The sequence below is a fragment of the Phycicoccus sonneratiae genome (genome assembly GCF_016887965.1).
Classification (GTDB): domain Bacteria; phylum Actinomycetota; class Actinomycetes; order Actinomycetales; family Dermatophilaceae; genus Phycicoccus; species Phycicoccus sonneratiae.
Genome location: NZ_JAFDVD010000014.1, coordinates 55,299 through 98,810, shown reverse-complemented (window position 1 = coordinate 98,810; position 43,512 = coordinate 55,299). Strand labels below are relative to the sequence as shown.

The following is a 43,512-nucleotide window of genomic DNA, read 5'->3' as shown; positions in this document are numbered from 1 at the left end:
CGCCGGAGGAGCGTTCGCGCGGCTGCACGCCGCGCAGTTCGCTGGCGCGGTGGCCGACCCCGACGACGAGACGGCGGCCGGTCCCGGCGCCCCCGGCGCGCCCCGGGCGCCCCCGCCGGGCGCCCCCCCCCCCGGCCCCCCCCCCCCCCCCCCTGGGGGGGGCCGCCCCCCCCCCACACCCCTTCCGGCGGGGGGGGGGGGCGCACGGCCCCCCACGAAGTCGGGGGTCACCAGTGGTGCGCGACGTCGACGACGAGCCGGCTCGTGCCGGCCGTCGTCCCCGGGAGGGTGAAGACCCGGAACGGCAGCCGGGCCCGCACGCCGAGCGCGAGGGTCGTGTAGCCCTCGAACGAGCCGGCCCAGCGGACCTGCCGGAACGTCGGGTCGCCGGCGACCGACGGCATCGCCGGCACGCTCGTCGCGCCCTTGTGGATGCCGACGGCCAGCCGGGCGCCACCGGCGACCGGGACGGGCTTCCCCGAGCCCTCGGCCCGCACGGTGCCGACGTAGCGCACGTCGTAGCCCGGTGCTCGACCGGTCATGTCGACGACGAGCCGGTCGTAGCAGGCGTGGTGGCCCGCCCGCACGCCCGCGACGCGGCCGGTGGCCAGCGGGGCGGAGGTCTTCGCGAGCGAGCCCCACGTGACCGCGCACGAGGCGGCCTGCGCCGAGGGGGCGACGGCCAGGCCCGGGAGGGCCGCCACGGCGACGGCGGCCCCGAGGGCGGCGACCCGGCGGCGGGTGTGGCGGTGGGCGGTGTCGTGCGTCGTGGGTCTGGTCCTGGTCATGGCGACCTCCTTCACCCCCGGTATACGCCGACCGGGACCTGGTGACCAGAGGCGCAGGGCCCGGACCGTCGGGTGCTCCTCCGGCCGGGGTGCGCCGGCGTCAGGCGGGGGGCGGAGTGAGGTAGGCGCGCACGGCCCGGGCGAGCAGCCGCGCGATGCGCTCGGGGTCGGCCGAGGCCAGGGGCTCGATGCCGATGACCCGCCGGCCGAAGAGCAGGCCTGCGACCCCGCTGCCGATCATCGTCGCGCGCAGGGCTGCTTCCGTGTCGTCGACCCCGGGCAGCTCGCGCAGGCGGGCCGTCATCGGCCGCAGCACCGCCTCCTCCAGGGCCGCCCGGATGGTGGCTGCGGCGTCCGGCTCGGAAGCGGCCGTCCGGAGCATCGCCTCCATCCGCCGGCTGAGGTCCGGGTCGGACAGGACCGAGGCGACGGCGGCACCGAACCGTTCGGGGAGCGACTCGAGGGGGCCGTCGAGGGCCTGGCCCACCCGCGAGACCGCCGGTGCGGGGAGCTCGAGCACGGCGAGGAACAGCTCGCGCTTCGACCCGTAGAAGTGGACGATGAGGGCGGCGTCGACGCCGGCCTCCGCGGCGATGGCTCGCAGCGTGGCGCCGGCGAAACCCTTGTCCGCGAAGTGCTTCCGGGCCGCATCGGCGATGGCGCCGCGGGTGTCGGGCTCGCCGGCCCGGCGCCCCGGTCGTCGCCCCGAGCCCCCCGTCGCGGGACGCCCCCGCCCCCCGCCCTTGACAGCCATGGCTCCAGCATGGCATAACTCAACGCATGTTGAGTTCAACGCGTGTTGAGAAAGAGGCGGTGACGGTCATCGCGGACCCGCGCCGCCGCCGGGTCGTCCTCGCGACGGTCGGGTTGTCCCTCATGACGGTGGTGTCGGCGGTCAGCGGCCTCAACGTCGCCCTCCCCGAGCTCGCGACGGCGACCGGCGCCACCCAGACCCAGCTCACCTGGGTCGTCGACTCCTACACCGTCGTCTTCGCCGGGCTCCTCCTCCTCGCCGGCGCGCTCGGCGACCGGTTCGGCCGGCGCGGGGTGCTCGTCGCCGGGCTCGTCGTCTTCGGCCTGGCCGCGGCGGGGGCGCTCGCCACCGAGGACCCCTCCACGCTCATCGGGCTGCGGGCCCTCATGGGTCTCGGGGCGGCGGGCATCATGCCGACGACGCTCTCGGTCATCACCACCTCGTTCCCGGAGGAGGAGCGGCCGCGGGCCATCGGGGTCTGGGTCGGGATCGCCGGTGGCGGCGCGGTGCTCGGGCTCTTCGGCACCGGCCTGCTCCTCGAGTGGTTCGCCTGGAACTCGTTCTTCGCGCTCAACGTCGGGCTCGCCGCCGTCGCCCTCGTCGGGGTGCTCGCGGTCGTGCCGGAGTCGCGCGAGGCCGCGCGCGGGCGGCTCGACGTCGTCGGCGGCCTGCTCTCCCTCGTCGCCGTCTCCGGCGTCGTCCTCGGCATCATCGAGAGCGCCGAGCGCGGCTGGGGCGACGCGCTGACCGTCACGGCCCTCGCGGTCGGCGTCCTCGCCCTCGTCGCCTTCGTCGGCTGGGAGCTGCGCACGAGCGACCCCCTCCTCGACCCGCGCCTGTTCCGGGAGCGGGGCTTCGCGACCGGGTCGCTGTCGATCACGCTGCAGTTCTTCGCGATGTTCGGCTTCTTCTTCGCGATGCTCCAGTACCTGCAGTTCGTCGCGGGCTACTCGCCCCTCGAGGCGGCCCTGCGGCTCCTCCCGCTGCCCTTGGTCCTCATCCCGACGGCCCGCCGAGCGCCCCACGTCGCCGCCCGGCTCGGGTTCCGCCGGGTCGGGGCGGTCGGCCTCGGGCTGCTCGCCCTCGGGTTGTTCACGATGGGCCGGCTCGGCACCGACTTCTCCTACGCCCCGTTCGTCGCCGGGCTGGTCCTCTTCGCCGCGGGCGCCGGCCTGGCGGGGACGCCGGCGACGACCGCCATCACCGAGGCGCTGCCGGCGAGCAAGCAGGGCGTGGCCTCCGCCGTCAACGATACCGCCCGCGAGCTCGGGTCGGCCCTCGGCATCGCCGTGCTCGGGGCCGCGCTCACCGCCGCCTACCGTGACGCGGTCGCGCCGGTCGTCCAGGGCCTCCCGGCGCCGGCCCGGGAGGCGCTCACGGCCTCCGTGGCCGCGACCCGCTCGCCGCGGCTGTCCGCCCTCGGGCCGCGCGCCGCCGATGTCGTGGCGGGCGCCCGCGACGCCTTCGTCACCGGGGTCGGTCAGGCGCTGACGATCGGGGCGGTCGTCGTGGCCGTCGGGGCGCTGCTCGTCCTCCTGCTCGCCCCGGGTCGCGAGCGGACCTGAGCCCGGACACGCACCGGCCGCGGAGGGGTGCTCCCGCTCCGCGGCCGGTGCCGTCGGGGTGTGCCGGCCGGGTCGTCCCCGGCCGGCACCCGGTCAGTGGTCGATCGCCTCCGCGACGCCGTGGCCGGTGAGGGCCCGGACCTCCATCTCGGCGTACTTCGCGGCGTTGTGCTCCTTGCTCGTCACCGAGCCGAGCCAGCCGAGGAAGAACGCGAGCGGGATGGAGACCAGTCCCGGGTTGTCGAGCGGGAACCAGTGGAAGTCGACCGTGGGGTCGGTGATCATCGACGCGCTGACCGTGGCCGGCGCGACCGGTGCCTTGCCCGAGACGACGGGGCTGAACACGATGAGCACGATCGAGCTGACGAGCCCGCCGTAGATCGAGAAGAGCGCACCGCGGGTGTTGAAGCCCTTCCAGAACAGCGAGTACAGGATCGTCGGCAGGTTCGCGCTCGCCGCGACGGCGAAGGCGAGGGCCACGAGGAACGCGATGTTCTGGTTCTTCGCGAAGATGCCGCCGAGGATCGCGACCGCGCCGATGACGACCGCGGCAATGCGGGCGACCCGCACCTCCTGCTCCTGCGTCGTCTGCCCGCGCTTGAAGACCTCCTTGTAGAGGTCGTGGGCGAAGGTCGCCGACGTCGTGATGGTCAGGCCGGCCACGACCGCGAGGATCGTCGCGAAGGCGACGCCCGAGATGAGGCCGAGCAGCACCGACCCGCCGAGCTCGTAGGCGAGCAGCGGGGCCGCCGAGTTCGCCTTGCCCGGGGCCGCGTTGATGGCGGTCGGGCCGACGAGGGCCGCGGCGCCGTAGCCGACGACGAGGGTGAGCAGGTAGAAGCCGCCGATGAGCCAGATGGCCCACTCGACCGACTTGCGGGCCTGCTTGCTCGTCGGGACCGTGTAGAAGCGCTGGAGCACGTGCGGCAGACCGGCGGTGCCGAGGACGAGGGCCATCGACAGCGAGATGAAGTCGATCTTCGTCGTCATGTTCTTGCCGTACTTCAGGCCCGGCTCGAACAGCTTCTCACCGGCCTTCGGCGAGTTGTCGGCCGCGGCCTGGAAGAGCCCGGAGAGGTTGAAGCCGTACTTGCCGAGCACCCAGACCGTCATGACGAAGGTGCCCGTGATGAGCAGCACGGCCTTGATGATCTGCACCCAGGTCGTGCCCTTCATCCCGCCGATGAGGACGTAGGCGATCATGATGATGCCGACGATCGCGATGACGAGGTTCTGCGCCGCCTCGCCGCTCACGCCGAGCAGCAGGGAGACCAGGCCCCCGGCGCCGGCCATCTGGGCGAGCAGGTAGAAGAACGACACGGCGATGACCGAGATGGCGGTCGCGATGCGCACCGGGCGCTGCTTGAGGCGGTAGCTGAGGACGTCGGCCATCGTGAACCGGCCGGTGTTGCGCAGCAGCTCGGCGACGAGGAGCAGCGCCACGAGCCACGCGACGAGGAACCCGATCGAGTAGAGGAAGCCGTCGTAGCCCTGGAGGGCGATGGCGCCGGCGATGCCGAGGAACGAGGCCGCCGACAGGTAGTCACCGGCGATCGCGATGCCGTTCTGGCGACCGTTGAAGGCGCCGGCGGCCGTGTAGTACTGCTCGGCCGTCTTCTTGCCCGAGGCCACCCGGATGACGATGACGAGGGTGACGACGACGAACGCCGCGAAGATGCCGATGTTGAGGGCCGGGGTGCCGACGCTCGTCGCGGCGTCGGCCGCGGGGAGGAGGGTCAGGGCCATGGTCAGTGCTCCTTCACGCCGTCGAGCTTGGCGCCGAGGGCATCGGCCGCCGGGTCGAACTCACGCGTGGCCCACCGGGAGTACATGAAGGTGATGGCGAACGTCGTGACGAACTGGCCGAGCCCGAAGATCAGGCCGACGGTGATGTTGCTGCCGGCGATCTTCGTGCCCATGAAGTCCGTGGCGAAGATCGACAGCAGGACGTAGACGAAGTACCAGACGAGGAAGAAGCCGGTCATCGGGAAGACGTACCCGCGGAACTTCTTGCGCAGCGCCTGGAACTCGTCGGTGGACTGCAGCGCGAGGTAGGCGTCCTCCTGCTGCGTGCGAGCGTCGTTGCTCACGGTCACCTCCAGGGTCGGGACCGGGCGGTGCGCCCGGGTCGCCCCAAGGGTCCTGCGGGCCCCTGACCTGTGGCGAGACCCCGCGCCGGGCCCCGCGCCGGGCGGTGTCGTCCGTCGGCGGGCGGGGTCGCGGCCACGGTGTGCGGTGGGTCACAGTGCGCCGAACGGGCCCCGTGGTGCGACGAACGGCGGGCCCGGCATGATGGGCGCCGTGCGTGCGCTGAGGAAGGTCTCCGCCGGTCCGGGTCTGTCGCTCGTCGAGGTGCCGGAGCCGGAGTGCGGGCCCAAGGACGTCAAGGTGCGGGTGCTGCGGGCCGGCCTGTGCGGCACCGACCTGCACCTCGAGCAGTGGGACGAGTGGGCGGCCGCGACCGTGCAGGCGCCGCTGACCCTCGGCCACGAGTTCTTCGGCGAGGTCGTCGAGGTGGGCGACGACGTCGACCACGTCGCCGTCGGCGACCGGGTCTCGGGGGAGGGGCACATCGTCTGCGGCACCTGCCGCAACTGCCGCGCCGGGCGGAGGCACCTGTGCATCAACACCGTGGGCGTCGGGGTGAACCGCGACGGGGCGTTCGCGGACTTCGTCGTCATCCCGGCGACCAACGCGTGGGTGCAGCCGGCCGACCTCGACCCCGACCTCGGCGCGGTCTTCGACCCGCTCGGCAACGCGACGCACACGGCGCTGCAGTGGCCGGTGGTCGGCGAGGACGTCGTCGTCACCGGCGCCGGCCCGATCGGGGTCATGGCGACGGCGATCGTCCGGCACGCCGGAGCCCGCCGCATCGCCGTCACCGACCTGTCGGCGGAGCGGCTGGCCCTGGCCCGGGCGGCCGGGGCCGACCACGTCGTCGACGTCTCGCGCGGGGAGACGCTGCGCGACGCCCAGCGCGCCCTGGGCATGGCCGAGGGCTTCGACATCGGGCTGGAGATGTCCGGGGCGCCGCCGGCCGTCGAGGACCTGCTGGCCAACATGAACCACGGCGGACGGGTGGCGCTGCTCGGGCTGCCGACCGACCGCTACGCCATCGACTGGGGCCGGGTCATCACGCACATGATCACGCTGCGCGGCATCTACGGCCGCGAGATGTTCGAGACCTGGTACCTCATGGGCTCGATGCTCGCGACGTCCGCCGAGCTGCGGGCGGCGGTGTCGTCGGTCATCACCGGCCGGTACCCCGCCGAGCAGTGGGAGGCCGCGTTCGCCGAGACCCGGTCCGGGCACGGCGGCAAGGTCGTCCTCGACTGGAGCTGAGGGCCCGGCGGGCGCGCCGCGGGCTCCCGCAACCCCGCACGTGCGGGGTTATCGCTGTCCGACCGGGAGCGCGACAGCGATAACCGCGCACGTGCGGGGTGGTCGCGGGTCGGGGATGCCGCCCGCCCGGTGCACCGAGGAGCCCTGCCACCGACCGCGGGCCTAGGCTGGCTCGGTCGGCGACCCCGACGCCCACCCGACCCGAGGAGGACCCGTGTACGGCGCCGTGAAGGACCAGCTCGCGCAGACCCTGCAGGAGATCGAGGACGCCGGTCTCGCCAAGCACGAGCGCGAGCTGACGACGCCGCAGTCGGCGCACGTCGGCACGACGGGCGGGGAGTCGCTGAACTTCTGCGCCAACAACTACCTCGGCCTCGCCGACCACCCCGACGTCGTCGGCGCCTCGAAGGCCGCCCTCGACACGTGGGGCTTCGGGATGGCGTCGGTGCGCTTCATCTGCGGCACCCAGACCCAGCACACCGAGCTCGAGCGGCGGCTCTCGAAGTTCCTCGGCACCGAGGCGACGATCCTCTACTCGTCGTGCTTCGACGCCAACGGCGGTGTCTTCGAGGTGCTCTTCGGGGCCGAGGACGCCATCGTCTCCGACGAGCTCAACCACGCCTCGATCATCGACGGCATCCGGCTCTCCAAGGCCGCGCGGTACCGGTACAAGAACGCCGACACGGCCGACCTGCGCGCCCAGCTCGAGGCCGCCCGTGCGGCCGGGGCCCGGCGCACCGTCGTCGTCACCGACGGCGTCTTCTCGATGGACGGCTCGTACGCGCCCCTCGACGAGATCTGCGACCTCGCCGACGAGTTCGAGGCGATGGTGCTCGTCGACGACAGCCACGCCGTCGGGTTCGTCGGCGAGCACGGCGGCGGCACCCCCGAGCTGTTCGGCGTGCGCGACCGCGTCGACATCGTCACCGGCACCCTCGGCAAGGCCCTCGGCGGCGCGTCCGGCGGCTACGTCTCGAGCCACCGCGAGGTCGTCGAGCTGCTGCGCCAGCGCTCCCGGCCGTATCTCTTCTCGAACTCCGTGGCCCCGGCGGTCGTGGCCGGCTCGCTCGCCGCGCTCGACCTCGTCGCCTCCTCGGGCGAGGGTCGGGAGACGTTGCGGCGCAACGCATCCCTCTTCCGTGAGCTGATGGAGGAGGCCGGCTTCGACCTGCTGCCGGGCAGCCACCCCATCGTCCCGGTGATGTTCCCCGGCGACGACGGCGCCCGCCAGGCCACCCGCATCGCCGACCACATGCTCGCCCACGGCGTCTACGTCATCGCGTTCAGCTTCCCCGTCGTCCCGCGGGGGAAGGCGCGCATCCGGGTGCAGCTCTCGGCCGCGCACTCCGAGGAGGACGTGCGGCGCTGCGTCGAGGCCTTCGTCGCCGGGCGCGACGCCGTCGCCTGAGGCGTCGGCCGGAGGGTCGACCCAGGCGGTCAGTCGCGGATGCGGCTGCGCGCCAACCGGACCCGTTCCGGCGTGTGCAGCCGCACGAGCGTGCGCGTGGTCGACGCCGGGATGCGCCCTGGCGTCGCGAGCGAGACGACGACCGCCACCGCGAAGGCCAGCGGCACGGCCCAGAGGGCGGGGTTGGCCAGCAGGGCGGCAGGCCAGCCCCCGAGGTCGTCGCGGGCCATCGTCGTGCCGAGCGAGGCCGTGGTCGCCACGCCCCCGACGAGCAGCCCGGCCATCGCACCGGTCGTCGAGAGCCGCCGCCACCAGACGCCGAGGATGATGAGCGGGGCGAAGGTCGCGGCGGCCACGGCGAAGGCGAGGCCGACGGTCGTCGCGACGCCGAGCGGCTCGGTGACCCGGCTCAGCACGTAGGGGATGACGACCGCCGCCACCGCCGCGTACCGGAAGCCCCGCACGCCGGGCGCGTCGCCGCCGGTGAAGCGGGCGAGCCGGGGCCGGAGCACCTCCTGGTCGAGGACGCCGGTGACCGACATCGCCAGGCCCGACGCGGTCGAGAGGAACGCGGCGAACGCGCCGCCGGCGAGCATCGCCGTGAGCAGGTCGCCCCCGAGGCCGCCGACGAGGTCGCCCGGCAGCCGGAGCACGACCGAGTCGGAGCGCACACCCTCCGGCAGCACCGGGAAGGCGACCCGGCCGAGCATCCCGTACACCGGCGGCAGCAGGTAGAAGGTGCCGAGCAGGGCGATGACCGTGACCGTCGTGCGCCGGGCCCCGACGCCGTCGGGGTTCGTGTAGTAGCGGACGAGCACGTGCGGCAGGCCCATCGTGCCGAGGCAGAGGGCCAGCACGGTCGACGCCGTGCGGTACGTCGGGTGGTCGCCCGGCCCGGTCGGCGTGAGCGGCACGTTCCAGTCCGGCGGGACGACCGGGGCGGGGTGGCCGTCGCGGAACCACAGGAGGAGGAGGACGAACGCCGGCACCGCGAGCGCGGTGAGCTTGACCCAGTACTGCACGGCCTGGACGAAGGTGATCGAGCGCATCCCGCCCGCGCCGACGGCGGCGGCGATGACGACCATGACGACGAACCCGCCGACCCACGAGGGCGCGCCGGTGACGAGGGTCAGGGTGAGGCTCGCGCCCTGGAACTGCGGGACGAGGTAGAGCCAGCCGATGGCGACGACGAGCACCGACGAGACGAGCCGGATGGCCCGCGACCCCAGCCGGGCCTCCGCGAAGTCGGGGAGCGTGTAGGCGCCCGAGCGGCGCATCGGGGCGGCCACCATGACGAGGAGCACGAGGTAGCCGAGGGTGTAGCCCACGGGCAGCCAGAGCATGTCGACCCCGGCGCCGTAGACGAGCCCCGCGACGCCGAGGAAGCTCGCCGCCGAGAGGTACTCGCCCCCGATGGCCGAGGCGTTGAGCCGCGGTGAGACGGTGCGGCCCGCGACGTAGAAGTCGCTCGTGCGGCGCGAGAGGCGCAGCCCGAGGCCGCCGACGGCGAGCGTCGTCAGGCAGACGAGCACGACGGCGGCGAGGGACAGGGGATGGTTCACGGCTCGTCGACCACCTCGGCGAAGTCGGACTCGATGCGCTCGCTCTGCCGGGTGTACCAGCGGGCGAGCACCCAGGCGGCCGGGTAGACGGCCACCCCGAGGACGACCCACGGGAAGGGGATGCCGAAGAGCGTCGTCGAGCGCGTCGCCGGGACGAGCGCGAGGACGACCGGCAGGGCCGCGAGCCCGACGACCATGAGGGCGAGGATGGCGACCGAGAGCCGCAGCTGGGCGCGCATCAGGCCGTCGAGGTAGACGTCGCCGAGCTCGGTCTGCTCGTCGATCTCGCGCGCGGCCGGCCGGGCGCGGTGGGGCACGGCGCCGCGGCGCGAGCTCGTGACGCGGACCCGCTCGGGCGGCGACGGGGAGGTGCTCACGACCGGGTGCCCGCGGGCCTCAGCCGGCCGGCCGGCGGTCGCCGAGCGGCCGGCGCAGGAGGGTGTCGCGCAGCTCCTTGGTGTGCCGGCGGCTCACCTGGAGCTCGACGGCGCCGACGAGCACCGAGCAGCGGCCGTGGTCCATCCGGACCTCGCTGACGTGGGGGAGCGCGACGAGGGTGCTGCGGTGGATGCGGACGAACCCGTGTTCGGCCCACCGCTCCTCGAGGACGCTGAGCGGCACCCGGACGAGGTGGCTGCCGGCGTCGGTGTGCAGCCGTGCGTAGTCGCCGTGCGCCTGGGCGTACCGGATCTGGCTGCGGGTGATGAAGCGCGTGACGCCGCCGAGCTCGACGGGGATCGTCTCGTCCTCGACCGGCGGCGCGGCCGGCTCGGAGGGTGGGCGCGCGCCGCCGCGCTCGCGCTGCTCGACGACCCGGCGCACCGCCTCGGCGATGCGGTCCTCGCGCACCGGCTTCATGACGTAGTCGGTGACGTCGAGGGCGAAGGCGTCGACGGCGTGCCGCTCGTGGGCGGTGACGAAGACGACCTGCGGCCGGACCGCGAACCGCGAGATGACCCGCGCGAGGGCCATCCCGTCGAGGCCGGGCATCGAGATGTCGCTGAAGACGACATCGACGTCGCGGGCGTCGAGCAGGCGCAGGGCGTCGGTGCCGCTCGAGGCGGTGAGGACCTCGGCGACGCGCGGGTCGCGGCCGAGGAGGTAGCCCAGCTCGGACAGGGCGGGGAGCTCGTCGTCGACGACGAGCACGACCATCCCCTGGTCGGTGGACATGCCGGGCAGCCTACGACCCCGGCGTCAGGCTTGTGCGTGGACGCCGGGTGCGAACTTCGGCACACGGAAGGACACCTTGGTGCCCGCGCCCGGGGCGGTCTCGACGACCAGCCCGAACTCGTCGCCGTAGACCTGCCGGAGCCGGGCGTCGACGTTGCCGAGGCCGACCGAGTCGGTGGCCCGGGCGCCGTCGAGGATGGTGCGCACGCGCTCGGGGTCGGTGCCGACGCCGTCGTCCTCGACGGCGATCTCGGCCTCGGCGCCGAGGTCGGTCGCGGTGATCGTCACGTGCCCGGTGCCCTCCTTCGTCGCGAGGCCGTGCCGGACGGCGTTCTCGACGAGCGGCTGGACGGCGAGGTAGGGCAGCGAGACCGGGAGCACCTCGGGCGCGACGAGCAGGGAGACGCTCAGCCGGTCGCCGAACCGCGCCTGCTCGAGGACGAGGTAGCGCTCGACGTTGCGCAGCTCCTCGGCGAGGGTCGTGAAGGTGCCGCCGGTGCGCAGCGCGTACCGGGTGAAGTCGGCGAAGTCGAGGAGCAGCTCGCGGGCCCGGTCGGGGTCGGTGCGCACGAAGGAGGCGATGGCGGCGAGGGAGTTGTAGATGAAGTGTGGGCTGATCTGCGCGCGCAGGGCCCGCAGCTCGGCCTCGACGACCTGGTTGCGGGTGCGGGCCAGCTCGGCGAGGGCGAGCTGGCTGGACACCCAGGCCGCGACCTCCTCGGTGGCCCGGGTCAGGCCGGGGGAGGAGTGCTCGGTCCAGGCGGTGAGCGTGCCGATGACGAGGTCGTCGGAGACGAGCGGCGCCGTGACGGCCATCCGCACGGGGCAGTCGGGGTCGGAGCACGCGACGTCCTCGCCGCCGTGGGCGACGGTGCGGCCGGTCTCGAGGGTGCGCTCGCCGAACGGCACGGCGAGCGAGCGGTGGTGCTCGCCGGTGCCGGTCCACGACAGGACGCTTCCCGGGGTCGCGATGGACACCGCGTGCGCGCCGAGGATGGCGAGCAGGTGCCGGCCGGCGCGCTCGGCGGCCTCGGGGGTCAGGCCCTCGCCGAGATGGCGGGAGGCGAGCGAGGCGGTGTGGAGGGTCGCGTAGGTGGCGCGGTCGGTCTCGGAGATGAAGCCGCGCCGGCGGCTGCGCCGCAGCAGCCAGACCGCCAGCCAGAGCAGCAGCATCGTCACCGCGACGAGCACCGCCGTGGGCCAGTGGATGCTGCCCGTCATGGGGCACACCCTAGGCTCACCGGGGTCAGGTGCGGCAGGCGTGGAAGGTGGTCGGAGACGTGGGCGAGCTCGACGAGGCGCTGGGGCTGACGTGGGCCGACGGCCCGGCGGTGGTCGGGGGCGGCGAGTCGGTCGGCCGGGGCGTGCTCGGCGAGGGGTGGGTCATCGGCGACGCGGTGAACGGCGGGGTGCTCATGGCCCTCGGCGCGCGGGCGCTGTCCGAGGCGGCCGGCGCGGCGGGGCATCCCGACGTCCTCACGTGGAGCACCGTGTTCCTCTCCGCGGCCCAGGCCGGGCCGGTGTCGGTGCACGCCGAGCTGCTGCGCGAGGGCCGCTCGGTGTCCACCGGGCAGGTCCGCCTGGTGCAGGAGGGGCCGGACGGGCCGGTCGAGCGGGCGCGGCTCACGGCGGTGCTCGGCGACGCGCCGGTGGCGCTCGAGCCCGCGCACCGGGCCCCGGGACCGCCGAGCATGCCGCCGCCGGAGGAGTGCGTGCCGGCCCGACGCGACGGCAGCCCGCTCGCCTCGGCCATCGCGCTCCTCGACCGGCTCGACATCCGGGTCGACCCCGCGACGGCCGGCTTCGCGATGGGGCGTCCGACCGGGCGCGGGGTGCTGCGCGCGTGGGTCCGGATGGCCGACGGGCGCGAGCCCGACGTCGCGATGCTGCCGTTCGCCGTCGACTGCCTCATGCCGGTCGCCTTCGACCTCGGGGTCGCCGGGTGGGCCCCCACGCTCGAGCTCTCCGGGCAGGTGCTCGGGCGTCCGGCCTCGGGGTGGCTGCGGGTCGCGATGCACGCCGACGTCGTCGCCGGCTCGTTCTACGTCGAGGACGCCGACGTGTGGGACTCCACCGGCCGGCTCGTCGCCCGGTCGCGCCAGCTGGCGGGCATCCGGGTGCCCGCGGAGGGGCTCGTCGCGCCGGTCGACGGACCTGCCGACCGACCCGCCGACCGGCCTGCTGGCTAGGCTGCGCGGATGCCCGCCGCACCCTCCCCCGCCGTGGCGGCGGTCGCCCGCCTCGCCGAGCTGCCCGGGGTGCCGGAGCAGGTCGAGGCGGCCCGCGAGGCCTGCACCCGGCTGCGGTGGCACCAGGCGCTGCGCCGGCGGATCCCCGAGGCCGCGGCCGAGTCGCGCGTGCGTGGGGCGCTCGCCAGTGCCGAGCTCGAGGGGGCCACGATGCCGCTCGACGCGGTGCGCGACGTGATGCGCGGCGCGGCGACCTGGTCGGAGTCCCCGGACCCGGTCGAGCGGGTGGTGCGCGGGGTCGTCGGGGCGACGGCGGAGTCCGAGCACGTGCGGGGTCTCGTCGTGTCGGCGCCGCTGCAGGCGCTCGCCCGGTTGCACACGGTGGCGGCGGCCGGTCTCGTGCCGGACGACGCGCTGGGGCGGCCGCGGCTGGAGGGGGAGGGGTGCGCCGAGCTCGCCGACCTCGGGCCCGCGCCGTCGGCGGGGTCGGTGTCCGAGCGGCTGCGGGAGGTGGGCGCGGTGCTGCTCGCGCTGCCGGGGCTCCCGGTCGTCGTCGCGGCGGCGCTCGTGCACGCCGAGCTCGCGAGGGTGCGGCCCTTCGTGCGGGGCAACGCGGTCGTCGCCCGCGCGCTCGACCGCGCGGTGGTCCAGGCCGGCGGGCTCGACCCCACGGGCGTCGCCGTCACCGAGGCCGGCCACGGGGCGGGGGGCAGTGCCCCGTACGTCGGGGCGCTCGCCGCCTACGGGCGGGGTGACGTGGCCGGGGTCGGGCTCTGGATCTCGCACTGCTGCACCGCCGTCCGGGCCGCTGCCGCCGAGGGTGAGGCCGTCGCCGACGCGGTGCTGGCGGGCCGGCTCTCCTAGGTTTGCCGACCGTCCGGCGATCCGTCGGTCCCTCCGGTTGTCGGGGGTGCCCGGCAGGAGTACAACGAGAGGTGAGGGTCACCTCAGGTCCGCCTCGGGTCCCCTCACCGCACGACCTACCGCGAGACGACGGGTACCCACGCGCGGGCAGTCCACTGATGGACCGATCGTGATGGGCTGGACCCAGGACGACGACGGCATGGAGCACGCCTGGTCGCCCGGAGCATCGCGGCAGGACGACGCCCCCGCCGGCGCGGCGGGGGCGTCGTCGCCGTCCGGGCCCGCGGCGGTCGTCAAGGGTTCAACTTCCCCTCCGATGCGACGGAATCCGTCGTTCTGTGCCGCCTCTCAGGAGGTTTTCGACACTGTTCTCGTCGGGCTTGCGCGGAGGCCTGTTCATGAGCCACGATTGACCCACTCGCTCCCCCTCGGGGTAGAGCGACCGGCGAACCGGCTTCTCCCCCCCGGAGCTCGGCTCGCCGACGGCCCCGGTTGTCCCCCCGACCGGGGCCGTCCCATGTCCGGACCGCGGTCGCCCATCCAGGCCGTGGCGGGTCGAGGTGAAACGCGACCGGATCCGGGTCGGGTTTCACCTCGACCCGGCGTCGCGTCGTCGTGCGATGGCCGCTTGTGGACGTGGCGTTGGCCGAAGGCGGACACCCGCGGACCCCGGTCGTCCACAGGAGCGCCCGTCGGCCGCGTCGTCCACAGGTGCGGAACCTCCCCTGGCTCCGGTGCGGTCCGGAGCCGCAGGCTCGGGGCATGACCACCACACCCTCCGTGCTCGCCGTCGTCGGCGCCTCGGGCGGGCTCGGCGCGAGCACGCTGGCCCTCGCCGTGGGCAGACGGCTGGCCGGTGCCGGCCCGCCGGTCACCGTCGTCGACCTCGACCTCACCGGTGGCGGCCTCGACGTCACCGCCGGCGTCGAGCACCTCGCCGGCCGCCGGTGGTCCGCGCTCGCCTCGGTCCATGGCGCCCTGCCCCCCGACCTCGTCCTCGGCTCGCTCCCCACCGAGGCCGGGTGTCGCCTCCTCTCGGCCGGGGGTGAGCCGGGCGTCGAGGTCCCGCCGAGCGCGGTCGCCGACGTCCTCGACTCCGCCGTCGCGGGCGGACCCGTCGTCGTCGACCTGCCGGCGTCGTCCCCGCACCTGCCCCTCGTGCTCCGCCACGCGCCCCTCGTCGTCGTGCTCACGGGTCTGCGCACCCGGTCCCTCGCCGACGCCGACGCCCTCGTCGACCGGCTCGGCGGTGGCCCGCACGCCGGGCCGTCACCCCCCGACCTCCGGCTCGTCACCCGCGGCCCCCGCCCGAGCGCCGGGGTGCTCGACGACGTCGTCGCGCACCTCGGCGCCACCCACCTCCAGCACCTCCCGGACGACCCACGCGTCGCCCGTGACGCCGAGCGGGGCGCGTGGCCCGCCGGGTCCGGCGACGCCGTGCGCCGGTGCGCCGACCGGGTCGTCGAGGTCGCCGTCGGGCCGGCACCCGCTCTCGGGCGGGCCTCGTGAACGGCGTCGGGGTCGCGTCCGGCGCCGACCTCGTCCGTGAGGGCGTCGAGCGCTCCATCCGTGCCGGGCTCGGACCCGCCGGCGGTGCGGGTCCGTCGGTCGGGACCGGCCCGCACGCGCGGGCGCACGGACCGGAGCCGGCCGCGGCCGCCCTCGCCGAGCGGCTCACCGGGGTCGGCCCGCTCGCGCCGCTCGTCGCCGACCAGCGGGTGACCGACGTCCTCGTCAACGGCGACGGGTCGGTGTGGGTCGACCGCGGCGACGGGGTCGAGCGGTCGGCCGTCGAGGTCCCGCCCGGCGAGCTCCGGTCGCTCGCGGTGCGGCTGGCCGGGCTGGCGGGACGCCGCCTCGACGACGCCCAGCCGTGGGTCGACGGCCTGCTGCCCGGTGGGGTCCGCCTGCACGCGGTGCTGCCGCCGCTCGTCGAGCAGGGGCCGCACGTCAGCCTCCGGGTGCCCCGGCGGCGGATGGTCGGCGTCGACGACCTCGTCGCGGCCGGTGGCGCCAGCGCGGCCACCGGGGTGCTGCTCCGGGCGCTGGTCCGCGGCCGGCGCAGCCTCCTCGTCACCGGGGGCACCGGGGCCGGCAAGACGACGGTGCTCGGTGCGCTGCTCGCCGAGTGCGACCCCGCCGAACGGCTCGTCGTCGTCGAGGACGTCCGCGAGCTCGACCCGGCCCACCCCCACGTCGTCCGTCTCCAGGGTCGAGCGGCCAACGTCGAGGGGGCCGGCGAGGTCGCGATGTCCGCGCTCGTGCGCCAGGCGCTGCGCATGCGCCCCGACCGCCTCGTCGTCGGCGAGGTCCGCGGCCCCGAGGTCCGCGAGCTCCTCGCCGCCCTGAACACCGGCCACGAGGGCGGCGCCGGCACGTTGCACGCCAACGGCCCCGAGGAGGTGCCCGCGCGGCTCGAGGCGCTCGGCACCCTCGCCGGGTTGCCCCGGGAGGCCGTCCACGCCCAGCTGCGCGGCGCCCTCGACGTGGTGGTCCACGTCGTGCGCGACGGCTCGGGGCGCCGGGTGCATCGGCTCGGCGTGCCCCGCGCCGGTCCCGACGGGCTCGTGGCGGTCCACACCGCCCTCGTCGACACGCCGTCGGGCCCCCGCCGCGCCCCGGCGTGGCCGGCGCTGGCCGACCTCCTCCCGCAGGGGTTCGCCGAGGGTGTGGCATGACCACCCCCCTGCTGCTGCTCGTGGCGGCCGTGCTCCTCTGGCCGGCGGCCTCGTCCGGGGCCCCGGCCGAGCTCCTCGGTCGGCTCTCGGCCGTGCGGCACCTGGCGGGTACCCGCCGGCGGCGGCGAGAGCCGGACGGTGACTGGGTGGCCGAGCTCGCCGAGGTCACGGCGGTGGGCCTGCGGGCCGGCCTCGACCTGCGCTCCGCCGTCGAGGTCGCCGCGCGCAGCCCCGCTGTCCGGTCCGGCGCCCCGTGGCTCGGACCGCGGGTGGCGCAGGCGGCCGCCCGCGGTCTCGAGGTCTCCGCGTGCCTCGTGGACCCACCTCGCCGCACCGGACCGGACGTCTCGGGCGACCTCGTCGTCCTCGCCCGGGCCTGGCGCCTCTCCGAGCACACCGGCGCCGCCGCGTCACGCACCACCGCAGGTGCGGCCGCCGCCGTCCGCGAGCGCGTGGCGGCGCGCGAACGGGTCGCCGCCGCGGTCGCCGGGCCGCGGGCCTCCATGCGACTGCTCACCCTGCTGCCGCTGGCCGGTCCCCTCGTGGGGGTGCTCCTCGGCCTGTCACCGGGTGCGCTCTACGGGTCCGCGGTCGCGCGCGTGTCCGTCGGCACCGGGCTCGCCCTCACCGTGGTCGGGTGGTGGTGGTCGCGCGGGCTCGTGGCGCGTGCGGTCCGCCCCGGTCGCACGGACGGCAGGCCGTGACCGCGGTCCTCGCCCTCGTCCTCCTCGCGGTCGTGCTGTCCCCACCGCGCCGCGCGGGCCGTCCCTGTCGCGTGGCGTCGCCGGTCCGGTCGGGCGGTCCCGCCACCCTCGACGACGCCGCCTCCGCCCTGACGATGCTCGCCGCGGTGCTGCGCGGGGGCAGTGGCGCCGTCGAGTGCCTCGAGGCCGTCGCGGCCGTCGACGAGGGGTCCGCGGGGCGCGAGCTCGCCGTCGTGGCCGCCGCCCACCGCTGGGGCGAGTCCCCCGACGGCGCCTGGGCGCGCGTGGGCCCGGGCTGGGCCCCGGCGGCGGCCGCGTGGCACGCCGCGCTCGCGGCCGGGGCGGCACCGGCGGGGCTGCTCGAGGACGCCGCCGCCCGGATGCGCGCCTCGGAGGCCCGACGCGTCGAGGCCGCGGTGCACCGCGCCGGGGTGCTGCTCGTGCTGCCCCTCGGCGCCTGCTTCCTCCCCGGCTTCGTCGCCACCACGGTCGTCCCCGTCGTGCTGCTGCTCCTCGGGTCGGTCGCGTGAGGCGGCTGCCGCGGCCCCGGCCGGTTGGTGCGTCGTCCACAGGTGGACGGTCCGGAGCCGTCGTCCACAGGCCGGAGCCCGTCCCTTCCGCCGGAGCCCCTCGCTCGCCGAGGGTCGACCCGAGGGCGCGACCGGCGCGTCCACCACACCGAGGAGGACCCATGACCGCACGCGTCCGGACCGCGAGGATCGCGGCACACCACACCCGGGAGGCGCTGGCCAGGCTGCGCCGGCACGGGGAGGAGGGCATGACCACCGCCGAGTACGCGGTCGGCACGGTGGCCGCCGTGGCCTTCGCCGCGCTGCTGCTCGTCGTCGTCAGGTCGGGGCCGGTCAAGAGCGCGCTGACCTCGATCATCGTCGGCGCGCTCGGCACGTGACCCGGGTCGAGCGGGGGGCGGCCACCGCCGAGCTGGCGGTGGCCCTCCCCGCCCTGCTCCTCGTCCTGGCCGTCGCCCTCGGGGCCCTGCGGCTCGGGATCGACCGCGTGCGCTGCCTCGACGCCGCCCAGGTCGGCGCGCGGCTGCTGGCCCGGGGCGAACCCGTCGAGCGCGCCCGTGCGTTGGCGCTGGCCCGTGCCCCGGCGGGGGCCACCGCCGACCTCGTCGTCGGGTCGCGCACGGTCCGCGTCACCGTGCGCTCGCGCCCGGTGCCCGTCCTCGCCCGGGTCGGTGCCGTCGGGGCCCCGGAGGGTGTGGCCGAGGCGCGGCTCGAGAGCGCCCCGTGAGCCGGGGTCGGCCCGAGCGCGGGAGCGCCACGGTGCTCGTCGTCGGGGCGGTGGCGGCCCTCACGGTCGTCCTCGGCGGCGGGCTGCTCGTCGCGGCGGCGGTGCGCGACGCCCGCTCGGCGCGTGGCGCCGCCGACCTCGCGGCGCTGGCGGCCGCGGCGCCGCTGGCCTCCGGCGCACCCGTGGACTGCGTGGCTGCAGGAGCGGTCGCGCGGGCCAACGCCGCTGAGCTCGTCGCGTGCGAGCCGGCCCCGGGGGGCGGCGTCGACGTGCGCGTGCGGGTGCGTCGACGGGTCCCGTCGTGGTGGCCGGGCCTCCCGGCGACGGTCGAGGGGCGGGCTCGCGCGGGCCTCGCGGCGGTGGGCGCCCGGTCGGGTGGTCGGGCCGGGTCAGGCGGTGGGGCCGGCGTCCGGTCGGTCGGCGTTGGCCTCGGCGACCTCGGCGCGGCGGCGGGCGGTCTCGGTCGAGGCGTGCTGCTCGGCGACCCGGTCGTCGGCCTGCCGGCGCAGGGCCGCGGTCTCGTCCTCGTGGCGCCGACGCTCCTCCTCGAGGAGGCGCTCGCGGGTCGCCACCTCCTCCTTCATCCGCTGCTGCTCGGCGATCCGCTCCTGCTCCGCGGCCTTCTCGGCCTCGCGGGTCTCGACCCGGCGGCGGTGGCCACGGCGCAGGCCCGCGCGCAGCACGGCCCAGCCGAGCCAGAACACGGTGATGACGACCATGCCGCCGACGAGGAAGACGACCGGCGGCAGGTCCACGGTGCCGCCGAGGATGTTCATCGACACCGGGTCCTCGAGGCGCACCGAGCCGAGCACCATCGCGGCGCCGGCACCGAGGGCCAGGAGGACGAGGACCACGCCGAGGAGCACCATGCCGGGCAGGCTACCGCCCGTGCGGGGGGCGCGACCGCCCAGGTGCCGACGGGCTGGTACCTGGTCGTGCGGTGCCATCACGACAACGCCGGGGAGCGGTCCGGGTCAGCCCGCCGAGGCGAGCGCCAGCTCGAGCACCACGACCGCCCCGGCCTTGTCGAGCGGCTCGTTGCCGTTGCCGCACTTGGGCGACTGCACGCAGGCCGGGCACCCCGTGCGGCAGGCGCAGCCCAGCACCGCGTCCCGGGTCGCGCCGACCCACTCCCCGAAGGCGTCGAAGGCCCGCTCGGCGAACCCGGCGCCCCCCGGGTACCCGTCGAAGACCATGACGGTCGGCAGGCCGGTGTCGGGGTGGAGGGCGGTCGAGACCCCGCCGACGTCCCAGCGGTCGGAGGTCGCGACGAGCGGGAGCATCCCGATGGCCGCGTGCTCCGCCGCGTGCAGGGAACCGGGCACGTCGGCCTCCGCGACCCCCGACGCCGCGAGCACGTCGGGGTCCACGGTCCACCACACGGCCTTCGTGGTCAGCGCTCGCTCGGGGAGCTCGAGGGGGTGGCGGCCGATCACCTCGCCGCTCGGCAGCCGCCGCACGAACCCGGTCACCTGCCCGGTCACGCGCACCGCCCCGAAGCAGGTCGTGACGCGCGCCCGCTCGTGCACCCGGTCGGTCGTGAGGATGTCGAAGCGGCTCACCGACTGCGCGGTCGTCGACCAGCCGGGGTCGCCGCGCACGGCGTGGGCGGTCCGCGCGTCGAGGTCGAGCTCGGTCACCACCCACGTCTCGCCCTGGTGCAGGTGCACCGCCCCGGTGTGCACCTGGGCGTGGGCGGCGGCCTCGTCGACCGTGCCGACGACCCGGCCGGTGCGGGTCTCGACGACCGCGACGACGTCGCTCGCCCCGCGCAGCGAGATGTGCTCGGCCGGTCGGTCCTCACGGGCCCAGAACCAGCCGGTCGGGCGGCGCCGGAGGATGCCGTTCGCGACGAGCACGTCGAGCAGCGTGCGGGCCCCGGGCCCGAACAGCTCGAGGTCGGCCTCGCCGATCGGCAGTTCGGCGGCCGCCGCCGCGAGGTGCGGAGCGAGGACGTGGGGGTTCTCCGGGTCCACGACCGTGCTCTCCAGCGGGGCGCCGAAGATCGCCTCGGGGTGTCGCACGAGGTAGGCGTCGAGCGGGTCGTCGGCGGCGACGAGCACGGCGAGCGACTCGGCCCCCGAGCGCCCCGCGCGGCCGGCCTGCTGCCAGAGGCTGGCCCGCCGCCCGGGCCAGCCGGCCATGACGACGGCGTCGAGCCCGCTCACGTCGATCCCCAGCTCGAGCGCGGTCGTCGCCGCGAGCCCGCGCAGCGTCCCGGCGCGCAGCCCGCGCTCCAGCTCGCGCCGGTCCTGCGGCAGGTAGCCCCCGCGGTAGGCCGCCACCGCGCCGGCGGCCTCCGGGTCGATGCCCTCGAGCCGGCGGCGGGCACCGGTGGCCAGGGCCTCGGCACCGGCCCGGCTCCGGGCGAAGGCCACGGTCTGGACGCCCTGTTCCACGAGCCCGGCGAGCAGCTCGGCGGCCTCGGTGGTCGCGGACCGCCGCTCGCCGTCCTCGCCGGTCTCGGGCTCCCAGAGGGCGAACGTCATCGCGCCCCGGGGGGAGCCGTCGTGCGTCACGGCGCGCACCGGCAGGCCGGTGAGCCGTGAGGCGTGACCGGCCGGGTCGCTGACGGTCGCGGAGGCGAGGACGACGGTGGGCGTCGCGCCGTACCGCCCCGCGACACGGCGCAGCCGCCGCAGCACGGCCGCGACGTGGGCGCCGAAGACGCCGCGGTACACGTGGCACTCGTCGACGACCACGTAGCGCAGCCCGCGGAGGAACCCCGACCAGCGCTCGTGCCCGGGCAGCAGCGAGTGGTGGAGCAGGTCGGGGTTGGTCAGGACGACGTCGGCGTGCTCGCGCACCCAGCGCCGCTCGTCGGGCGGGGTGTCGCCGTCGTAGGTCGCGGCGCGCACGCCGGGCACCGCGAGGGACTCGATGCGGGCCAGCTGGTCGGCGGCCAGCGCCTTGGTGGGGGACAGGTAGAGGGTGGTCGGCCGCCGCAGCCCCCCGCGCGCGGCGCCGTCGACGATGCTGCCGAGGACGGGCACGAGGTAGCCCAGGCTCTTGCCCGAGGCCGTCCCCGTCGAGAGCACGACGTGCTGGCCGGCGCGGACGAGGTCGATGGCCTCGCGCTGGTGGCTCCAGGGCCGCTCCATCCCGGCGCCGAGGAGCGCGGCGAGCACCGGTGGTGCGAGGTCCGCCGGCCACTCGGCGAGCCGGGCCGGACGGGCCGGGACGTGCTCGACGTGGAGCAGCCGCTCGGACCGCGACCCGCGCGCGACGCGGGCGAGGTGTTGGGCCGGGCTGGACACGGCCGTTACGGTAATCCTTGGTCCCGACGCCGCCCGCGTCGTGGCCGGAACGAGCCAGATTCCGCTGCACCCCGAGGAGCCTGAGGCGTGGAGCTCTCCGTCACGACGTCCCACCACGACGACGTCGGCGTCGTCACCGTCGAGGGCGAGGTCGACGTCTACACCGCTGCGCAGCTGCGCCAGACCCTCGACCAGGAGGTCGCCGACGGCCACGTCCGGCTCGTCGTCGACCTCGACGCCGTGACCTTCCTCGACTCCACGGGCCTGGGTGTCCTCGTCGGCCGGCTCAAGCTCGTCCGCAACGACGGCGGCTGGCTGCGCATCGTCTGCTCGAGCGAGCGCATCCTGCGGGTCTTCCGCATCACCGGGCTCGACAAGGTCTTCGGCATCCACGACACCCTCGAGGACGCGCTCGCGGCCTGAGCGCCGCACCCCCTCCACCGGACCGCCACGTCGGCGCGGCGCCCTGACCGGCCCGAACACCACGCCGGTGTGAACCGCGTCACCCCGACCCGGGCGGGCGGCCCCCGCATGCGGACCGGTACAGTCCGACCGGACCGTCCCTCCTGTCGGCGCGACTGCGCGCCCGGGGACGAACGACGCCGTCAAGGAGGATGGAATGGCACCCCTCGCACTCGCGACCGCCGAGTCGGGAGCCCTGGACCTGACCGGGACGAACCAGACGCTGGTCATCACGGTCGCGGCCATCGCGCTCGTGGCGCTCGTCATGGGCTTCGTGTTCCGTGGCCAGGTGCTCGCGGCCGACCCGGGCACCGAGAAGATGCAGGAGATCGGCTCGGCCGTCGAGGAGGGGGCCCAGGCCTACCTCGCGCGCCAGTTCAAGACCCTCGGCATCTTCGTCGTGCTCGTCTTCGGTCTCCTGCTGCTCCTGCCCGCCGACACCGCCGGCGTCCGCTGGGGCCGCTCCGGCTTCTTCATCCTCGGCGCGCTGTTCTCGGCGGCCATCGGCTACCTCGGCATGAGCTTGGCCGTCAAGGCCAACGTCCGCGTCGCCTCGGCCGCCCGGCACGAGGGCGGGCGCGACGCCGGCATGAAGATCGCCTTCCGCACCGGCGGCGTCGTCGGCATGGCGACCGTCGGTCTCGGCCTGCTCGGCGCCTCGATCGTCGTCCTCGTCTACAAGGGCGACGCCCCGAAGGTCCTCGAGGGCTTCGGCTTCGGCGCCGCGCTCCTCGCGATGTTCATGCGCGTCGGCGGCGGCATCTTCACCAAGGCCGCCGACGTCGGCGCCGACCTCGTCGGCAAGGTCGAGGCGGGAATCCCCGAGGACGACCCGCGCAACGCGGCGACCATCGCGGACAACGTCGGCGACAACGTCGGTGACTGCGCGGGCATGGCCGCCGACCTCTTCGAGTCCTACGCCGTCACCCTCGTCGCCGCCCTCATCCTCGGGTCGGTCGCGTTCGGCGCCTACGGCCTCGTCTTCCCGCTCCTCGTCCCCGCCATCGGCGCGCTCACCGCCCTCCTCGGCGTCTACATCACCAAGGCCCGCCCGGGCGAGAACGCGCTGAGCGCCATCAACCGCGGCTTCTACATCGCCGCCGCCGTCTCGGCCGTGCTCTCCGCGGTGCTCGCCTACACCTACCTGCCGTCGACGTACGCCGAGCTCGGCAGCTCCAACGAGCAGATCGCCACGCTGAGCGGCGACCCGCGCCTTGCGGCCGTCCTCGCCGTCGTCATCGGCATCGTCCTCGCCGGCATCATCCTGTGGCTCACCGGCCACTTCACCGGCACCGACAAGCGCCCGACCCAGGACGTCGCGCGCACCTCCCTCACCGGCCCGGCCACCGTCGTGCTCTCGGGCATCGGCGTCGGCCTCGAGTCGGCGGTCTACACCGCGGCGATCATCGGCGGTGCGGTCTACCTCGCCTACCTCCTCGGTGGTGGCGCGGTCGCCCTCTCGCTGTTCCTCATCGCGCTCGCCGGCTGCGGCCTGCTGACCACCGTCGGCGTCATCGTCGCGATGGACACCTTCGGCCCGGTCTCCGACAACGCCCAGGGCATCGCCGAGATGTCCGGCGACGTCGACGGCGAGGGCGCGCAGATCCTCACCGAGCTCGACGCGGTCGGCAACACGACGAAGGCGATCACCAAGGGCATCGCCATCGCGACCGCCGTGCTCGCGGCGACCGCGCTCTTCGGCTCGTACACCGACGCCTGGCGCAGCACGCAGGTCGAGGGCCTCACCCAGGCCGAGGTCGAGACCTTCGTGGCGGAGGCCAACGCCTTCGTCACCTCGCCGAACACCCTCGTCGGCCTGATCATCGGTGCCGCCGTCGTGTTCCTCTTCTCCGGGCTGGCCATCAACGCGGTCACCCGCGCCGCCGGCGCCATCGTCTTCGAGGTGCGCCGCCAGTTCCGCGAGCACCCGGGGATCATGGACGGCACCGAGAAGCCGGAGTACGGCCGCGTCGTCGACATCTGCACCAAGGACTCGCTCCGCGAGCTCGCGACACCCGGTCTGCTCGCCGCGCTCATGCCGGTCGCCGTCGGCTTCGGCCTCGGCATCGGGGCCCTCGCCGGGTTCCTCGCCGGCGCCATCGGCTCCGGCGCGCTCATGGCGGTGTTCCTCGCGAACTCCGGTGGCGCGTGGGACAACGCGAAGAAGATCGTCGAGGACGGCCACCACGGCGGCAAGGGCACCGACGCCCACGCGGCCACGGTCATCGGCGACACCGTCGGCGACCCGTTCAAGGACACCGCGGGCCCGGCGATCAACCCGCTCATCAAGGTGATGAACCTCGTCTCGGTGCTCATCGCCCCGGCCATCGTCACGCTCTCGGTGGGCTCGGGTGCCTCGGCCCCGATCCGCTACGGCATCGCCGGCGTCGCCTTCGCCGTCGTCGTCGGGGCGGTCGCGGTGTCCAAGAGCAAGGACATCGCCATCGGGGGCGACGACGTCGACCCCGACGTCCCCTCCGCGGAGCCGGAGCCCGTCCAGGCCTGACCCGCACCGCCGCCCGGCGGGCCGAGAACCCCGTCGAACGTACAGAACACGCCGCGTGCCGCTCCTGGCCCGCGGCGTGTTCTGTACGTTCGACCGGTGTGATCAGGGGCCTCGGCTCCCTCAGAGCAGGTCGAGGAGCAGGGATGCCGCCCGCCGGGCGCCGTCGGTCTCGACCGGACGGGCCGTGACCGGGGCGGCGAGCGTCGCGAGGAGGGCCGCGGCGAACGCGTCGGGCTCGAGCAGCTCCTCGTACGGCAGGTGCGTCCCGGCCCGGTAGCGCTCCAACCGGTGGCGCACGTGGATGTTCTGCTCGAAGTGGTTCCGCAGCGGGACGAAGAGGAACGGCGTCCGGGACGCGGTGAGCTCCATGCACGTCGTCAGGCCGCCCTGGACGACGGCCACGTCGCACGCGGCGAGGTGGCGCCAGAGGTCCGGGACCCACCCGAGCACCTCCGCCCCCGGCGTGGCCGGCAGCGACGACGGCTCGATGCGCGGGCCGGCGACGACGACGAACCGCAGGTCCGGCCGGGCCCGGCGGCAGGCGGGCACCGCGGCCAGCACCCTCCGGAGCAGCCCCGCCCCGACCGACGTCCCGCCGACGGCCACGACGCACACGGTCTCCTCGGCCCCGAAGCCGAGCTCGGCGCGCCAGCGCACCCGCTCCTCCTCGCCCGGCGGCGTGAACCCCGTGACGTACCCGGCGAAGTCGAACTCGCGCTCGGTCCACGCGCGGATGCCGGGCAGCCCGGGCCCGAACGTGCCCTCGACGACGTCGTCCGGCGACCCGACGAAGACCGACCGGTCACGCACCCACGGGAAGCGGGCCCGGTGCTCGAGCATCTCGGCGTTGTAGTCGGCCGTGAGCGCCGCCTGCTGCTCGCCCCCGGCCGGCATCGGCAGCCACCCGACGAAGTCGGTCAGCCAGGCGAACGCACCCCGTTTGCGCTCGGGGTTCTCGTGGAGGAAGTGGTCGGTCTCCCACGCCTCGTCGCCGACGACGAGGTCGACGTCCTCGCGCTCGAGCACCTCGTCGAGCACGAGGAAGTTGGTGACGAGGAGGTCGTCCATCCGGCGGATCGCGTCGAAGGCGTCGAGGTCGTGCTCCCCGCACGCCGCCTCGACGTGGGCCGACTCCGACGCCAGCCACGCCGACGCCGGGTGCACCTCCTCGCCGGCCCGCTCCAGCGCCCGCGTCACGGGGTCCTGGGCGAGCCAGCGGACCCGCACGTCGGGACGCTGCTCGCGCAGGGCCCGGACGACGGCGAGGTCGCGCCGGGCGTGGCCCAGGCCGATGGGGGAGGAGAGCACGAGGACCTCCCGAGACCGCGACAGGGCCCGGGTCCAGCGGCGCCCGGGTTCCCCCGACCTCGCCACCTGCCGGGCGAACCGGTCGATCTCCCGGGTGGCGAGCACCGGGTCGCGGGCGGGGACGCCGTGCCCCGCGCCCTCGACGAGCAGCAGCGAGCCCCCCGTGCGCTGCGCGAAGGCCTCCCCGTCGGCCGGGGCGCGGACCCGGTCGTCGGTGCCGTGGACGACGAGCACCGGGCAGCGCACCTCGTCGAGGACGGCCGCGAGGTCCGTGAGCGCGGCGCCGTCGAGGCCGAGCCGTCCCGAGGTGGCGTCGGCGAGCACCCGCGGCCCCACCTCGTGGGCCCACTCGGCCGACTCCTCGCGCTGGCGGGTCGAGTGGGGCTCGCTGTACATCTGCGCGAAGAAGAACTCGACGAAGTCGTCGTAACCGCCGCCGAGCCAGTGGTGCCGGTTGTACGCCGACCAGCCCTCCGTCGACTGCGGCGGGTCGGCGAAGGTGCCGACCTCGTGGTGGGCCTGCGGGCTCCAGCTGCCACCGGGCGGTCCGAAGGCGACGAGCCCGGTGACCCGGTCCGGACGGGCCGCCGCCACCTGGGCGGCCCACGCCGCGCCGCTCGAGAGCCCGACGAGCACCGCCGCGCCGACGCCCACGGCGTCCATCACGGCGAGGGTGTCGGCGGCGTACTCGTCGTTCGCGTAGGCGGCGGCCCCCTCGGGTCGGTCGGACTCGCCGCTGCCGCGCCCGTCGAAGGTGACCACCCGGTGGTGCCGCGCGAGGTGGGGGACCTGGGCCTTCCACATCCGCGACCGGACGATGGACCAGGTGGGCAGCAGGACGACCGTCGCCGGCCCGGACCCGTGCACGGTCCACCGCAGGCGCACGCCGTCACGGACGACGTCGCCCTCGGCGACCGGACGGGTCCAGGCCGGCCAGGTCACGGACGGACCTCGAAGACGTTGTTGAACGGCGTCGAGGCGGCCAGCCGGAACCCGGTGAAGCCCGCGGCGAGCGTGACGTCGCGGATGCGAGCCGGCCCGGCCTGTGTGCCGAGGGCCGCCCCGACCGGCTGCGACAGCGACGCCGGCGTGCACAGCAGCGTCGAGAAGCCGTAGTAGGCCCGTCCGACGGGGTTGAGGTTGTCCTCGACCCGGTCGCCCGCGGCCGGCTCGACGAGCAGCCAGACGCCGTCGTCGCGCAGTGCCTCGCGGACGCGGGTGGCCGCCCCGACCGGGTCGCCCATGTCGTGGAGCGCGTCGAAGGTCGTCACGAGGTCGTAGCCCGAACCGCCGAACTCCGTCGCCGCCGCCACCTCGAACGAGACGCGTTCGGCCACACCGGCATCCGCCGCGCGCTTGGTCGCCGTCTCGATCGACGCCCGGTGGTAGTCGGAGCCGACGAAGCGTGAAGCGGGGAAGGCCTGCGCCATGAGCACGGTCGACGCGCCGTGCCCGCAGCCGATGTCCGCCACGCTCGCGCCCGAGGTCAGCCGCTCGACGAGCCCGTCGACCGCCGGCAGCCACTCGGCGACGAGGTGCGCGTTGTACCCGGGCCGGAAGAAGCGCTCGCAGCCGTCGTGGACGTCGGTGTTGTGGTCGTGCCAGCCGACGCCGTCACCGTCCGGCGCGACCGCGAGGACGCGGTCGGCGTCCCGCACCGTGCCGTGGGCGATCTGGAAGAAGCCCGGCAGGAACGCGGGGCTCGTCTCGTCGGTCAGGGCGACGACGTGCTCCGGCGGAAGGCCGTAGGTGCCGTCGGCCGGCTCGTAGGTGACGAACGCCCCCGCGGCCTGGGCGTTGAGCCACTCGCGGGCGTACGGCTCGGCGGTCCCGGTGCGCCGGGCGAGCTCGGCCGGCGTCAGCGGGCCGGCGTCGGCCATCGCCCGGTAGTAGCCGAGGCGGTCGCCCATGACGACGAGCGCACAGTTGAGCGCCGCTCCCACCTCGTCGACGGCCCGGAAGACGAACGACATGAGCGTGTCGGTGTCCACCGTCGTGGTCTGGCTGTGTGCCATGGGATGTCCTCCCGTCCATGATCCCGGCGCTGGCCGCCGGGGTCGATGCCTCGACGATCGGCCCCGTCGCCGGGGGCCCGCATCAGGGAGGCACCCTGGTCCTGCGGCGGGTTCCTACACTGAGCCGATGGTCGTCGGGCGCGAGGCCGAGCTGCGGCGGGTGGGCGGGCTGCTCGCCGCTGCGCGGCTCGGGCACGGCGGGACGCTCGTGGTCGTCGGGGAGGCCGGGGTCGGCAAGTCGACGCTCCTCGAGGAGGCGGCGGCACTCGCCGGCGGGGCGGGCGTCGTGCGCGTCGTCGGAACCGTCGCCGAGCGCGAGGTCCCCTACGCCGCCCTCGGCCTCGTGGTCGGCGACGCCGCCGCGGAGCTCGCTGCCCTGCCGGCTCCGCAGGCGCACGCCCTCGGGGCCGCGCTGGCCCTCGTCGACGGCGACGGCCCGCCGCCCTTCGCGGTCGGCGCCGCGACGCTCGGCGTGCTCGCGCGGCGGGCCGAGGCCCGGCCGCTCGTGCTGCTCCTCGACGACGCCCACCTCCTCGACGCCGCGTCCGCGCGGGCCCTGGCCTTCGCGGCCCGCCGACTGGCCGCGGACCCGGTGATCGTGCTCGCCGCGGTCCGCCCGGACGAGCCGGGACCGTGGACCACCTCCGGCTTCCCTGAGCTGGTCCTCGACGGGCTGGGCGAGGACGCGGTGGGCGCCCTGCTCGGCGAGCTCGGCCACGCGAGCAGCCGCGAGGTCGCTGCTCGGGCCCGCGAGGCCACCGGCGGCAACCCGCTCGCGGTCTCCGAGCTCGTGCGCCGCCACGACGCGCGCGCCCTGCTCGAGGCGGGCGGCCCGCTGCCGCTGCCCCGCGACCTCGTCGAGGTCTTCTCCGAACGGGCCCGCGCGGCCGGGCAGGACGTGCGGCTGGTCGTCGCCCTCACGGCGCTCGCCGGTCGCTCGGCGGCCGTGGTCTCGGCCGCCGCCGCGGCGGTCGGTCTGGCGGACGACGCCGTCGACCGCGCCGAGCGGGCCGGCCTCGTCACGCTCGACGGCGGCACGGTCGCCCCCTCGCACCCGCTCGTCGGGTCCGCCGTGTACTCCGGCCTCGACGCGGCGGTCCGGCGCCGGCTGCACGCCGCGGTGGCCGACGCCCTTCCACCGGGGCGCACCGACGAGCGCGCCCACCACCTCGCCGCCGCGGCCGCCGGTCCGGACGAGGCCCTCGCCGCCGCCCTCGAGGACGTCGCGGCCGTCGCGGCGGGCCGTGCAGCCCCCAGCGCCGCCGCCGCCGGGCTGGAGCGCGCGGCGGCGATCAGCCCGGACCCTGCGCGCGCGGCCGACCGCCGGCTGCGCGCGGCCGCCCACGCATGGGTGGCCGGTGACAGCCAGTGGGCGATCGAGCTGTGCGACAGGGCGGCCCACGACTTCCCCGTCGACCGTTGGCGGGCCGAGGCGCTGACGGGGACGGTCGCCGCCCGCACCGGCTCGCTCGACGTCGCGGGCCCGGCGCTGCTCGCGGCGGTCACGACCGCGCCGTCCGCGGAGGTCGACGCCGTGAGCCGGGCCCTCTGCGAGCTGGTCAACGCCGCCTTCTACCGGGCCGACCCGTCGCTGGCCGCCGCCGCGGGAGAGCACGCGGCGGCCCTGCTCGCCCGGGGGGTCGACGGCCCGGCCCGTGGGCGGTGCCTCATGGTCGTGGGCATGGCCGAGGTGCTCGCCGGGCGCCCCGGGGAGTCCGCCCTCGCCGGAGCCCTGAACGACCTCGGCGCGCTCGACCCCCGATGCACCCCGACCGGTGGGCACGACCCGCGGTCCGACGACGACGCGGCGTGGGCGCTCGTCACCTCGATGTGGCTACGGGGCGACGACGCGGCCGACGACCTCGCCCGGGCGATCGACGCCCGGCGCAGCGCGTGGGCGCTCGGCTCGCTCCCGCGGCTGCTGTTCCACCTCGGCCGCGACGCCGCCACGCGCGACCGCTGGCCCGAGGCCCGGTCGGCGTACGCCGAGGCCATCGAGCTGGCCCATGAGCTCGGCCACGTGACCGACGAGGCGATCGCCCTCGCCGGTCTCGCCTGGGTCGAGGCGCGCACCGGGGACCGCGCGGAGTGCGCCGCGCACGCCGACGCCGCCGTGGCGCTCGCGGCCCCGCGTGCGAACCGGATGGCGGACCTGTGGGCTCGCCTCGCCCGCGGCGACGCCGCGCTGGCCGCCGGTGACGCGGAGGACGCCGCGCGCCGGTACTCCGCGGTGGCGGAACGGCTCGAGTCGCTGGGCCTCGAGGACGTCGACCTGCATCCCGGCCCCGAGCTCGCCGAGTGCCTCGTGCTCCTCGGCCGGCGCGAGGAGGCCGTCACCGTCGTCGACCGGTACGCCGCCCGGGCCCGGGTCAAGGCCCGTCCGTGGGCCCTCGCGCGAGCCGCGCGCGCCGAGGGCCTGCTCGCCGACCCGGACGGAGTCGACGAGCAGTTCGCCGTGGCCGCCGGGCTGCACGCCCGGACGGGTGACGCCTTCGAGTCCGCGCGCTCGGCCCTCCTCCACGGCCAGCGCCTGCGCCGGCTGCGGCGCCGGGCCGACGCCCGCGCCCCACTGCGCGCGGCCCTCGAGGTCTTCGAGCGCCTGGGCGCTCGGCCCTGGGCGGACCGCGCGGCGGCCGAGCTCGAGGCCACCGGGGAGCCCACCGCCCGGCGCGGGACGAACGTCCTCGACGCCCTGACGCCCCGGGAGCGGCAGATCGTCGTGCTCGTCACCGACGGCCTGACGACGCGCGAGACGGCCCTGCGGCTCTTCCTCAGCCCGAAGACCGTCGAGTACCACCTCCGCAACGTCTACGCCCGGCTCGGCATCACCTCCCGAGCGGAGCTGGCCTCCCTCGTGCGGGACGGGCGGGGGAGGTGAGGGCGCCCGCGCACGCCCTAGGCTCGTCCTCGATGACCGCCAACCCGCCCCGTGCCGACGCCGCCCTCGTCGCCCGCCTGCGCGCCGACCTCACCGCCTCCGGCTTCACCGTCGCCGGGGTCACCGACCTGCTCGGCCCGATGGCCGCCGCCGCCCTGGACCGTGACCAGGCCCTGCCGGCGCAGCGCGCCACCGACGCCTCCGACGACCCGCGCGCGGCCCTCGTGCGCCTCTTCACCCTCGGCGACCCGGTCGACGCGCCCGAGGTGGCCGCCGCGCTGCCGGGCCTCGGGGTGTCCGGCGGCGTCGAGCTCGGCCTGCTCGCCCCCGAGGGCGACGCGGTCGTCGCGCTCTGCGACCTGCGGCCCTACGCCGCCGACGGCGCGGACTGGTGGGTCGCCTCCGACCTCGGCGAGCTGGCCACCGGCCGCCCGCTGACGCCCGACCACGTGCTCGGGGTCGGCGGCGCCTCGGCGACGCTCGCGTCGTGGACGCCGCGCCTCCCGGCCACCCGCGCCCTCGACCTCGGCACCGGGTGCGGCGTCCAGGCCCTGCACCTCGGGGCGCACGCCGAGCGGGTCACCGTCACCGACCTCTCCGAGCGTGCCCTCGCGTACGCCCGCTTCAACGCCGCGCTGAACGGCCTGAGCTGGGAGGTGCGTTCCGGCTCGATGCTCGACCCGGTCGCCGGCGAGCGCTTCGACCTCGTCGTCTCCAACCCGCCGTTCGTCATCACGCCGCGCTCGGGCGCGGTGCCGCTCTTCGAGTACCGCGACGGCGGGGCCGCCGGCGACGCCGTCGTGCGCGACCTCGTCCGCACCGTCGGCTCCCACCTCGAGCCGGGCGGGGTCGCCCAGCTGCTCGGCAACTGGGAGGTGCCGCGGGGCACGACGTGGACCGAGCGGGTGGGGGAGTGGCTCGACGGCACCGGCCTCGACGCGTGGGTCGTCCAGCGCGAGGTGCAGGACCCCGCCGAGTACGCCGAGACCTGGGCCCGCGACGGCGGGCACCACCCCGGCACCGCCGACTTCAACGCGATGTACACCGCGTGGCTCGACGACTTCGCGGCACGCGACGTCGAGGCCATCGGCTTCGGGGTCGTCACCCTCCAGCGGCCGACCACCGGCCGCGAGCCGTTCCGCGACCTCGTCGACGTCCCCGGCCCCGTCGAGCAGCCGATGGGACCCTCCGTCCTCGCCGGTCTGCGCGCCCGGACCTGGCTGGCCGAGCACGACGACGACGCCGTCCTCGACACCGCCTGGCGCGTGGCCGACGACGTCACCGAGGAGCGGCACTCCGTTCCGGGAGAGGCCGACCCGCGCGTCATCCTGCTCCGTCAGGGCGGCGGCCTGCGTCGCCACCTGCCGCTCACCACGCTGACGGCGGCGCTCGTCTCGGTGTGCGACGGCGAGCTCACGGCGCGCGCCGCCACGGCGGCCATCGCCGGCCTGCTCGACCTCGACGACGAGGCGGTGCGCACCGAGGCCACGGCCTTCCTGCGCGACGCCGCGCGCGACGGCCTGATCGTGCGCTGACGTCGGCCGTGTCCGGATGAGAGGCCTCTCATCCCCGTCTCCCCCGGGTCTCATCCGGGGCCGTGAGGCTGGCTCCCCCGGGGCGGCACCGGCCGTCCCCGTACCAGGAGGTCCCTCATGCGCACCATCCCCCGCACCGCCTGGGTCGTGAGCGGCGCCCTCGGCGCCGCGGCGATCGTCGGCACGACGGTGGCCGCCGGCGCGAGCGCCGACGACGCCTCGACGGCCCGGCCCGCGAGCAGCAGCTCCTCGGCCGCGCCGACCGCGTCCGACGACGCGACCCCGACGGCCGAGCCGAGCCCCACCGACGTGCCGACCGTGCCCGCGCCCGAGGCCTCGGAGACCGCGGCGACCCCGGCCACCCCGGCCTCGGCCGTGACGCCCGTGACCCCGGCGTCGGCGGCCACGCCCGTGACGCCGGCCTCGCCGGTCTCGGCCCCGACGGCCCAGACCCCTCCCACCCCGGACAGCCCGGCGACGCCGGCCTCGACCCAGACGCCGCCGACCCCGGACAGCCCGGCCACGGCGCCCACGGCCGAGAGCCCCGCGACGCCGGCCACCCCCGCCACGGCCCCCAGCGCGGACTGACGGTGGGGCACCCGGGCCCGGACGTCCTCGGCGCGGGGGCGGGCGAGCTTCTCGCCCTCGCGGTGTCGACGACCGGTGCCCGCGTGCTCGACCACGCCCTGCACGCCGTCGACGTCCGGCCCGGTGACGGCGTCACGGCGGGGCACCGCGTCAGGGTGCAGCGCCCCGACGGCTCGAGCGCCGAGGAGTACGTCGTCCTCACGACGTCCTCGGCCGCGGGTGTCGACCCGTCCGCTCCCGGACTGGTCACCCTCGGGTCGGCGACCGGGCGCGTGCTCGCCTGGCGGTTCCCGGACGACCCGGCCCTGCCCGGGCTCGCGCCGGCCTGCGACCCGGTCCGCGCGGCGACCCTGCTGCCGCGCGGACCGCTCGCGGGGGCCGACCCCGGCGGGCCCGCACCCGCCGGGGTCGCCCCTGTCGGGGTGGCGCTCGTCGGCTACCGGCCCCTGCGGCGGGCGGTCGTCCGGATCGACCACGAGGGCTCGACGTCGTGGGCCAAGGTCCTGCGCACCGCTCCCGGCGCCCGCGGGGGATGGTCCGACGTCCGCCGCCGGCTGCACCTGCTCGCCGATGCCGGCGTCCCGGTGCCGGCCGTCGCCGCCGAGCACGAGGCGCTCGGCGTGCTCGTCCTCGACCCGCTGCCCGGGATCCCGCTCCTCGACGCCGTCGTCGCCGACGACGCGCACGGGGTCGAGGTGGACGACCTCGTCGCCCTCCTCGAGGCCCTGCCCCCCGGGGTCCGCGACCTGCCGGCGCGCCCCGCGTGGTCGGACCGGGCCCGGCAGTACGCCGCGTCGCTCGCCGGCACGTCCTGCGGCGAGCGGGCCCACGAGGTCGCCGAGGCCGTCCGGCGCCGCTCCACGGAGGTCGACCTCGGGCCCGTCGTCCCCGCCCACGGCGACCTCCACGAGGGCCAGCTGACCGCGGACCGGGAGGGTGACCGCCCCGGGCACCGGTGGCGGCTGCGCGGCCTGCTCGACGTCGACACCGTCGGACCGGGGCACCGCGTCGACGACCTCGCCTGCCTCGTGGCCCACGCCCTGGCCCTGGGCCCGGCCGGGTCCGCGGTGGCCGACCGCTGGCGCACCCGGGCCGGCACGCTCGTCGGCGCCGAGGCGCTCGACGTGCGCACCGCCGGCGTCCTCCTCTCGCTCGCGGTCGGAGCCCACGACCGCGCCCGGGTGGGTGCCCCGCAGACGGTCGACGCCGCCGGGCTGCTCGACCTCGCCGAGGCCGCGCTCGCCGGGGCGGTCGCTCAGCCGTCGAGCCGGTAGCCCATCCCGCGCACGGTGGCCACGACCTGGGGCCCGAGCTTGTTGCGCAGGTACCTCACGTAGACGTCGACGACGTTGGAGCCCGGGTCGAAGTCGTAGCCCCAGACCCGCGACAGCAGCTGTTCGCGCGAAAGCACCTGCCCGGGGCTGCGCAGGAACGCCTCGGCGAGGGCGAACTCGCGTGCCGACAGCTCGACCTCCGTCGAGCCCACGCTCGCGCGGCGGGTGCGCAGGTCGAGCGAGACCGACCCGTGGGTGAGGGTCGTCGCGCCTCCCGCGCCGGCCGGCCCGCTGAGCCGACGGCGGATGCGGGCGAGCAGCTCCTCGAACCGGAACGGCTTCGGCATGTAGTCGTCCGCGCCGCCCTCGAGCCCGGCGACGGTGTCCGCCACCGAGGTCCGCGCCGTGAGGATGATGACGGGGATGCTCGACCCGGTCTCGCGCAGCCGCTGCAGCACGCTGAAGCCGTCCTGGTCGGGCAGCCCGAGGTCGAGGACGACGAGGTCGACCTCGCCGGCGGCCACGTGCGCGAGCGCGTCCCGGCCGGTGCGCACGGTGGTGGGCTGCATGCCGGCGGCGCGCAGTCCCTTGGCGACGAAGGCGGCGATCCGCTCCTCGTCCTCGACGACGAGGATGCGGCTCACGGGACCTCCTCGGGGTGCAGCTCGAGCGGGCGCGTCGCCGCGGCCGCCGGGGTCACCGGCAGGTCGAGGACGACCGTCGTGCCCCGGCCCGGCGTCGACGACAGGTCGACGGTGCCCCCGTGCCCCGCGGCGATCGCGGCGACGATCGCGAGCCCGAGCCCGGACCCGGGGATGCCCGCGTCCACGACGCTCCGGCCCCGCACGAAGCGTTCGAAGACGCGGTCGACGTCCTCCGGGTCGATGCCGCGTCCCTCGTCGGTCACCCTCAGCCGCAACCGGTTTCCCGCGAGGGAGGAACCGATGGTCACCCGCGACCCCGGCTCCGAGTAGCTGACGGCGTTCTCGGCGAGCTGGAGCCAGGCCTGGGTGAGGCGCACCGGGTCGACGTCGCACTCGACGTCGACGCGCTCGCCGACGACCCACACCCGCGGCCCCAGCATCCGGGCCTTGTCGAGGACGTCGTCGGTGAGCACCCCGATGCGCGTCGGTGCGCGGCGGACGAAGTCGGGGCGCTCGGTCCGGGCGAGCACGAGCAGGTCGTCGACGAGCAGCCGCATCCGCTGCACCTCGTCGAGGGTCAGCTCGCGAGTCGCGGCGACGTCCGTGGGGTCTCTGCGGTCCATCACCTCGAGGTGCCCGCCGATGACGGTCAGCGGGGTGCGCAGCTCGTGCCCGACGTCGTCGAGGAGCCGGCGCTGTCCGTCGATGGAGGTCTCGAGGCGGTCGAGCATCGCGTTGACCGTCCGGGTCAGCTCGGCGACGTCGTCGGTGCCGCGCACCGGGATCCGCTCTGAGAGGTCGGTGTCGGTGATGCGCTGGGCCGTTTCGCGCAGGTCGTCGAGGGGGCGCAGCAGTCGCCGCAGCACCATCGAGCCGGCGACCGCCACGACCGCGAGGGCCCCGAGCGCGACGAGGGCGTAGGTGCGCCACGTCGCCGCGAGGGCGTCGAGCTCGGCGTCGCGGTCCGCGGCGAGGACGTAGAGGCCGAGGCGCGCGTCACCGTCGACCCGGACCGGGACGGTCGCCACCCGGTACGTGGTGCGGCTCGTCGTGACCGTCGTCAGGCGGGACCGGTCGGTCGGCACGCCGGCGAGGGCCGCGACGAGCCGGGGGTCGTCCTCGAGCCGCAGCGGCACGGTTCGCGGGGCGTACCAGGTGGGGCGACCGTCGACGAGGCCCATCATCCCCTCGGCCGGCAACGGCACCGTCTGCTGGAGCGCCCGGCGCAGCGCCTCCGGCACCCCTCCCTCGGTGGTGCTCGAGGCGGTCTGGCGCAGCTGCGCGACCGAGCGGGTGAGGTTGCGGTCGATGCGCTCGTCGGCCTGGCGGCGCTGGATGGCCCAGGTCGCGACGCCCCCGGCCGCCAGGGCCAGGAGCACGAGCGCGACGACGGTCGCGACCACCTTGGTCCGCACGCTCGGGGTGCGCCGCACCCGGGGTGCCGGGTCAGTCGTCGTCATCGTCGTCCCCACCGCCGGGACCGCGGTGGTCGCCGTCGTCCTCGTCGCCGTGGTCGTCCCGGTCGTCGCGCTCCTCCCCGTCGTCGTCACCGTCACCGTCGTCGTCGTCGTCGTCGCTGGAGCGGGGCGGCGGAGGGTCGACGGGGACGGGGGAGGCGGGTCGGGTGGCCTCGCCCGACGGGCGAGGGGTGGCCGTCGGCGCGCCGGCCGAGGGGCTCGGACCCGGCGACGGGGTGTCGCCGGAGCCCGCGGTGGGCTGCGTCGTGGGGGCCGGGCTGCCGCCCGGGGTGGGCTCGACGAGGACCGGGTCGCCGAGCGGGGCGTCCGACGGTGGGGCCAGCGTCGAGGCCAGGGCGACACCGCCGAGGGTGACCGCCGCGACGAGCGCGAGCAGCGCGACGGCGAGGGCTCGACGGGACACCCGTGCATCCTCCCAGCCGGTGATGAGACAGGGATGAGAAGACGGCCGGTGCCGGCGCGCTCCATGTGACGCGCGTCACATCGGGTGGCGGCGCGCCGATGCCCCACGGGGCATGACGCGCCGACAGGATGAGCCCTGCCGCGGATCGGAAAATCCCTGTCGGGGAACCTTCCCCGTCCGCCCTGCGGCCGGACGGCCCCGCCCTCACCTCCCTGCCACCGAGGGCGGGGCCGCCGCGTGTCCGGAAACCGCTTGTGAGTGAGTGCTCACTCATTTATGATCGACGCTCGTGACCCCCCGAGCCCCCGCCATGAGCCCCGAGGACCGCCGCACGGCGCTCGTCGAGGTGGCCATCCCGCTCCTCCGCGAGCACGGCACGACCCTGACGACCAAGCAGGTCGCCGAGGCCGCCGGCATCGCGGAGGGCACCCTGTTCCGCGCCTTCGGCACCAAGGACGAGCTCGTGCAGGCCTGTGTCGCAGCCGTGTTCGATTCCACTCCCGCCGTCGCCGAGCTGCGCGGCATCGACACCACCCTCAGCCTCGACGAGCGGCTCGTCGCCGGCGTGGCCGTGATGCAGCGCCACGTCGAGCGCGTCGTCGGGCTCATCTCGGTACTCCACCACGCGGGCGCCCCGGCCCCGGTCGACGCCAAGCGCCGCCGCGGCCGCACCGACCCCGCCGTCGACTCCGCCTTCACCGACCTCGTCGGGTCCGACGCCTCGTCCCTGCGGCGCCCCGTGGACGAGGTCGTCAGCCTCCTCCAGCTGCTCACCCTCTCGAGCGTCCACCCGCTGATGTCCACCGGCCGGCTCGACGCCGCCGAGATCGTCTCCGTCGTCCTCGACGGCACCCGTCACCACACCGACCGGAAGGGCACCTGATGCTGCTCCGCCTCGTCCGCACCCACCTGCGGCCCTACGCCGGCCCGCTGACGCTGCTGCTCGTCCTCCAGCTCGCCGGCACCCTGGCCTCGCTCTACCTGCCGAGCCTCAACGGCCGGATCATCGACGAGGGGGTCGCGGTCGGGGACACCGGCTTCATCGTCACCGCCGGGACGTGGATGCTCGGCGTCTCGCTGCTCCAGGTCGTCGCGACGATCGCCGCCACGCGCATCGCCGCCCTCACCTCGGCCTCCCTCGGGCGCGACGTGCGCGCGGCCGTCTTCTCCCGGGTCGGCTCGTTCTCGGCCCGCGAGGTCTCCTCGTTCGGCGCCCCGACGCTCATCAGCCGCTCGACGAACGACGTCACCCAGGTCCAGCAGGTCGTTTACATGGGGCTCGCGATCATGGTCTCGGCGCCGATCATGATGGTCGGCGGCGTCTTCATGGCCCTGCGCGAGGACATCGGCCTCTCGTGGCTCGTCGCGGTCGCCGTGCCCCTGCTCGGCCTGTCGGTCGGCCTCGTCATCAGCCGGATGGTGCCGCACTTCCGGGCGATGCAGAAGGCCGTCGACACCGTCAACCGCATCCTGCGCGAACAGATCACCGGCATCCGGGTCGTGCGGGCCTTCGTCCGCGAGGACGTCGAGCGCGAGCGCTTCGGCGAGGCGAACCGCACCTACACCGGCACCGCGCTGGCCGTCGGCCGGCTCATGGCGCTCGCCTTCCCGATCGTCATGGTCGTCTTCAACCTCTCGACCGTCGCCGTCATCTGGTTCGGTGCGCACCGCGTCGACTCCGGCGCCATGCAGGTCGGGGCGCTGACGGCGTTCATGTCCTACCTCATCCAGATCCTCATGTCCGTGATGATGGCGACCTTCATGTCGATGATGATCCCGCGCGCCACCGTCTCGGCCGGGCGCATCGTCGAGGTGCTCGACACCTCCTCGTCGGTGCGGCCGGCCACCGACCCCGTCGCGATCCCTGCCGGCCCGGTCGAGCTCGAGCTGCGGGCCGCGACCTTCGCCTACCCCGGCGCCGACGAGCCGGTCCTCCGCGAGGTCTCGTTCACCGCCCGGCCCGGCACGACGACCGCCGTCATCGGGTCGACCGGCGCCGGCAAGACCACCCTTGTCGGCCTCGTCCCCCGGCTGCACGACGTCACCGGCGGGGCCGTGCTGCTCGGCGGCGTCGACGTCCGGGACGCCGAGCTCGAGGACCTCTGGCGGCACATCGGGCTCGTGCCCCAGCGCCCCTACCTCTTCAGCGGCACGGTCGCGAGCAACCTGCGCCACGGCGACGCCGACGCCACCGACGACGACCTCTGGGCGGCGCTGCGCATCGCCCAGGCCGAGGACTTCGTCCGCGAGATGCCCGGGGGCCTCGACGCCCCGATCTCCCAGGGCGGCACCAACGTCAGCGGCGGGCAGCGCCAGCGGCTGGCCATCGCCCGGGCCCTCGTCCGGCGACCGGCCGTCTACCTCTTCGACGACGCCTTCTCGGCGCTCGACGTCGCCACCGACGCCCGGCTGCGGGCCGCCCTGCGGCCGGTCACCCGGGAGGCCACGGTCGTCGTCGTCGCCCAGCGCGTCTCGAGCATCGTCCACGCCGACCAGGTCGTCGTCCTCGAGGACGGCGCGGTCGTCGGCGTCGGCACCCACGAGGAGCTGCTCGGCTCCTGCCCCACGTACGTCGAGATCGTCGAGAGCCAGCAGGCGATGGAGGAGGTCGCATGAGCGAGCTGAAGTCCGCCGAGGAGAAGGCCGCCGAGGAGCGGCGCGGACCGGCCGGTGCGCGCCGCGGCGGCCCGCCGCACGCCCAGCTCGGCATGCCCACCGAGAAGTCCCAGGACTTCGTGCCGTCCGCGAAGCGCGTCCTCGGCCTGCTGCGCCCGGATCGCGCGGTCGTCGCGGGCTCGCTCGTGCTCGCGCTCGTCTCGGTGGTGCTCAACGCGATCGGCCCGAAGATCCTCGGCCGCGCCACCGACCTCGTCTTCGCCGGCGTCTTCAGCCGACAGATCCCGGCCGGCGTCACCCAGGAGCAGGCCGTGGAGGGGCTGCGGGCCCAGGGGCGGGGCACCGTCGCCGACGTCCTCGCCGCGATGGACCACGTCGTGCCCGGGCAGGGCATCGACTTCGGGGCCGTCGGGCGCGTGCTGCTCGTCGTGCTCGCGATCTACGTCGTGGCCGCCGGGCTCCAGCTCGTCCAGGGGCGGCTGCTGACGACCGCGGTGAATCGCACCGTCTTCCGGCTGCGGCGCGACGTCGAGGACAAGCTCAACCGGCTGCCGCTCCCGTACTTCGACGCCCAGCCGCGCGGCGAGCTGCTCAGCCGGGTCACCAACGACATCGACAACGTCGCGCAGAGCCTCCAGCAGACCCTGAGCCAGCTCGTCACCTCGCTGCTCACGGTCGTCGCGATGATCGCGATGATGCTCTACATCTCGCCGCTGCTCGCGGTCATCGCCCTCGTGACGATCCCGGTGACGATGGTCGTCACGGCGGCCATCGGCAAGCGCTCGCAGGGCCACTTCGTCCAGCAGTGGAAGAGCACGGGCCAGGTCAACGCCGTCGTCGAGGAGACCTTCACCGGGCACGAGCTCGTCAAGGTCTTCGGGCGCCGGGCCGAGGCCGACCGCGAGTTCGCCGAGCGCAACGACGCCCTCTACGACGCGAGCTTCAAGGCGCAGTTCATCAGCGGCGTCATCATGCCGACGCTGATGTTCATCGGGAACCTCAACTACGTCGCCATCGCCGTCGTCGGCGGGCTGCGGGTGGCGTCCGGGTCGATGAGCCTCGGTGACGTGCAGGCGTTCATCCAGTACTCGCGCCAGTTCACCCAGCCGCTCACCCAGGTGGCCTCGATGGCCAACCTCATGCAGAGCGGGGTCGCCTCCGCCGAGCGGGTGTTCGAGGTCCTCGACGCACCCGAGCAGGAGCCCGACTCCGGCACACCGGCCCGCATCGACGACCCCCGCGGGCGGGTCGCCTTCGAGGACGTCTCGTTCTCCTACACCCCCGAGAAGCCGCTCATCGAGCACCTCGACCTCGTCGTCGAGCCCGGCCAGACCGTCGCCATCGTCGGCCCGACCGGCGCCGGCAAGACGACGCTCGTCAACCTCGTCATGCGCTTCTACGAGCTCGACGGCGGCCGGATCACGTTGGACGGCAGGGACATCCGCGAGCTGACCCGCCACGACCTGCGCTCGCGCACGGGCATGGTGCTCCAGGACACCTGGCTCTTCGCCGGCACGATCCACGACAACATCGCCTACGGCCGGCCGGGGGCGACCGAGGAGGAGATCCTCGAGGCGGCCCGGGCCACCTACGTCGACCGGTTCGTGCACTCGCTGCCCGACGGCTACGACACGCTGCTCAACGCCGAGGCCGACAACATCAGCGCGGGCGAGCGCCAGCTCATCACCATCGCGCGGGCCTTCCTCGCCGACCCCTCGCTGCTCATCCTCGACGAGGCGACGAGCTCGGTCGACACCCGCACCGAGCTCCTCGTCCAGCACGCGATGGCCGCGCTGCGCAGCGACCGCACGAGCTTCGTCATCGCGCACCGGCTCTCGACCATCCGCGACGCCGACCTCATCCTCGTCATGGAGGACGGGCGCATCGTCGAGCGCGGCTCGCACGCCGAGCTGCTCGCCGCCGGAGGAGCGTTCGCGCGGCTGCACGCCGCGCAGTTCGCTGGCGCGGTGGCCGACCCCGACGACGAGACGGCGGCCGGTCCCGGCGCACCGGGCGCGCCCGGTGCGCCCGCGCTGGCCGGCCCGCGCGGCTGACCCCCTTCGCGCCCGGCCGAACTCGGCTGTCCCGCGGGCCCGACCGGCCGGGTGCGAAGGGCTAGCGTGACGGACGGTGCCGGGTCCGGCACCGTCCCTCGACGTGGAGCGGGTGGTGGGTGTGGTCGCTGCAGGAGCACAGTCGTTGGTGGAGGGGATGCCGGCGGTCCTGCCCGCGGCGGACACCCTCATCCAGGCGAACCCGGTCGACTACCTCATCCTCGTCGTCTACTTCGCCTTCGTCCTCGGCATCGGCCTGCTCGCGCGGCGCTCGGTCTCCGACTCGGTCGACTTCTTCCTCTCCGGGCGCTCGCTCCCGGCGTGGGTCACCGGGCTGGCCTTCATCTCGGCCAACCTCGGCGCCGTCGAGATCATGGGCATGAGCGCCAACGGGGCGCAGTTCGGCATCCCGACGGTCCACTACTTCTGGGTCGGCGCCATCCCCGCGATGCTCTTCCTCGGCGTCGTGATGATGCCCTTCTACTACGGCTCGAAGGTGCGCTCGGTCCCCGAGTTCATGTTCCGGCGCTTCGGCACCGGGGCCCACCTCGTCAACGCGATCTCCTTCGCCGTCGCCCAGCTGCTCATCGCGGGCGTCAACCTCTACCTGCTCGGCTCGATCGTCCACGCGCTGCTCGGCTGGCCGCTGTGGATCGCGCTCATCGTCGCGGCGATCATCGTCCTCTCGTACATCACCCTCGGCGGCCTGTCGGCGGCGATCTACAACGAGGTGCTGCAGTTCTTCGTCATCGTCGCGAGCCTGCTGCCGCTCGTGCTCCTCGGGCTGCACAAGGTCGGCGGCTACGACGGCCTGAAGGAGAAGCTCACCCAGGTCGCCGAGACCGCCCCGGCGAGCGCCGGTGTGCCGCCGGCGAGCCAGCAGCTGGAGTCGTGGCCCGGTCAGGCGCTCACCGGCTTCGACAGCGGCTTCCTGTCGGTCGTCGGCATCGTCTTCGGCCTCGGCTTCGTCCTCTCCTTCGGGTACTGGACGACGAACTTCGTCGAGGTGCAGCGGGCGATGGCCTCGGAGTCGATCTCGGCGGCGCGCAAGACGCCGGTCATCGGGGCCTTCCCGAAGATGTTCGTCCCCTTCCTCACGATCTTCCCGGGCATGCTCGCCGCGGTGCTCGTCAAGGAGATCGTCGAGCTCAAGCAGGGCGGCAGCCCGGCCGGCGGCGCGTCCGGCGAGGGCGTCAAGTACAACGACTCGCTGCTCTACCTCATGCGCGACCTGCTCCCCAACGGCCTGCTGGGGCTCGCGATCACCGGTCTGCTCGCCGCGTTCATGGCCGGCATGGCGGCGAACATCTCGGCGTTCAACACGGTCTTCAGCTACGACCTGTGGGAGCGGTACATCCGCAAGGACCGCACCGACGACTACTACCTGCGGATCGGCCGGCTCGCGACGGTGGGCGCGACCTTCATCGCGATCTTCACCGCCCTCGTCGCGAGCTCGTTCGGCAACGTCATGGACTACCTCCAGACGTTGTTCGGGTTCTTCAACGCCCCGTTGTTCGCCACCTTCATCCTCGGCATGTTCTGGAAACGGATGACCCCGACCGCCGGGTGGGCGGGGCTGGTGTCCGGCACCCTGTCGGCGATCGTCGTCGCGGTGCTCAGCGACGGCACGCTCGGCGGGCTGAGCCTCGGCGTCATCCCGCTCTCCGGGCAGGGCGCGGCGTTCGTGGCGGCCTCCACGGCCTTCGTCGTCGACATCGCCGTCTCGGTGGCGGTGACGATGGTGACCCAGCCCAAGCCGGCGTCCGAGCTCGTCGGTCTCGTGTACTCGGAGACCCCGGTCGAGCAGCGCGCCGACCCCAACGAGGCGACCTACCCCTGGTACCGCCGCACCGTCCCGCTGGCCGGGGTGGCGCTCGCCATGGTCGTCGTCCTCAACATCCTCTTCTGACGAAGGAGCAGTCATGGCAGAGACGCACAAGGCAGGCGCCTTCGACATCCGCAACGTCATCGGCGGGCTGCTCGCCATCTACGGCGTGATCCTCACCCTCATGGGGTTGTTCGCCGACATCGAGGCGGAGAAGACCGACGGGGTCAACGCCAACCTCTGGGCCGGGCTCGCCCTCCTCGTCGTCGGCGTCGGCTTCATGGCGTGGGCGCGGATCCGGCCGATCGTCGTGCCCGAGCACGTCGAGCCGGTGTCCGACGACCCCACCCGGCCGGCGCCCCGCAAGAAGCCCCGCTCCGGGCAC

37 protein-coding genes and 1 pseudogene (1 of these 38 cut by a window edge) are annotated in these 43,512 nt (G+C 75.3%); 22 read left to right on the top strand and 16 right to left on the bottom strand.

Annotation, left to right across the window (positions count from 1 at the left end; all coding sequences use genetic code 11):
- Window positions 1-227 precede the first annotated feature (227 nt).
- Entirely contained in the window at window positions 228-788 is a 561-nt protein-coding gene (locus JQN70_RS13315; protein WP_239111566.1) for an AMIN-like domain-containing (lipo)protein, read from the bottom strand.
- Window positions 789-888: 100 nt separating this feature from the next.
- Window positions 889-1,542, bottom strand: coding sequence for a TetR/AcrR family transcriptional regulator (locus JQN70_RS13310; RefSeq protein WP_204131836.1), 654 nt, complete (start codon window positions 1,540-1,542; stop codon window positions 889-891).
- A 59-nt stretch (window positions 1,543-1,601) separates the two neighbouring features.
- On the opposite strand from JQN70_RS13310, the gene JQN70_RS13305 reads away from it, so the two are divergent.
- The gene (locus JQN70_RS13305; protein ID WP_204131835.1) at window positions 1,602-3,107 is read left to right on the top strand and encodes an MFS transporter; all 1,506 of its coding nucleotides are present in this window, start codon (window positions 1,602-1,604) and stop codon (window positions 3,105-3,107) included.
- Window positions 3,108-3,200: 93 nt separating this feature from the next.
- Here JQN70_RS13305 and JQN70_RS13300 read toward each other — a convergent pair whose 3' ends face one another.
- Entirely contained in the window at window positions 3,201-4,853 is a 1,653-nt protein-coding gene (locus JQN70_RS13300; protein ID WP_204131834.1) for a monocarboxylic acid transporter, read from the bottom strand.
- 2 nt (window positions 4,854-4,855) lie between these two features.
- A complete protein-coding gene (locus JQN70_RS13295) occupies window positions 4,856-5,197 on the bottom strand; it encodes a DUF485 domain-containing protein (RefSeq protein ID WP_204131833.1) in 342 nt (113 codons plus the stop codon).
- A 211-nt stretch (window positions 5,198-5,408) separates the two neighbouring features.
- Here JQN70_RS13295 and tdh point away from each other — a divergent pair, with 211 nt between their 5' ends.
- Together tdh and JQN70_RS13285 are read left to right on the top strand one after the other, a co-directional pair.
- A complete protein-coding gene (gene tdh, locus JQN70_RS13290) occupies window positions 5,409-6,449 on the top strand; it encodes an L-threonine 3-dehydrogenase (protein WP_204131832.1) in 1,041 nt (346 codons plus the stop codon).
- A 214-nt stretch (window positions 6,450-6,663) separates the two neighbouring features.
- Complete coding sequence (locus tag JQN70_RS13285; protein ID WP_204131831.1) at window positions 6,664-7,857, top strand: glycine C-acetyltransferase; 1,194 nt, start codon at window positions 6,664-6,666, stop codon at window positions 7,855-7,857.
- Window positions 7,858-7,886: 29 nt separating this feature from the next.
- Here JQN70_RS13285 and JQN70_RS13280 read toward each other — a convergent pair whose 3' ends face one another.
- Genes JQN70_RS13280 through JQN70_RS13265 form a run of 4 tightly spaced genes read right to left on the bottom strand, consistent with a single transcriptional unit; the run spans window position 7,887 to window position 11,813 of the window.
- Window positions 7,887-9,419, bottom strand: a complete 1,533-nt coding sequence (locus tag JQN70_RS13280) for a sodium/solute symporter (RefSeq protein WP_204131830.1) — start codon at window positions 9,417-9,419, stop codon at window positions 7,887-7,889.
- A complete protein-coding gene (locus JQN70_RS13275; RefSeq protein WP_204131829.1) occupies window positions 9,416-9,796 on the bottom strand; it encodes a DUF485 domain-containing protein in 381 nt (126 codons plus the stop codon). Before JQN70_RS13275 ends, JQN70_RS13280 begins: the two co-directional genes overlap by 4 nt.
- A gap of 19 nt (window positions 9,797-9,815) precedes the next feature.
- Complete coding sequence (locus tag JQN70_RS13270; RefSeq protein ID WP_239111564.1) at window positions 9,816-10,592, bottom strand: LytR/AlgR family response regulator transcription factor; 777 nt, start codon at window positions 10,590-10,592, stop codon at window positions 9,816-9,818.
- 24 nt (window positions 10,593-10,616) lie between these two features.
- Entirely contained in the window at window positions 10,617-11,813 is a 1,197-nt protein-coding gene (locus JQN70_RS13265) for a sensor histidine kinase (RefSeq protein ID WP_204131828.1), read from the bottom strand.
- A gap of 59 nt (window positions 11,814-11,872) precedes the next feature.
- On the opposite strand from JQN70_RS13265, the gene JQN70_RS13260 reads away from it, so the two are divergent.
- The 9 genes and pseudogenes from JQN70_RS13260 to JQN70_RS13220 all read left to right on the top strand — a co-directional run.
- The gene (locus tag JQN70_RS13260) at window positions 11,873-12,781 is read left to right on the top strand and encodes a thioesterase family protein (protein WP_307835975.1); all 909 of its coding nucleotides are present in this window, start codon (window positions 11,873-11,875) and stop codon (window positions 12,779-12,781) included.
- Window positions 12,782-12,790: 9 nt separating this feature from the next.
- A complete protein-coding gene (locus tag JQN70_RS13255; RefSeq protein ID WP_204131827.1) occupies window positions 12,791-13,645 on the top strand; it encodes a Fic family protein in 855 nt (284 codons plus the stop codon).
- A gap of 762 nt (window positions 13,646-14,407) precedes the next feature.
- Window positions 14,408-15,154 carry a CpaE-like family protein gene (locus JQN70_RS13250; protein WP_204131826.1) on the top strand — a complete coding sequence of 249 codons (747 nt, stop codon included), beginning with the start codon at window positions 14,408-14,410 and terminating at the stop codon, window positions 15,152-15,154.
- On the top strand, window positions 15,151-16,323 hold the full coding sequence (locus tag JQN70_RS13245) for a TadA family conjugal transfer-associated ATPase (protein ID WP_307835974.1): 1,173 nt from the start codon (window positions 15,151-15,153) through the stop codon (window positions 16,321-16,323). The genes JQN70_RS13250 and JQN70_RS13245 overlap by 4 nt, the downstream gene beginning before the upstream one ends.
- Window positions 16,320-17,027, top strand: a complete 708-nt coding sequence (locus JQN70_RS13240; RefSeq protein WP_204131825.1) for a type II secretion system F family protein — start codon at window positions 16,320-16,322, stop codon at window positions 17,025-17,027. The genes JQN70_RS13245 and JQN70_RS13240 overlap by 4 nt, the downstream gene beginning before the upstream one ends.
- Window positions 17,024-17,557 carry a type II secretion system F family protein gene (locus JQN70_RS13235; RefSeq protein ID WP_204131824.1) on the top strand — a complete coding sequence of 178 codons (534 nt, stop codon included), beginning with the start codon at window positions 17,024-17,026 and terminating at the stop codon, window positions 17,555-17,557. Before JQN70_RS13240 ends, JQN70_RS13235 begins: the two co-directional genes overlap by 4 nt.
- Window positions 17,558-17,718: 161 nt before the next feature.
- Window positions 17,719-17,937 carry a DUF4244 domain-containing protein gene (locus JQN70_RS20560; protein ID WP_204131823.1) on the top strand — a complete coding sequence of 73 codons (219 nt, stop codon included), beginning with the start codon at window positions 17,719-17,721 and terminating at the stop codon, window positions 17,935-17,937.
- On the top strand, window positions 17,934-18,284 hold the full coding sequence (locus JQN70_RS13225; RefSeq protein ID WP_204131822.1) for a TadE family type IV pilus minor pilin: 351 nt from the start codon (window positions 17,934-17,936) through the stop codon (window positions 18,282-18,284). Before JQN70_RS20560 ends, JQN70_RS13225 begins: the two co-directional genes overlap by 4 nt.
- Window positions 18,281-18,574: pseudogene (locus tag JQN70_RS13220) on the top strand (Rv3654c family TadE-like protein); the annotation flags it as partial. The gene JQN70_RS13225 and the pseudogene JQN70_RS13220, both read left to right, overlap by 4 nt.
- Window positions 18,575-18,673: 99 nt before the next feature.
- On the opposite strand, the gene JQN70_RS13215 reads toward JQN70_RS13220, so the two are convergent.
- Both JQN70_RS13215 and JQN70_RS13210 read right to left on the bottom strand, forming a co-directional pair.
- On the bottom strand, window positions 18,674-19,153 hold the full coding sequence (locus JQN70_RS13215; protein ID WP_204131821.1) for a hypothetical protein: 480 nt from the start codon (window positions 19,151-19,153) through the stop codon (window positions 18,674-18,676).
- 105 nt (window positions 19,154-19,258) lie between these two features.
- Window positions 19,259-21,541, bottom strand: a complete 2,283-nt coding sequence (locus JQN70_RS13210; protein ID WP_204131820.1) for a DEAD/DEAH box helicase — start codon at window positions 21,539-21,541, stop codon at window positions 19,259-19,261.
- Between the two features lie 87 nt (window positions 21,542-21,628).
- Here JQN70_RS13210 and JQN70_RS13205 point away from each other — a divergent pair, with 87 nt between their 5' ends.
- Together JQN70_RS13205 and JQN70_RS13200 are read left to right on the top strand one after the other, a co-directional pair.
- A complete protein-coding gene (locus JQN70_RS13205) occupies window positions 21,629-21,964 on the top strand; it encodes an STAS domain-containing protein (protein ID WP_204131819.1) in 336 nt (111 codons plus the stop codon).
- Between the two features lie 196 nt (window positions 21,965-22,160).
- Entirely contained in the window at window positions 22,161-24,509 is a 2,349-nt protein-coding gene (locus tag JQN70_RS13200) for a sodium-translocating pyrophosphatase (protein ID WP_204131818.1), read from the top strand.
- A 120-nt stretch (window positions 24,510-24,629) separates the two neighbouring features.
- On the opposite strand, the gene JQN70_RS13195 is transcribed toward JQN70_RS13200, so the two are convergent.
- Window positions 24,630-26,759, bottom strand: coding sequence for an alpha/beta fold hydrolase (locus JQN70_RS13195; RefSeq protein ID WP_307835973.1), 2,130 nt, complete (start codon window positions 26,757-26,759; stop codon window positions 24,630-24,632).
- Window positions 26,756-27,832 carry a class I SAM-dependent methyltransferase gene (locus tag JQN70_RS13190; RefSeq protein WP_204131817.1) on the bottom strand — a complete coding sequence of 359 codons (1,077 nt, stop codon included), beginning with the start codon at window positions 27,830-27,832 and terminating at the stop codon, window positions 26,756-26,758. Before JQN70_RS13190 ends, JQN70_RS13195 begins: the two co-directional genes overlap by 4 nt.
- A 127-nt stretch (window positions 27,833-27,959) precedes the next feature.
- Between JQN70_RS13190 and JQN70_RS13185 the strand changes: the two genes are divergently transcribed.
- Entirely contained in the window at window positions 27,960-30,710 is a 2,751-nt protein-coding gene (locus JQN70_RS13185) for a LuxR family transcriptional regulator (protein ID WP_204131816.1), read from the top strand.
- A gap of 32 nt (window positions 30,711-30,742) precedes the next feature.
- Window positions 30,743-32,245, top strand: coding sequence for a DUF7059 domain-containing protein (locus JQN70_RS13180; protein ID WP_204131815.1), 1,503 nt, complete (start codon window positions 30,743-30,745; stop codon window positions 32,243-32,245).
- Between the two features lie 50 nt (window positions 32,246-32,295).
- Here the strand turns inward: JQN70_RS13180 and JQN70_RS13175 are convergent, their stop codons facing one another.
- Window positions 32,296-32,979 carry a hypothetical protein gene (locus JQN70_RS13175; protein ID WP_204131814.1) on the bottom strand — a complete coding sequence of 228 codons (684 nt, stop codon included), beginning with the start codon at window positions 32,977-32,979 and terminating at the stop codon, window positions 32,296-32,298.
- Between the two features lie 9 nt (window positions 32,980-32,988).
- Here JQN70_RS13175 and JQN70_RS13170 point away from each other — a divergent pair, with 9 nt between their 5' ends.
- Entirely contained in the window at window positions 32,989-34,107 is a 1,119-nt protein-coding gene (locus JQN70_RS13170) for a phosphotransferase family protein (protein ID WP_204131813.1), read from the top strand.
- Here the strand turns inward: JQN70_RS13170 and JQN70_RS13165 are convergent.
- The 3 genes from JQN70_RS13165 to JQN70_RS13155 are packed head-to-tail and all read right to left on the bottom strand — an operon-like array spanning window position 34,089 to window position 36,632.
- Window positions 34,089-34,751, bottom strand: a complete 663-nt coding sequence (locus JQN70_RS13165; protein ID WP_204131812.1) for a response regulator transcription factor — start codon at window positions 34,749-34,751, stop codon at window positions 34,089-34,091. The genes JQN70_RS13170 and JQN70_RS13165 overlap by 19 nt on opposite strands.
- On the bottom strand, window positions 34,748-36,211 hold the full coding sequence (locus tag JQN70_RS13160; protein ID WP_204131811.1) for a sensor histidine kinase: 1,464 nt from the start codon (window positions 36,209-36,211) through the stop codon (window positions 34,748-34,750). The genes JQN70_RS13165 and JQN70_RS13160 overlap by 4 nt, the downstream gene beginning before the upstream one ends.
- Complete coding sequence (locus JQN70_RS13155) at window positions 36,198-36,632, bottom strand: hypothetical protein (RefSeq protein ID WP_204131810.1); 435 nt, start codon at window positions 36,630-36,632, stop codon at window positions 36,198-36,200. The genes JQN70_RS13160 and JQN70_RS13155 overlap by 14 nt, the downstream gene beginning before the upstream one ends.
- Before the next feature lie 289 nt (window positions 36,633-36,921).
- On the opposite strand from JQN70_RS13155, the gene JQN70_RS13150 reads away from it, so the two are divergent.
- From JQN70_RS13150 to JQN70_RS13130, 5 genes are all read left to right on the top strand, one after another.
- Window positions 36,922-37,515, top strand: coding sequence for a TetR/AcrR family transcriptional regulator (locus JQN70_RS13150; RefSeq protein WP_204131809.1), 594 nt, complete (start codon window positions 36,922-36,924; stop codon window positions 37,513-37,515).
- The gene (locus JQN70_RS13145) at window positions 37,515-39,248 is read left to right on the top strand and encodes an ABC transporter ATP-binding protein (RefSeq protein ID WP_204131808.1); all 1,734 of its coding nucleotides are present in this window, start codon (window positions 37,515-37,517) and stop codon (window positions 39,246-39,248) included. The genes JQN70_RS13150 and JQN70_RS13145 overlap by 1 nt, the downstream gene beginning before the upstream one ends.
- A complete protein-coding gene (locus tag JQN70_RS13140) occupies window positions 39,245-41,302 on the top strand; it encodes an ABC transporter ATP-binding protein (protein WP_204131807.1) in 2,058 nt (685 codons plus the stop codon). The genes JQN70_RS13145 and JQN70_RS13140 overlap by 4 nt, the downstream gene beginning before the upstream one ends.
- A 157-nt stretch (window positions 41,303-41,459) precedes the next feature.
- On the top strand, window positions 41,460-43,211 hold the full coding sequence (locus JQN70_RS13135) for a sodium:solute symporter family protein (protein ID WP_204131843.1): 1,752 nt from the start codon (window positions 41,460-41,462) through the stop codon (window positions 43,209-43,211).
- Between the two features lie 13 nt (window positions 43,212-43,224).
- A protein-coding gene (locus JQN70_RS13130) for a hypothetical protein (protein ID WP_204131806.1) crosses the window boundary here: on the top strand, window positions 43,225-43,512 show its 5' portion. The gene runs 3 nt beyond the window's last position; the window shows 288 of its 291 coding nt (coding positions 1-288); the start codon lies at window positions 43,225-43,227; its stop codon lies off the right edge, out of view.

Coding starts and splice junctions, on each gene's coding strand:
- JQN70_RS13315 (WP_239111566.1), bottom strand. CDS start 788: ATGACCAGGACCAGACCCACGACGCACGACACCGCCCACCGCCACACC.
- JQN70_RS13310 (WP_204131836.1), bottom strand. CDS start 1,542: ATGGCTGTCAAGGGCGGGGGGCGGGGGCGTCCCGCGACGGGGGGCTCG.
- JQN70_RS13300 (WP_204131834.1), bottom strand. CDS start 4,853: ATGGCCCTGACCCTCCTCCCCGCGGCCGACGCCGCGACGAGCGTCGGC.
- JQN70_RS13270 (WP_239111564.1), bottom strand. CDS start 10,592: ATGTCCACCGACCAGGGGATGGTCGTGCTCGTCGTCGACGACGAGCTC.
- JQN70_RS13265 (WP_204131828.1), bottom strand. CDS start 11,813: ATGACGGGCAGCATCCACTGGCCCACGGCGGTGCTCGTCGCGGTGACG.
- JQN70_RS13255 (WP_204131827.1), top strand. CDS start 12,791: ATGCCCGCCGCACCCTCCCCCGCCGTGGCGGCGGTCGCCCGCCTCGCC.
- JQN70_RS13250 (WP_204131826.1), top strand. CDS start 14,408: ATGACCACCACACCCTCCGTGCTCGCCGTCGTCGGCGCCTCGGGCGGG.
- JQN70_RS13240 (WP_204131825.1), top strand. CDS start 16,320: ATGACCACCCCCCTGCTGCTGCTCGTGGCGGCCGTGCTCCTCTGGCCG.
- JQN70_RS20560 (WP_204131823.1), top strand. CDS start 17,719: ATGACCGCACGCGTCCGGACCGCGAGGATCGCGGCACACCACACCCGG.
- JQN70_RS13215 (WP_204131821.1), bottom strand. CDS start 19,153: ATGGTGCTCCTCGGCGTGGTCCTCGTCCTCCTGGCCCTCGGTGCCGGC.
- JQN70_RS13200 (WP_204131818.1), top strand. CDS start 22,161: ATGGCACCCCTCGCACTCGCGACCGCCGAGTCGGGAGCCCTGGACCTG.
- JQN70_RS13190 (WP_204131817.1), bottom strand. CDS start 27,832: ATGGCACACAGCCAGACCACGACGGTGGACACCGACACGCTCATGTCG.
- JQN70_RS13185 (WP_204131816.1), top strand. CDS start 27,960: ATGGTCGTCGGGCGCGAGGCCGAGCTGCGGCGGGTGGGCGGGCTGCTC.
- JQN70_RS13180 (WP_204131815.1), top strand. CDS start 30,743: ATGACCGCCAACCCGCCCCGTGCCGACGCCGCCCTCGTCGCCCGCCTG.
- JQN70_RS13160 (WP_204131811.1), bottom strand. CDS start 36,211: ATGACGACGACTGACCCGGCACCCCGGGTGCGGCGCACCCCGAGCGTG.
- JQN70_RS13145 (WP_204131808.1), top strand. CDS start 37,515: ATGCTGCTCCGCCTCGTCCGCACCCACCTGCGGCCCTACGCCGGCCCG.
- JQN70_RS13140 (WP_204131807.1), top strand. CDS start 39,245: ATGAGCGAGCTGAAGTCCGCCGAGGAGAAGGCCGCCGAGGAGCGGCGC.
- JQN70_RS13135 (WP_204131843.1), top strand. CDS start 41,460: ATGCCGGCGGTCCTGCCCGCGGCGGACACCCTCATCCAGGCGAACCCG.